Source organism: Caulobacter sp. S45, from assembly GCF_009765965.1.
Lineage (GTDB): Bacteria > Pseudomonadota > Alphaproteobacteria > Caulobacterales > Caulobacteraceae > CAHJWH01.
In genome coordinates this window covers 1,358,127-1,413,405 of sequence record NZ_LMUL01000014.1, presented here as the reverse complement: position 1 = coordinate 1,413,405, position 55,279 = coordinate 1,358,127, and the positions used below count along the sequence as shown (strand labels likewise).

At 64.8% G+C, this 55,279-nt stretch carries 55 protein-coding genes, 1 tRNA gene and 5 pseudogenes; 25 read left to right on the top strand and 36 right to left on the bottom strand.

Features of this window, described 5'->3' with window-relative positions; translation table 11 throughout:
- The first annotated feature begins 56 nt into the window (after positions 1-56).
- From GSQ87_RS13565 to dgoD, 3 genes are read left to right on the top strand one after another with little or no spacing between them, the layout of a single operon-like run.
- A complete protein-coding gene (locus tag GSQ87_RS13565) occupies positions 57-1,706 on the top strand; it encodes a hypothetical protein (protein ID WP_158915929.1) in 1,650 nt (549 codons plus the stop codon).
- A complete protein-coding gene (locus GSQ87_RS13560; RefSeq protein ID WP_158915928.1) occupies positions 1,696-2,547 on the top strand; it encodes a hypothetical protein in 852 nt (283 codons plus the stop codon). Before GSQ87_RS13565 ends, GSQ87_RS13560 begins: the two co-directional genes overlap by 11 nt.
- A gap of 40 nt (positions 2,548-2,587) precedes the next feature.
- Positions 2,588-3,730, top strand: a complete 1,143-nt coding sequence (dgoD, locus tag GSQ87_RS13555) for a galactonate dehydratase (protein WP_254062954.1) — start codon at positions 2,588-2,590, stop codon at positions 3,728-3,730.
- 131 nt (positions 3,731-3,861) lie between these two features.
- On the opposite strand, the gene GSQ87_RS13550 is transcribed toward dgoD, so the two are convergent.
- The 4 genes from GSQ87_RS13550 to GSQ87_RS13535 all read right to left on the bottom strand — a co-directional run bounded on the left by GSQ87_RS13550 (position 3,862) and on the right by GSQ87_RS13535 (position 6,316).
- The gene (locus GSQ87_RS13550; protein ID WP_158915926.1) at positions 3,862-4,074 is read right to left on the bottom strand and encodes a Trm112 family protein; all 213 of its coding nucleotides are present in this window, start codon (positions 4,072-4,074) and stop codon (positions 3,862-3,864) included.
- A gap of 9 nt (positions 4,075-4,083) precedes the next feature.
- Positions 4,084-4,749 carry an LON peptidase substrate-binding domain-containing protein gene (locus GSQ87_RS13545; RefSeq protein WP_158915925.1) on the bottom strand — a complete coding sequence of 222 codons (666 nt, stop codon included), beginning with the start codon at positions 4,747-4,749 and terminating at the stop codon, positions 4,084-4,086.
- A gap of 7 nt (positions 4,750-4,756) precedes the next feature.
- Entirely contained in the window at positions 4,757-5,728 is a 972-nt protein-coding gene (gene trxA, locus GSQ87_RS13540) for a thioredoxin (protein ID WP_158915924.1), read from the bottom strand.
- Between the two features lie 75 nt (positions 5,729-5,803).
- Positions 5,804-6,316: a prolyl-tRNA synthetase associated domain-containing protein gene (locus tag GSQ87_RS13535; protein WP_158915923.1), complete on the bottom strand. Its 513-nt coding sequence runs from the start codon at positions 6,314-6,316 to the stop codon at positions 5,804-5,806.
- 144 nt (positions 6,317-6,460) lie between these two features.
- Here GSQ87_RS13535 and GSQ87_RS13530 point away from each other — a divergent pair, with 144 nt between their 5' ends.
- The 3 genes from GSQ87_RS13530 to GSQ87_RS13520 all read left to right on the top strand — a co-directional run bounded on the left by GSQ87_RS13530 (position 6,461) and on the right by GSQ87_RS13520 (position 7,678).
- The gene (locus GSQ87_RS13530; protein ID WP_158917667.1) at positions 6,461-7,207 is read left to right on the top strand and encodes a DUF6065 family protein; all 747 of its coding nucleotides are present in this window, start codon (positions 6,461-6,463) and stop codon (positions 7,205-7,207) included.
- 86 nt (positions 7,208-7,293) lie between these two features.
- Positions 7,294-7,368, top strand: a tRNA-Gly gene (locus tag GSQ87_RS13525).
- Positions 7,369-7,495: 127 nt separating this feature from the next.
- Positions 7,496-7,678 carry a DUF3606 domain-containing protein gene (locus tag GSQ87_RS13520; RefSeq protein ID WP_158915922.1) on the top strand — a complete coding sequence of 61 codons (183 nt, stop codon included), beginning with the start codon at positions 7,496-7,498 and terminating at the stop codon, positions 7,676-7,678.
- A 55-nt stretch (positions 7,679-7,733) separates the two neighbouring features.
- On the opposite strand, the gene GSQ87_RS13515 is transcribed toward GSQ87_RS13520, so the two are convergent.
- A complete protein-coding gene (locus GSQ87_RS13515; RefSeq protein WP_158915921.1) occupies positions 7,734-7,922 on the bottom strand; it encodes a hypothetical protein in 189 nt (62 codons plus the stop codon).
- 196 nt (positions 7,923-8,118) lie between these two features.
- On the opposite strand from GSQ87_RS13515, the gene GSQ87_RS13510 reads away from it, so the two are divergent.
- Entirely contained in the window at positions 8,119-8,331 is a 213-nt protein-coding gene (locus tag GSQ87_RS13510; protein ID WP_158915920.1) for a hypothetical protein, read from the top strand.
- Positions 8,332-8,380: 49 nt separating this feature from the next.
- Here GSQ87_RS13510 and GSQ87_RS13505 read toward each other — a convergent pair whose 3' ends face one another.
- A complete protein-coding gene (locus tag GSQ87_RS13505) occupies positions 8,381-9,565 on the bottom strand; it encodes a DNA cytosine methyltransferase (RefSeq protein ID WP_158915919.1) in 1,185 nt (394 codons plus the stop codon).
- Positions 9,566-9,660: 95 nt separating this feature from the next.
- Here GSQ87_RS13505 and bluB point away from each other — a divergent pair, with 95 nt between their 5' ends.
- A complete protein-coding gene (gene bluB, locus GSQ87_RS13500) occupies positions 9,661-10,323 on the top strand; it encodes a 5,6-dimethylbenzimidazole synthase (protein ID WP_158915918.1) in 663 nt (220 codons plus the stop codon).
- Here the strand turns inward: bluB and GSQ87_RS13495 are convergent.
- From GSQ87_RS13495 to GSQ87_RS22535, 5 genes and pseudogenes are all read right to left on the bottom strand, one after another.
- Positions 10,310-11,179: an SDR family oxidoreductase gene (locus tag GSQ87_RS13495; RefSeq protein ID WP_158915917.1), complete on the bottom strand. Its 870-nt coding sequence runs from the start codon at positions 11,177-11,179 to the stop codon at positions 10,310-10,312. The genes bluB and GSQ87_RS13495 overlap by 14 nt on opposite strands.
- Positions 11,180-11,188: 9 nt before the next feature.
- The gene (locus GSQ87_RS13490) at positions 11,189-12,394 is read right to left on the bottom strand and encodes an NAD-dependent epimerase/dehydratase family protein (protein WP_158915916.1); all 1,206 of its coding nucleotides are present in this window, start codon (positions 12,392-12,394) and stop codon (positions 11,189-11,191) included.
- Between the two features lie 113 nt (positions 12,395-12,507).
- The gene (locus GSQ87_RS13485) at positions 12,508-13,380 is read right to left on the bottom strand and encodes a UTP--glucose-1-phosphate uridylyltransferase (RefSeq protein WP_158915915.1); all 873 of its coding nucleotides are present in this window, start codon (positions 13,378-13,380) and stop codon (positions 12,508-12,510) included.
- 41 nt (positions 13,381-13,421) lie between these two features.
- A pseudogene (locus tag GSQ87_RS13480) lies at positions 13,422-13,592 on the bottom strand (hypothetical protein); the annotation flags it as partial.
- Between the two features lie 93 nt (positions 13,593-13,685).
- Positions 13,686-14,294 (bottom strand): helix-turn-helix domain-containing protein, encoded by a 609-nt coding sequence (locus GSQ87_RS22535; RefSeq protein WP_216839308.1) that lies wholly within the window; start codon positions 14,292-14,294, stop codon positions 13,686-13,688.
- Positions 14,295-14,963: 669 nt separating this feature from the next.
- On the opposite strand from GSQ87_RS22535, the gene GSQ87_RS22785 reads away from it, so the two are divergent.
- Complete coding sequence (locus tag GSQ87_RS22785; protein WP_158915913.1) at positions 14,964-16,598, top strand: hypothetical protein; 1,635 nt, start codon at positions 14,964-14,966, stop codon at positions 16,596-16,598.
- Between the two features lie 29 nt (positions 16,599-16,627).
- Here the strand turns inward: GSQ87_RS22785 and GSQ87_RS13465 are convergent, their stop codons facing one another.
- Positions 16,628-17,806, bottom strand: coding sequence for a lactonase family protein (locus GSQ87_RS13465; RefSeq protein WP_158915912.1), 1,179 nt, complete (start codon positions 17,804-17,806; stop codon positions 16,628-16,630).
- 380 nt (positions 17,807-18,186) lie between these two features.
- Here GSQ87_RS13465 and GSQ87_RS13460 point away from each other — a divergent pair.
- Positions 18,187-18,771, top strand: a pseudogene (locus tag GSQ87_RS13460) (Rrf2 family transcriptional regulator).
- Between the two features lie 367 nt (positions 18,772-19,138).
- Here the strand turns inward: GSQ87_RS13460 and GSQ87_RS13455 are convergent.
- The 5 genes from GSQ87_RS13455 to GSQ87_RS13435 all read right to left on the bottom strand — a co-directional run bounded on the left by GSQ87_RS13455 (position 19,139) and on the right by GSQ87_RS13435 (position 22,830).
- The gene (locus GSQ87_RS13455; protein ID WP_158915911.1) at positions 19,139-19,366 is read right to left on the bottom strand and encodes a hypothetical protein; all 228 of its coding nucleotides are present in this window, start codon (positions 19,364-19,366) and stop codon (positions 19,139-19,141) included.
- Positions 19,367-19,466: 100 nt separating this feature from the next.
- The gene (locus GSQ87_RS13450; RefSeq protein ID WP_158915910.1) at positions 19,467-19,694 is read right to left on the bottom strand and encodes a hypothetical protein; all 228 of its coding nucleotides are present in this window, start codon (positions 19,692-19,694) and stop codon (positions 19,467-19,469) included.
- 628 nt (positions 19,695-20,322) lie between these two features.
- Positions 20,323-21,171, bottom strand: a complete 849-nt coding sequence (locus tag GSQ87_RS13445; RefSeq protein ID WP_158915909.1) for a family 16 glycosylhydrolase — start codon at positions 21,169-21,171, stop codon at positions 20,323-20,325.
- Between the two features lie 301 nt (positions 21,172-21,472).
- Entirely contained in the window at positions 21,473-22,180 is a 708-nt protein-coding gene (locus GSQ87_RS13440) for a TrbI/VirB10 family protein (RefSeq protein ID WP_254063148.1), read from the bottom strand.
- Positions 22,181-22,608: 428 nt separating this feature from the next.
- On the bottom strand, positions 22,609-22,830 hold the full coding sequence (locus GSQ87_RS13435; RefSeq protein WP_158915907.1) for a hypothetical protein: 222 nt from the start codon (positions 22,828-22,830) through the stop codon (positions 22,609-22,611).
- Positions 22,831-23,094: 264 nt separating this feature from the next.
- Here GSQ87_RS13435 and GSQ87_RS22780 point away from each other — a divergent pair.
- Positions 23,095-23,647: pseudogene (locus tag GSQ87_RS22780) on the top strand (class I SAM-dependent DNA methyltransferase); the annotation flags it as partial.
- Between the two features lie 453 nt (positions 23,648-24,100).
- On the top strand, positions 24,101-25,009 hold the full coding sequence (locus GSQ87_RS13425; protein ID WP_158915906.1) for a LysR family transcriptional regulator: 909 nt from the start codon (positions 24,101-24,103) through the stop codon (positions 25,007-25,009).
- Positions 25,010-25,348: 339 nt separating this feature from the next.
- Here GSQ87_RS13425 and GSQ87_RS13420 read toward each other — a convergent pair whose 3' ends face one another.
- Together GSQ87_RS13420 and GSQ87_RS13415 are read right to left on the bottom strand one after the other, a co-directional pair.
- Entirely contained in the window at positions 25,349-26,635 is a 1,287-nt protein-coding gene (locus tag GSQ87_RS13420) for a S9 family peptidase (RefSeq protein WP_158915905.1), read from the bottom strand.
- A 141-nt stretch (positions 26,636-26,776) separates the two neighbouring features.
- Positions 26,777-27,100 carry a UrcA family protein gene (locus GSQ87_RS13415; protein WP_158915904.1) on the bottom strand — a complete coding sequence of 108 codons (324 nt, stop codon included), beginning with the start codon at positions 27,098-27,100 and terminating at the stop codon, positions 26,777-26,779.
- 1,152 nt (positions 27,101-28,252) lie between these two features.
- Here GSQ87_RS13415 and GSQ87_RS13410 point away from each other — a divergent pair.
- Positions 28,253-28,615 carry a gamma-glutamylcyclotransferase family protein gene (locus GSQ87_RS13410; protein WP_158915903.1) on the top strand — a complete coding sequence of 121 codons (363 nt, stop codon included), beginning with the start codon at positions 28,253-28,255 and terminating at the stop codon, positions 28,613-28,615.
- Between the two features lie 451 nt (positions 28,616-29,066).
- On the opposite strand, the gene GSQ87_RS13405 is transcribed toward GSQ87_RS13410, so the two are convergent.
- The 4 genes and pseudogenes from GSQ87_RS13405 to GSQ87_RS13395 all read right to left on the bottom strand — a co-directional run bounded on the left by GSQ87_RS13405 (position 29,067) and on the right by GSQ87_RS13395 (position 31,496).
- Positions 29,067-29,243, bottom strand: coding sequence for a hypothetical protein (locus GSQ87_RS13405; RefSeq protein WP_158915902.1), 177 nt, complete (start codon positions 29,241-29,243; stop codon positions 29,067-29,069).
- 25 nt (positions 29,244-29,268) lie between these two features.
- Positions 29,269-29,538: a hypothetical protein gene (locus GSQ87_RS22775; RefSeq protein ID WP_254062952.1), complete on the bottom strand. Its 270-nt coding sequence runs from the start codon at positions 29,536-29,538 to the stop codon at positions 29,269-29,271.
- A 137-nt stretch (positions 29,539-29,675) separates the two neighbouring features.
- Positions 29,676-29,951 (bottom strand): annotated as a pseudogene (locus GSQ87_RS23150) (integrase arm-type DNA-binding domain-containing protein); the annotation flags it as partial.
- 231 nt (positions 29,952-30,182) lie between these two features.
- Positions 30,183-31,496: an NRAMP family divalent metal transporter gene (locus GSQ87_RS13395; RefSeq protein WP_158915901.1), complete on the bottom strand. Its 1,314-nt coding sequence runs from the start codon at positions 31,494-31,496 to the stop codon at positions 30,183-30,185.
- A 217-nt stretch (positions 31,497-31,713) separates the two neighbouring features.
- On the opposite strand from GSQ87_RS13395, the gene GSQ87_RS13390 reads away from it, so the two are divergent.
- The 3 genes from GSQ87_RS13390 to GSQ87_RS13380 all read left to right on the top strand — a co-directional run bounded on the left by GSQ87_RS13390 (position 31,714) and on the right by GSQ87_RS13380 (position 35,342).
- The gene (locus tag GSQ87_RS13390) at positions 31,714-32,256 is read left to right on the top strand and encodes a MucR family transcriptional regulator (RefSeq protein ID WP_216839443.1); all 543 of its coding nucleotides are present in this window, start codon (positions 31,714-31,716) and stop codon (positions 32,254-32,256) included.
- A 497-nt stretch (positions 32,257-32,753) separates the two neighbouring features.
- Entirely contained in the window at positions 32,754-34,133 is a 1,380-nt protein-coding gene (locus GSQ87_RS13385) for a DUF418 domain-containing protein (protein WP_158915899.1), read from the top strand.
- Positions 34,134-34,214: 81 nt separating this feature from the next.
- Positions 34,215-35,342: an NAD(P)/FAD-dependent oxidoreductase gene (locus GSQ87_RS13380; protein ID WP_158915898.1), complete on the top strand. Its 1,128-nt coding sequence runs from the start codon at positions 34,215-34,217 to the stop codon at positions 35,340-35,342.
- Between the two features lie 92 nt (positions 35,343-35,434).
- Here GSQ87_RS13380 and GSQ87_RS13375 read toward each other — a convergent pair whose 3' ends face one another.
- The 3 genes from GSQ87_RS13375 to GSQ87_RS13365 all read right to left on the bottom strand — a co-directional run bounded on the left by GSQ87_RS13375 (position 35,435) and on the right by GSQ87_RS13365 (position 37,770).
- Positions 35,435-36,064: a hypothetical protein gene (locus GSQ87_RS13375; protein WP_158915897.1), complete on the bottom strand. Its 630-nt coding sequence runs from the start codon at positions 36,062-36,064 to the stop codon at positions 35,435-35,437.
- Between the two features lie 98 nt (positions 36,065-36,162).
- A complete protein-coding gene (locus GSQ87_RS13370) occupies positions 36,163-36,993 on the bottom strand; it encodes an alpha/beta fold hydrolase (RefSeq protein WP_158915896.1) in 831 nt (276 codons plus the stop codon).
- Between the two features lie 66 nt (positions 36,994-37,059).
- Entirely contained in the window at positions 37,060-37,770 is a 711-nt protein-coding gene (locus tag GSQ87_RS13365; RefSeq protein ID WP_158915895.1) for a dienelactone hydrolase family protein, read from the bottom strand.
- 64 nt (positions 37,771-37,834) lie between these two features.
- On the opposite strand from GSQ87_RS13365, the gene GSQ87_RS13360 reads away from it, so the two are divergent.
- A complete protein-coding gene (locus tag GSQ87_RS13360; RefSeq protein ID WP_158915894.1) occupies positions 37,835-38,878 on the top strand; it encodes a GlxA family transcriptional regulator in 1,044 nt (347 codons plus the stop codon).
- A 161-nt stretch (positions 38,879-39,039) separates the two neighbouring features.
- Here GSQ87_RS13360 and GSQ87_RS23145 read toward each other — a convergent pair whose 3' ends face one another.
- A complete protein-coding gene (locus tag GSQ87_RS23145) occupies positions 39,040-39,633 on the bottom strand; it encodes an alpha/beta hydrolase (protein WP_371416700.1) in 594 nt (197 codons plus the stop codon).
- A gap of 313 nt (positions 39,634-39,946) precedes the next feature.
- Here GSQ87_RS23145 and GSQ87_RS13350 point away from each other — a divergent pair, with 313 nt between their 5' ends.
- The gene (locus tag GSQ87_RS13350) at positions 39,947-40,534 is read left to right on the top strand and encodes a TetR/AcrR family transcriptional regulator (protein ID WP_158915893.1); all 588 of its coding nucleotides are present in this window, start codon (positions 39,947-39,949) and stop codon (positions 40,532-40,534) included.
- A gap of 395 nt (positions 40,535-40,929) precedes the next feature.
- Positions 40,930-41,916 (top strand): peptidyl-alpha-hydroxyglycine alpha-amidating lyase family protein, encoded by a 987-nt coding sequence (locus GSQ87_RS13345; RefSeq protein ID WP_216839302.1) that lies wholly within the window; start codon positions 40,930-40,932, stop codon positions 41,914-41,916.
- Between the two features lie 153 nt (positions 41,917-42,069).
- On the opposite strand, the gene GSQ87_RS13340 is transcribed toward GSQ87_RS13345, so the two are convergent.
- Entirely contained in the window at positions 42,070-42,720 is a 651-nt protein-coding gene (locus GSQ87_RS13340) for a GNAT family N-acetyltransferase (protein WP_254062950.1), read from the bottom strand.
- Between the two features lie 22 nt (positions 42,721-42,742).
- On the opposite strand from GSQ87_RS13340, the gene GSQ87_RS13335 reads away from it, so the two are divergent.
- A complete protein-coding gene (locus tag GSQ87_RS13335) occupies positions 42,743-43,957 on the top strand; it encodes a phosphatidylserine decarboxylase family protein (RefSeq protein WP_216839300.1) in 1,215 nt (404 codons plus the stop codon).
- A gap of 34 nt (positions 43,958-43,991) precedes the next feature.
- Positions 43,992-45,026, top strand: a complete 1,035-nt coding sequence (locus GSQ87_RS13330) for an ATP-dependent DNA ligase (protein WP_254062949.1) — start codon at positions 43,992-43,994, stop codon at positions 45,024-45,026.
- Between the two features lie 116 nt (positions 45,027-45,142).
- On the opposite strand, the gene GSQ87_RS13325 is transcribed toward GSQ87_RS13330, so the two are convergent.
- The 3 genes from GSQ87_RS13325 to GSQ87_RS13315 form a co-directional block, all read right to left on the bottom strand.
- Positions 45,143-47,059: an AsmA family protein gene (locus GSQ87_RS13325; RefSeq protein WP_158915891.1), complete on the bottom strand. Its 1,917-nt coding sequence runs from the start codon at positions 47,057-47,059 to the stop codon at positions 45,143-45,145.
- A 224-nt stretch (positions 47,060-47,283) separates the two neighbouring features.
- Positions 47,284-48,039, bottom strand: a complete 756-nt coding sequence (locus GSQ87_RS13320; RefSeq protein ID WP_216839298.1) for a phosphatase PAP2 family protein — start codon at positions 48,037-48,039, stop codon at positions 47,284-47,286.
- A 34-nt stretch (positions 48,040-48,073) separates the two neighbouring features.
- Positions 48,074-49,492: a dihydrolipoyl dehydrogenase gene (locus GSQ87_RS13315; RefSeq protein ID WP_158915890.1), complete on the bottom strand. Its 1,419-nt coding sequence runs from the start codon at positions 49,490-49,492 to the stop codon at positions 48,074-48,076.
- A gap of 102 nt (positions 49,493-49,594) precedes the next feature.
- Between GSQ87_RS13315 and GSQ87_RS13310 the strand changes: the two genes are divergently transcribed.
- The gene (locus GSQ87_RS13310; RefSeq protein WP_158915889.1) at positions 49,595-50,221 is read left to right on the top strand and encodes a glutathione S-transferase family protein; all 627 of its coding nucleotides are present in this window, start codon (positions 49,595-49,597) and stop codon (positions 50,219-50,221) included.
- A gap of 116 nt (positions 50,222-50,337) precedes the next feature.
- Here GSQ87_RS13310 and GSQ87_RS22340 read toward each other — a convergent pair whose 3' ends face one another.
- Positions 50,338-50,691: an SDR family oxidoreductase gene (locus GSQ87_RS22340; RefSeq protein ID WP_305764189.1), complete on the bottom strand. Its 354-nt coding sequence runs from the start codon at positions 50,689-50,691 to the stop codon at positions 50,338-50,340.
- On the opposite strand from GSQ87_RS22340, the gene GSQ87_RS23140 reads away from it, so the two are divergent.
- From GSQ87_RS23140 to GSQ87_RS13295, 3 genes are all read left to right on the top strand, one after another.
- On the top strand, positions 50,636-50,824 hold the full coding sequence (locus GSQ87_RS23140) for a transposase (RefSeq protein ID WP_216839440.1): 189 nt from the start codon (positions 50,636-50,638) through the stop codon (positions 50,822-50,824). The genes GSQ87_RS22340 and GSQ87_RS23140 overlap by 56 nt on opposite strands.
- Entirely contained in the window at positions 50,775-51,419 is a 645-nt protein-coding gene (locus GSQ87_RS22520; RefSeq protein ID WP_216839296.1) for a DUF5677 domain-containing protein, read from the top strand. Before GSQ87_RS23140 ends, GSQ87_RS22520 begins: the two co-directional genes overlap by 50 nt.
- Before the next feature lie 102 nt (positions 51,420-51,521).
- Positions 51,522-52,064, top strand: coding sequence for a hypothetical protein (locus GSQ87_RS13295; RefSeq protein WP_158915887.1), 543 nt, complete (start codon positions 51,522-51,524; stop codon positions 52,062-52,064).
- Positions 52,065-52,222: 158 nt separating this feature from the next.
- Here the strand turns inward: GSQ87_RS13295 and GSQ87_RS13290 are convergent, their stop codons facing one another.
- The 4 genes and pseudogenes from GSQ87_RS13290 to GSQ87_RS23130 all read right to left on the bottom strand — a co-directional run.
- Complete coding sequence (locus GSQ87_RS13290; protein ID WP_216839293.1) at positions 52,223-53,161, bottom strand: NAD(P)/FAD-dependent oxidoreductase; 939 nt, start codon at positions 53,159-53,161, stop codon at positions 52,223-52,225.
- A gap of 32 nt (positions 53,162-53,193) precedes the next feature.
- Positions 53,194-53,490, bottom strand: a complete 297-nt coding sequence (locus GSQ87_RS13285; protein WP_158915886.1) for a SemiSWEET family sugar transporter — start codon at positions 53,488-53,490, stop codon at positions 53,194-53,196.
- Between the two features lie 6 nt (positions 53,491-53,496).
- Positions 53,497-54,393: a catalase-related domain-containing protein gene (locus GSQ87_RS23135; protein ID WP_371416699.1), complete on the bottom strand. Its 897-nt coding sequence runs from the start codon at positions 54,391-54,393 to the stop codon at positions 53,497-53,499.
- Positions 54,394-54,408: 15 nt separating this feature from the next.
- Positions 54,409-55,279: pseudogene (locus GSQ87_RS23130) on the bottom strand (catalase); the annotation flags it as partial.

Here is a 55,279-nt window from a genome sequence, read left to right as displayed (position 1 = left end):
CCACGCCTGCGCATTAGCTATCGACTAGAGACGGAAAGCGCCGAGGAGGGTGCTGCATGGCGAAGGCGCCCGGAACGGGACTGATGGGGATGCTGCGGGGCGGTCGCGACGACAGCTCCGGCCCGATCTGGATTCCCGAGATCGACGAGGCGCACCGGGCCGAGCTCGGCCGGCTCAAGCGCGAACTGCGGGTGCTGGAAGGCGCCCAGGACGACGGGCGCCGCAACCAGCCGTCAAGCAACGCCACTACCCCCAACGCCGCCGAGACCCAGATCGTCGGGCGCATCGCCACCGGCCTGCGCGAGCTGAACGCCTGGGTCGCCGGCCAGATGGGTCAGGCCGCCGCTGTCGCCCAGAAGCGCGTGCCTTCGGCCCTGACGCCCGAGCAGGCCCGCGCCGAGATCGACAGCCGCATCGGCCATGTCCTGGCCGAGCGCCGTTCGGACCTGGTGGCCCTGCGCGAACAGGAGCTGGAGACCCAGCGCGACCTGAACTATTTCCGCCGCCGCCATGGCCTGAACCGGGCCGCCTCCTATCGCCAGTCGACGCTGTTGCCCTTCGCTATCCTGGTCGGCGCCTTCGTGCTGGAGAGCTTCGTCAACGCCTTCCTGCTGCGCCGCATATCGGAGCAGGGCTGGGTCGGCGGCGTGGTGCTGGCCGGCGTCATCAGCCTGGTCAACATCTCGCTTGGCGTAATGGGCGGCGGGGTCGGCTGGCGGCTGGTGGGCCACCGTTTCAACCTGCAGCGCACGATCGGCTGGACCGTCACGGTCGCCGCCCTGGTGCTGGCCTTCTTCTGGAATATCTACGCCGCCCACTTCCGCGAGGTGGCCGAGCAGGCCGCCGACGCCGGGACCTCCGGCACCCTTGCTGGCCATGCGCTCGACGCGCTGGCGCATATCAAGCAGCACGGCATCCTAGGGCTGACCAGCCTGTTCTCCTGGGGCCTGTTCGCGCTCGGCCTGCTGATCCATCTGGCCGCCAGCCGCGAGGCCTGGGACGACATGGCCGACCGCTACTGGGACTATCGCCGCTACGACCACGCCTACCGCGTCGCCCGGCTGGACTACGAGGACACGGTGTCGGAGGCCAAGGCGGCGGCGCTGGAAGAGAGCCGCGAGGTGCTGGCCGACCTGGAGGCGACCTACGCCCCCGCGACCCAGGAACGCGACCGCCTGTCGGCCCTGGCCGAGCTGGGCGGACGGCGGCTGGCCGAGGCGCGCGATGCGGAGGCGGAGTGGATTCGCCAGGGCGGGGCGCTGATCAAGGCCTATCGCGACGAGAACGCCCAGGTACGCAGCGACGCGCCGCCCGCCTATTTCGCCTATTTCCCCGATCCTGAAACTTATCGCCACGGAGGCCCGGTCACCTCCACCGCCGACCTGGAGGTCAGCCGCGCCAACGCCGAGCGCGCCGCCGCCCAGATGCAGTCCGCCGCCGAGACCGCCGCGCGAGTCCAGGCTGACAACCTGGCGGCGCTGTCGAGCCTGCGCGCCTACGTCACCGAGTCCGCCGACAACCTGCAGACCCGCATCGACGGGCTGAAGCAGAGCGTGGACCGCGAGGCCGACGCCAATCTGAGCCGCCACGCTCCGCCGGTGGAGGCCGTCATGCCGCACGACCGGGCCGAAGGCGCCCCGCCCCTGGCGTCCGGTCCCGTGGACGACGACACGCTTGGGCCGCTGGAGCGCGCCGGTGGCGCGTGAGCGGGCCCGCCGTCCGGTCAAGCGCCGTCTCCGTCCCGCCGAGGTCCGCCGCCGCAAGGACACCCGCCGCGCCATCGTGATCCTGGCCGTGGCGCTCGTGGCGGTGATCGGCGTCGGCGTACTGGTTTTCAGCACCCGCACCCCTGAGCTCGACCCGGCCACGGGATGCATCGCCGGCCAGACCGTCCCGCACGAGCACACCGTGGTGCTGATTGACCAGACCGACCCGCTGACCAGCCATCAGGTCGATTACGTCAGGGCGCTGATCCTGGCGGAGTACGACCGCCTGCGTCCCTATGGAGAGCTGAGCATCCGCGGCGTCCGCTCCGATCCCGACGACGCCGGCCAGACCTTCTCGCGCTGCCGGGTGCGGCGGGGAAGCGAGGTGTCGGGCGTGGCCTCCAACCCCGAGATGATCGAACAGGCGTTCAAGCGCACGGTGGGGGATGGGTTGAACAGTTACCTGAACAGCCTGCGCAACGTGCCGACCGCCCCGCATTCGCCGATCATGGAGGCGGTGGACAGCGTGGTCGACGGCGCCGACTTCGGCTCCACGGTGAAGGCGCGCCGACTGCTGCTGGTCTCCGACATGGCCCAGAACAGCGACTTGGTCTCCGAGTATCGCGGGCCGGGTTCGGGCCTCGACCCCGACGCCCAGGCGCGCGAGACCCTGACGCGCGACCTGCATGGGGTGGCGGTGCGCATCCACTATGTCCGCCGGCCCAAGCTCGGCGAGATCCAGACCTCCGCCCAACGCGACTTCTGGCGCCAGTGGTTCACCGGCCAGGGCGCCAATGTGAAGCTCGGCTGGGGTTTGCAACTGGTGGATGGGCGGAAGTAGGCCCACTCTCCCGCCGCCCCGCCGGGCCCAGGAGATCGCCGTGAAGATCACCCGCATCGACACCTTCAAGGTCCCGCCGCGCTGGATGTTCGTGCGGGTGGAGACCGACGAGGGGATCGTCGGCTGGGGCGAGGCGAGCCTGGAGGGCCACGCCGAGGCGGTCGAGGGCGCCTACGCATCGTTGCGCGACCGCTTCATCGGCGCCGACCCCGCCCGGATCGAGGACATCTGGCAGGTCGCCTACCGGGGCGGCTTCTACCGGGGCGGCCCGGTGCTGATGTCGGCGCTTTCGGGGCTCGACCAGGCGCTGTGGGACATCAAGGGCAAGGCGCTGGGCGTGCCGGTGTGGCAGCTGCTGGGCGGCAAGGTGCGCGACAAGGTGCAGTGCTACGCCTGGATCGGCGGCGACAAGCCTTCCGACGTGGGCGAGGCCGCGCGCGGGCGGCGCGAGCAGGGCTTCACGGCGGTGAAGATGAACGCGGTCGCCGACCTGCGCTGGCTGGCCTCGCCGCGCGACCTGGATGCGGTGGTCGAGCGGGTGGCGGCGGTGAAGGCCGAGGGGGCGGACGCCGCGGTGGATTTCCACGGCCGGGTGCACAAGGCCATGGCGCGCCGCCTGTCCGAGCGGCTGGAAGAGGTCGAGCCCCTGTTCATCGAGGAGCCGCTCCTGTCGGAGAACATCGAGGGGCTGGAGCAGCTCTCGCGCCAGATCAGCATCCCCATCGCGTTCGGGGAACGGCTCTATTCGCGCTGGGATTTCAAGCGCTACTTCGAGCGCGGCATCGTCGACATCGCCCAGCCCGACCTGTCCCACGCCGGCGGCATATCGGAGGTGAGGCGGATCGCGGCGATGGCGGAGGCCTACGATGTGGGGATCGCGCCGCACTGCCCGCTGGGGCCGATCGCCTTCGCCGCCTGCCTGCAGATCGCCATCAGCACGCCGAACTTCGTGATCGAGGAGATGTCGCTGGGCATCCACTACAACACCGACGGCCACGACCTGCTGACCTATCTGGCTGACCGCTCGGTGTTCGACGTCAAGGACGGCTATGTCGCCGCCACCGAGAAGCCGGGGCTGGGGATCGAGCTGGACGAGGCGACGATCCACAAGCTGGCCGGCGAGTACGCGCCTTGGCGCAACCCGGTGTGGCGCAACGCCGACGGCGGCTTCACCGAGTGGTGAGGCGGATAGGGATATGCGTCCTTCGAGACGCCCCTTTGGGGCTCCTCAGGATGATGGGCCTTGGTGGGTCGCAGAAACCTTCGTCATGCTGAGGAGCGCGGAGCGTGTCTCGAAGCACGCAGCGCAGGCCCTCATCCCTCCAGGGCGCGGGCCTCTTCGGGCAGCATCACCGGCACGCCGCTGCGGATCGGGTAGGCCAGCTTGGCGGCGCGGCTGATCAGTTCGCCCCGCTCGCGGTCGTATTCCAGCGACGTGTGCGTCACCGGACAGACCAGAACTTCCAGCAGGCGCGGGTCCACCTCGTTGCGGAGGACGTCGTTGGGACGGGCGGTGTCGTTGGTCATGGGCTCGCTCTACTGCATCCGTCCGGCGCTGTCTTCGTCCCCGCCCATCGCCGCGCCCATGCGCAGCAGGGCCACCAGCGCCTCGCGCCGGTCGGCCAGGGCGGCGGCTTCGAGCAGGGCCTGCTTCTCGGCGGATTCGAACGGCAGGGCCATGGACAGGCTGTTGACCAGCGCCTCCACCGGCGCTTCGCGGGCCTGGTCCCAGTCGATGTCGAGCCCGCGCCCTTCCAGATAGGCCTTCAACGCGCCCAGCAGCTCCGTGCGGTCGGCGGGAGAACTGTCGTCCGCGTCGAGCCGCAAGTCGTCCTCATAGGTGGCGAAGTTCGGGCGCACCTGGCGATAGGGGGTGTGCGCCTCCAGTTCGCTGTCGACACGGAAACGGCAGATGCCGGTCAGGGTGATCAGGTAGCGTCCGTCCGAGGTCTCGGCGTAGCTGGTGACCCGCCCTGCGCAGCCCACCGCCGTCAGGTCGGGCCGCGACCGCCGGCCGGTGGGCCGAGGCTGGATGATGCCGATGATCCGCTCGCCGGCCATGGCGTCGTCGATCATGTTCAGATAGCGCGGCTCGAACACGTTCAGCGGCAGCATCCCCCTGGGCAGCAGCAGGACGCCGTCCAGGGGAAAGAGCGGGATCAGTTCCGGCAGGTCGGCTGCACGAAGGTAGCTCGCCGCCATGGCCGCCTCACGCGAACAGGAGCGAGGACAGTTTGCGCCGTCCCGCCTTGGCCACGTCCGACATCGGCCCCGCCGCCTCGAACACGATCAGCAGTTGCTTGCGCGCCGCGTCCTCGTTCCAGGTCAGGTCCTTGCCGATGATGGTCAGCAGCTCGTCGGCGGCGCGCTGGAAGTCGCCCTGGCCGGCCAGGATCTTGGCCAGTTCGAAACGGGCCTCGTGGTCGTCGGCGTTCGCGGCCAGCCGCTGCTCGAAGGGTGCGGTCTCGGCATTGGCGCCGGCCGCCAGCGCAAGGGCCGCGCGCACGCTGGCCAGGTCCGGGTCCTTGGCGTCGACGGGGGCCATGTCGGCCACCTCCCGCGCGCGCTCCACGTCGCCGCCGTTGAGATAGCAGCGCGCCAGGCCGGCGATGGCGGGCAGGTTGTCGGGCTCCATCTGCAGGACGCCGGCATAGGCCTGGGCGGCGCCGCCCATGTCGTGCACCGACAGGGATTCCTTGGCCATCTCCAACAGGGCGTCGACGTCGGACGGGGCCGCCGGGCCCGCGAGGCGATCGATGAAGGCCTTGACCTGGCTTTCGGGCAACGCGCCCTGGAAGCCGTCCACCGGCTGGCCGTTGTCGAACGCGTAGACGGTGGGGATCGACTGCACGCGCAGTTGCTGGGCGATGCGGGGGTTCTCGTCGATGTTGACCTTGACCAGCTTCACCGCGCCCTTGGTGGCGAGCACGGCTTTTTCCAGCGCGGGCGTAAGCTGGCGGCAAGGGCCGCACCAGGGCGCCCAGAAGTCCACGATCACCGGCTGCTGCTGCGAGGCCTCGATCACCTCGACCATGAAGCTTTCGTCGGTGGCGTCGATCACGGCGCTCGCCGCCTGGGCTGCTGCGGGCTTGGGCGGCGTGGGCTTGTCGAAGCCGAACAGTCCGGGCTTTTCCCCGGCGGCGGGGCCGTCGGTCGGGGAGCGCGGGCGGTTACCAAGCATGAGAACCTCGTCGAGATGGAAGGCGCATAAGATGGGCTTGCGGGGTCTTGGCTGCAATCGCCGATGGCGACGATCTCAGCTCTCGCTTGCGAGGGCCGCGAAGTCCACCACCCGCGGTTCGCGTCCCAGCGCCTTCAGGAAGGCCAGGAACCCGTCTCGCGACACCGCGGTGGTGGCGTCGTTGGACAGGGGGTGGAAGTTCACCGGATCGGTGCGCATCAGCGCGGCGTCGAGCACGAAGCGCACGCTGTGCTCCGGATCGTTGAGCAGGGCGAACGCCGTCACCGAGCCCGGCCGGACCCCCAGCGCCTCGTAGAGCCGCGTTTCGGACCCGAACGACAGTTTCGCCGACCCGATCACCGGGGCCGCGCGCTTCAGGTCGATGCGGGTGTCGCCCAGCGCGCTGATCAGCCAGAGCTGGCCCTTGGCGTCCTTCAGGAACAGGTTCTTGGTGTGGCCGCCGGGCAGCGCGGCCTTGATCTCGGCCCCGTCCTCGACCCGGAACACCGGCGGGTGCTCATGGGTGCGGTGGGCGATGCCGTGGGCGTCGAGGAAGGCGAAAAGCACTTGGCGGGTCGCGTGCGGCATGCGCGCCTGATAGCAGAATTTGACGCGCCGTCGCCGCTGCCGCTAGAGCGGCGACTGTACTCTATTCGTTTGGGGACCCGTATGGCCGACGACTTCGATCCCCAGCCCTTGGTGCTGACGGCCGACGCCCCCCACGGCGATCCGATCCAGATGGAGTGCTACGCCCTGACCGGCCGGCCTCCCGAGATCGTGCCGGGACGTCCGCAGCGGCCCTGGATGGACAAGTTCGTCGAACGCCATCCCTACCGCTGCCTGCCGTTGAGCATGGCCAACACCACGGGCTGGGAGATCCTCTGCCCGATGAGCTTTACCGCCGAGTGGAACGGCGGCAAGCTGATCGAGGACATCCGCCTCACCCCCGACCGGCCGCACCCCGACTTCCACGAGTTCGCCAAGTCGCATTTCACCGAGGGCGTGCTGACCTTCCACACCGGCTATCTGTTCCGCACCTCCCAGGGTTGGGACATGCAGTGCGGCGGCGCGCCCAACCACGTCAAGGACGGCATCCAGCCCCTCGTCGGCGTGGTGGAGACCGACTGGCTGCCGTTTCCCTTCACCATGAACTGGATCTTCACCCGCCCCGGGCGCGTGCGGTTCGAGAAGGGCGAGCCGTTCTGCTTCATCAGCCTGGTCCCGCACCGGGCGCTGGAGCACGTCCAGCCGGTGCGCCGCTCGCTGGCCTCGGACTCCGAACTGCGCGACCAATACGAGGCTTGGATGCGGGAGCGGAACACCTTCAACGCCAAGCTGGGCCGTCGCGACCCGGAGGCGATGCGCGAGGCGTGGCAGCGCTACTACTTCAAGGGCGAGGCGCCGGAGAACGCCCCGCCCTCGGCGCCGGTCGACCACATCAACAAGCGCCGCCTGAAAACCCCGAAGCTCGGGCGCTGAACCTGCGCGAAAGGCCGCTTGCAAAGCGTCGGCGTCTTTGCTTTAAGACGCGCCTCGCGGCGGCCTGCCGGTTGCGAGACGCCAGAGCGGGCGTAGCTCAGTGGTAGAGCACAACCTTGCCAAGGTTGGGGTCGAGAGTTCGAATCTCTTCGCCCGCTCCAATTTTCCTAAATAGAATCAGCTAATCTTGAAAAGATCAGTCGCCGGCCCGCCCGGTGGCGGGGATTGGACGACCGATTTCGCCGTATGACGGCGTTGGGGCGGATCACAGCCGGGCAGAGGATGGCGATGGCGGGCCTGAAGGATAAGCGCGGTTTCATCGACAAGGATCGCCTCGACCTCTCCGAGCGTCAGGCCGTCGAGTACTGGATGAAGCGCTGGGGCGTGACCCGCGATCAGCTCACCGCCGCGCATCGCAAGGCCGGCCGGATGGTCAAGGACATCGCCACCGAGCTGGGCAAGAAGCGCTGATTCGCCGGTGGACCAACCGCCTGTTCCAGGACCCTGATCCCGGCGCGGACGGAATTTAGTGGTGGATGACCGCCAGGACGGCGTAGCCGATCGCGACCCAGCCGAGCACGGAGACGCTGACGGCGAAGGCGACGGTCTGGAGGCCGCTCCAGCGACGCTCGATCTTGCGGACCTTGCTCACCCGCTGCGCACGCGGGCTCGCGAGGCGAATGGCGGGGAAGTCGTTTGGGCTGATGGAAACCATGTCGCATGCCTCCCTGGCGCGCCCGCTGTCCCGCCGAAGCAGTCGCAAGCTCTTTATCTATGAGTGCTAAATTCCGCCCATAAATAGAAGGTTGCAAGGGGATAAAACGCTCACGCAACGTTGATTGGACGAGGCGCGTTTGGCTTCAGAGTCGGCAGGCGCGCCCTGCAAGAGCTGGGCCAAATGCGCGCAAAATATGGTGAAGATGATCCGGTCATGGCTATCCACGGCGAAGCCGCAAAAGGTGATGGGAAGGTGCCCTGTCACCGGCGAAGAGATCGCCACCCGGGCCATGCTCACCGAGCGGCAATTCGCCCTGTTCAAGGATGAATTGGTGGTGTGGTGCTCGCATTGTCGCGATGCGCACAGCATGAAGCCGGAAGCGCTCACGCTGCCTGTCCCGCACTGAGTCGATGGCCCAGAGGCCCTCCATAGGGCCTTGGATCACAAACCTGCCTCTAAGCCGCCCTCTGCGTCTGATCCTGGGCCGCCAAGCCCAGCAGCGGCTCGAAGATATGGCGCGCGAGGTGTCGTACGACGGGAACGACCACCCCGTCGCCGGTCAGATGATAGGCTTCGCTGTAGGTCTTCGGCAGGACATAGCTATCGTCCAGGCCCATCAGGCGGGCGGTTTCGCGCGAGGAGATCAGCCGCGAGCGCACCTTGGGCCCGTCGACCACCAGGATGGTCTGGCGGCTCGAACCGCCGGCGGGCGTGCGCAGGCATCCCGCCACATCGTCGAACCGGACCTCGGCGCGCTGGAGCTTGGCGCCGCTCCCGTCGTGTCGGGTGCGTCTGTAGACGCCGCCGACCATTCGACGCCCGGCGCGCTTGGCGGCCTCGACCTTGGCGAGGTTGAGCGGCGACATCAGCGCCAGGAGCCGCTCGGTCTCCGACGGCGTGCTCCAGGCGACGTGGGTCGGCGTTTCCTCGATCTCGTCGGCGAAGGTGCGCACGCGATGTTCCGGCGTCGGCAGGTTCCACCATACCAGGCCAGATCTGGCGGCTTCAGGCACGGCCTCCACCGCCCTGCACAGGCTGCGGGTGTGGAAGGGCGCGATCGGACCGGGGGAAAGCAGGGCGGGATCGATCTCCACGTCCTCGCGGACGCCGATTACGAACAGGCGCGGACGGGACTGTGGCACGAACAACTCGGCGTTGACGACCAAGGCGCCGTAGCGATAGCCGGCGTCGGCGAAGGTCCGGCAGATCGCCTGGAAGTCCCGGCCGCGGCGGGAGGTCAGGGTCCCGCAGACGTTTTCCAGGGCGACGATCCTGGGCGCGCGGCCATCCCTGCCCAGGGCCCCGACCACATCCCAGAACGGGTAGAAGGTCCCCGAACGCTCACCGTTCAGCCCGGCGCCGACGCCCGCCAGCGAGAGGTCCTGGCAGGGGAACGAGCCCCAGACGAGGTCGGCGACCCCGGGCAGGTCCTCCAGCACGACGTCGCGCACATCGCCCACCTTCAGTGCCGCTGCGCCGAAGTTGGCCTGGTAGGCGAGGCCCTTGCGGAAATCGAAGTCGTTGGCGAACAGGCAGGTCCACCCGTCGCCCAGCCCGGTCCGGGCCATGCCGCCGCCGGCGAAGAACTCGTAGAAGGTGGCTGGGGGGCGGCCCGTCGAGAGCCTCGAATCGGTGGGCATGGACACACCGTGGCGGATCGGGCCGCAGATGAAAAGCCGTGGCCGGACCTTGTGCGTGCGTTCCCATATCCAGGCGCTGGCCTAGAAGGGTGGCCATGGTTGAGATCACCCCCGCGCCCAAGCCCGCGCCAATCTTCGACGACGTCTTCCAGGCCCGGCTTTCCGAGCTGTTCCAGTGGCGTCGGGATGTGCGCCGGTTTCGCGCAGATCCCGTCCCGGCGGCCGTGTTCGATCGATTGATCGCGGCGGCTCGCCTGGCGCCCTCGGTTGGGCTCAGCCAGTCCTGGCGTTTCGTCATCGTCGACGATCCGGCCCGGCGGGCGGCCGTGTGCGCGAATTTCGAGGCCTGCAACGCCCAGGCGCTCGCAGGACAGGCCGCCGAACGCGAGGGACTCTATGCGCGTCTGAAGCTCGCGGGCCTGGACCAGGCGCCCCGTCACTTCGCCGTCTTCTCGGAGCCCGATCCGGTTCAGGGTCACGGGCTGGGGCGCAGGACCATGCCACAGACCACCGCCTATTCGGCGGTGATGGCGGTGCACACGCTGTGGCTGGCGGCGCGGGCCGAAGGCCTGGGCCTGGGTTGGGTGTCGATCCTGGATGCGGCCGAGGTCGCGAGCGCGCTGGACGTGCCGTCGCCTTGGACCCTGATCGGCTATTTCTGTCTGGGCTATCCGGAGTCCGAAAGCGATACGCCCGAGTTGGAGCGCCTTGGGTGGGAGCGGCGACGCTCGACGGAGGACGACATCATCCAGCGTTGAGGCGCTCCGCCGCCAGCACGGCGGCCAGCCCTTCGCGGTAGGTCGGATACATCGGCCGCCAGCCGAGCGCGGCCTTGGCCTTGGCGTTGGAGACCCGCTTGGTCTCGCTCCAGAACCGCCTGGCCATGGGCGACAGCGTGGCGGGGTCGTATGGCTCCTCGGGTGGCGGTTGGACGCCCAGCAGGCCGGCGGCGTAGGCCGTGACGTCGCTGGCCGCCGCGGGAAGGTCGTCGCACAGGTTGTAGACGCCCGCGCAGTCGGGGCGCCCGACGGCCGCCGTCAGGGCTAAGGCCAGATCGTCCACGTGAATGCGCGAGAAGACGTGCCCAGGCTTGATCAGGCGGCGCGCGTCGCCAGCCCGCACCCGGTCCAGCGGCGATCGGCCAGGTCCATAGATGCCGGGGAGGCGGAAGGTCGCCAGGTGGGCGCCGGAGCGCTTGGCCAGCTCGGCCCATTCCAGCTCGGCCCCAACGCGCCGCTCGGCCTCCGGCGAGACGGGGCGCAGTTCGCTGTCCTCGAACACCCACCCGCCGTCGCGGTCGCCATAGACCCCGGTGGTGGACAGATAGCCGATCCAAGGCGGTGCGCGGCCGTTGCGGTCGAGCAGCGGCGCCAGGGTGCGAAGGCCGGGGCATCCTTCCGCGTCCGGCGGAGCGGCGATCAGCAGGGCGTCGGTTTCCGCGAGCGCGCGGGGCAGGTCTTGCGTGTCGGTCGGGTCCAAGGCGACGACGTCCTGGTCGGCCATGGCGCGCCGTCGCTCGGGATCGCGCGAGACGCCCGCGATACGCCAGCCGTCAGGTCTCAGCCGGGCCAGTGCCTGCCCGGTGAAGCCGAAGCCGAAGACGAGCAGCTTCACGCCCGCGATCTATTCCGCCGCGTGGACGGCCAGCGGTCCGATGGCGGCGGCGCGCTCGGCGTTCCAGGCCGAGACACAGGGGATCTTGGAGACGTCCACCCGCTCGCTGAAAGCGCGGGCATTCTCGGCGATCTCGTTCAGCAGGCCGTCCGCCAGCGTGATGGGCGACAGGCCGAGCGCCAGGAAACGGTCGTTGCAGACCTTGAGCTCGTTCGCCTCCGCCTCCTGGCGGGGGTTGGGCAGGTAGGCGATCTTGGCCCCGGTGAGGCGCGAGACCATCTGGGCCAGCTCCAGCACCCGTCGGGTCTCGGTCATCTGGTTCAGGATCGCCACCCGGTCGCCCCGCTGGGGCGGGTTGTGCAGCGCCAACTCGATGCAGCGCACGGTGTCCTGGATGTTGATGAAGGCGCGGGTCTGGCCGCCGGTGCCATGCACCGTCAGCGGATGACCCAGCGCCGCCTGGATCAGGAAGCGGTTGAGCACCGTGCCGTAGTCGCCGTCGTAGTCGAAGCGGTTGACCAGGCGCAGGTCCAGGCGGGTCTCGGCGGTCTGGGCGCCCCAGACGATGCCCTGGTGCAGGTCGGTGATCCGCAGCTTGTCGTTCTTGACGTAGAACTGGAACAGCAGCTGATCCTGGGTCTTGGTCATGTGGTAGATCGACCCCGGATCGGACGGGTAAAGGATCTCGCGCTGTGCCGACCCGGTCGGGGTGTCCAGCGTCACCTGCAGATAGCCCTCCGGGATCGGCGCGCCGGCGGTGCCGTAGCCATAGACCCCCATGGTGCCCAGGTGGGCTAGGTGGATGTCGCGCCGGCTCTCCACGATCGCGGCCAGCACGTCGTGGGTGGCGTTGATGTTGTTGTTGACGGTGTAGCGCTTGTGATGCGCCGACTTCATCGAATAGGGCGCGGCGCGCTGCTCGGCGAAATGGATCACCGCATCCGGCGCCCAGGTGTCGAACAGCTCGACCAGTTCATCGAAGTCGCGGCCGAGCGTCAGGTCGACGTGGTCTATGCGCCGTCCCGAGACCTCTTCCCAGGCCGCCAGCCGCTGGGGCAGGGGCGGGATGGGGGTGAGGGACTGGACGCCCAGTTCTTGGTCGATGCCGCGTCGGGACAGGTTGTCGACGATGGCGACGTCATGTCCGCGTGCGGACAGGTGCAGCGCTGTCGGCCAGCCGCAGAACCCGTCGCCGCCCAGCACCAGTACGCGCATCAGCTTTTCCCAACGCAGCCTTCAGCTAGGCTATCTGTGAGGGATCGCCGGGGGGGGCGTCAACCAGTCCTGAGCGGAAGGGTTAAAGCGTTTCGCCGGAAGGCCGCGCGCGCCTACGCGAACAGCGGCGCAAGCGCCCGGCGGGCGGCTTCGCCCAGGTCGGGGCGCTTCAGGGCCAGGGCGACGTTGGCGCGCAGCCAGCCGATCTTGTCGCCGCAGTCGTAGGTCGTCCCCTCGTACTCCAGGGCGTAGAAGGGCTGCTCGCCCATCAGCTTGGCCATGGCGTCGGTGAGTTGGATCTCGCCTCCCGCGCCGCGCTCCACCGTCTCCAGCACCTTGAAGATTTCCGGCTGCAGCACGTAGCGGCCGGAGATGAACAGGTTGGAGGGCTCGGTGCCGGGCGCGGGCTTCTCGACCATGCCGGTCATGCGGTTCAGCCGGCCGTCCTGGCCGTCCAGCGCCACGATGCCGTACTTGTGCGCCTCGCCGGGCGGGCAGGGCTCGACCAGGATGATGTTGCCGCCGTCGGTCTGTTCGAAGGCCTTGATCGCCTGGGCGGTGGCGCCGGGTTCGGCGTCCATGATCATGTCGGGCAGCAACACCGCGAAGGGCTCGTCGCCGATGATGTCGCGGGCGCACCAGACCGCGTGGCCCAGGCCGTGCGGCGCCATCTGGCGGACGTAGGAGATCTCGCCGGCCTTGGGCAGGTCGGCCAGCAGTTCGTCCAGGATGGCGGTCTTGTTCTTGGCGCGAAGGGTCTCTTCCAGCTCCACGTGATGGTCGAAATAGTCCTCCATCGCGCCCTTGCCGCGCCCGGTGACCAGGACGAAGTGCTCGATCCCGGCGGCGCGGGCCTCGGACATCACGTGGTGGATCAGCGGGCGGTCGACCACCGTCAGCATCTCCTTGGCGACGGTCTTGGCGGCGGGCAGCATGCGTGTGCCCAGTCCGGCCACAGGCAAGACGGCTTTGCGGACGCGTTGCATCAAGTCTCCGGGACTAAGGCTCGACGAAAGGATGTGAACGGCTACTCAACGGTCACCGACTTGGCGAGGTTGCGCGGCTGATCGACGTCCGCGCCCTTATAGACGCCAACGTGATAGGCAAGAAGCTGGATCGCTGGCGCAAACACCAGCGACGCGATCAGCGGATCGCAGGTCGGCGCGATCAGCACCTTGGCGCCCGGCTGGGCGTGGCGGGCGGGCGTGGAATGCTTCCGCCGTCGAGGTAGGTCGCAGAGCAAGGCAGGCGTTCTCGTCCGGCCGAGGGCCGCCGGCGGCGGATCCGCCCATTACTTTTCCCTGAGATGCTCGTAGGCGGCGAAAATGATCTGCATGAGCGCTTCGCGGGCTCCTTTGGACAATTTGGGGTCGTCGCACAAGCACATGGCGATTTGCACCAAGGGCTCGTCGCCGCTTCCCTGCCGGTTGCTTCTCGGGAAAAAATCATCTGCGCTCAGGTCTGACCAGGCCAGAAGCGCAGCCAGGCTATCAACGTCAGGTCGTTTTTCCTGACTCAGTCGCGAAAATGTCGGCGCACTCACGCCCGATTGGTCCGCCACCTGCCTCCAGTTCAGGTGCCGTGCGGCGCGGGCGCCGTCCAACGCGGCATAAAATCGGATAGCGTCGAACTCGGCTCGTATCATCTGCGCGCTCCGACAAATCCAAATCGCGAGGTGCGACGTTGCCCGCGGAGATTGTCTGGGGATGGGAGTCGCCCAGACCTTCTCTGGCGGTCGTATGGAAGAGAGACGACTGAAGCGGCCGCCTTCCCGCTGCACCGAACCGCTTTTCCATCCGAACAGCGACGCGGATTCTTGTGTTTTTAAGCGATCACCAAACCGGATGTCGACCCGTCCGGGCGCGATACAAACGCGCCATGCGAAGGTCGCGCCGCTCATCGTCCGTAACGACTTTAGGGCTGCTGCCGAAATCGCGCTGCACGGGAGAGGCGTTTCAGCCTACCCGCGTGGTCAGGCGTTAGCCGCAGAATCCATACCGACAGGGCTCCACGAGCGTTCGGGTTCGTCGCGACCCCCGTCCTCTCTTCAGCGTATGTTCGGCCAGGACGACAGCGCGAAAAGATGCGCCTAGACCCAGGCCGATACGAACCACCGTGCCGTCCGCGAATGCCGAAACGCGCGATCATCGGTTTCGATTGACGCGCCGTCTGGAGCGCCATAAAAAATGCGGGTCGCGAAAGGTTTAGTCACCGGTCGCGGCCCGCGCAAGTCGCGGTGAGCACGGGTCTTCCGCTCTGTCGGGCGGCCCACAAAATAAAACAGCCCTAGTGCGCCGGCGGGAGTTGCTGCCCGCCGGCCGGCAAATATGTGGGACGTGCTTGCCGTGTTCGCGCGTGACTAACCACCCGACGCCAGCGGATCATCGGGTGAATGCGCTCAATGTTTTTTCGATGTCGCGTTCGCCCGCGGCGAGGATGGCGCGTACCCAATTGGAGGACGCAATCTGAAGAAGCTGTCAGGGCATGGCTCGACTGCGGCGAACGTTCGCGCATTTCCAACGATTTTCGTCACCTAAAAAACTCTCCTTTAGTCGTAAGGACATAGCTGGTGATTTCCGCAAGAGAGAAGTCTGCGCATTACGAGGCGCTTCAAAAAGAACCCACCATAGCGCATCTAAATTCTTACAACAGACATCAGTGTTTATTGCATTTGCCGTTTGATTTTTCCACGCGGCCAATCGACGAGAAAGAGGAAATTCTCGCGTGGATCCAGAGAAACATTCTTGCGGGCGTAACGGATTACAGAATCTATCACAATGAAAGGATGCGTCGACCATTTGGGTTAATTTTAGATACTGCAACGATCAAAGAGCAAATTGAGTTTCGCTCCGACCCGAGTATCAATCGGAAATTTATTTCGGGTCGACATTATGCAAGTGACATTCTCTCCAACGAAGTTACCGAGTTCATATCATTTAAAACCAATACTATTACACCTTACGGATATGTCCGCGGAAGTCGGTGGGGCGCTGCGACCGCGAAGATGAATTTTCGAAATCTCGGCATTCTATTCGGCGCCCTCGCAGCTTCGCCGGAAGGTGAAATTAAAGGATTAGGAATCTCGTCAGAGTTATTGTGCATGGGATTGCTGGTATTTCCCGCTATATGGAATTGGTATGTCCATTGGCAGGAAGCGCGCCGCGGGTTCTTCACCGCCTCCGAAGAGCATATGATGCGAGAGGCGGCGGGATTGTGTTCTGTACCGGGCGGCTGGCTTTACCAAGTGCCGAGCGTCGCGGAAAACATGAAGCCAATCCCAGGCCTCGTAAGCCAGGCAGATATTCAAGACGCAAAGTCAGATTGGCCTGCGGCCTGCGACAAGCTTGCTAGATACGCATTATTGAGGGCGAAAGAAATCAATCGAATCGCTCGGATACATCGAGATCCATTTGAGGCGATATTGCCAATATTATTGGCTGACCGCCCCGTGGCTGAGTATAAGAAGATAAGTGATGAAATCGTATCGTATATGGATGACCCATTTCTTGACGAGATGTCATACGCGAAGTTAGTGCGCTCTCTATTGATCATACGCCTAGGGTTGCATCTTGGATTCCGGCAGAAAAATTTGCGCCAACTTCTCTTGTGCGAGCCGGGTGAGCGGCCCACTCCGGAGCGCCGCCTCGCTGAACTCGGTCGAGGCGAGCTGCGATGGAACAAGGGCGATCATACTTGGGAGGTATTTGTTCCAACAAGCGCGTTTAAAAACTCACGCTCAACGTTTTTCGGAGGACAGCCATATCGAGTCACACTCCCCGATGTGAGCAATTTGTATCTATACATGGACATTTACGTGAAATCGGCAAGGAGCGTGATAATGAATCATAGGCCGTCCGCAGCCGAATTCTTTATCACCGCCAATCAGTTCAACACCGCTGCATCGGCTTATGGTATGGCCAATTTCTACCAGGCGTGGCGACGTATCGTGCAGCGTTTCGGGATTTTCAATCCATACACGCAGCGAGGCGCGATCGAAGGCCTCCTCCCGCACGGTCCACATAGCGTGCGGGATGTCCTTGCGACGCATGTATTGAAAGAAACAGGCTCATTCGAGCAAGCCGGGTTTGCGATCCAGGACACTCCGGGAATGATCGCAAAGCATTACGGTCGGTTCTTGGCCGGCGAAAAGGCCGCAATGGTGGCCAAAATTCTAAATCGAGTCTGGATGGAGCAACCGGGTTAGTTGAACGCGGATGGAAATCCCCCCCTCATCTAACCCGCAACGCGGTGAAAGGCCGCCACCGCGGGGCTGCCGATCGCGTTGAAGTGACCGGTGAAGCCAAGCGCGCCCGTTTTCGGATCGACGCCAAAGACGGTGAGGTTGTCGCTGCGCTGATTGCAGCAGATCAGGAATCGGCCGCTGGGATCTAGGGTGAAGCTGCGCGGGTAATCGCCCTGGATCCAGGTCTCGCTCTCAAGTCGCATGCGGCCCGACCGACCAAGCGCGATGGTTCGGACGCTATTGCGCAAACGGTTGCCGGCGAACAAGAAGCGACCGTCAAGCGACAGCGTCAACTCAGAGGCGAGGTTGCTGCCCGCAAAGCCGTCCGGGGCGGTGGGCATCATCTGCTCCAAGGTTAGGGCGCCGTTCGAGGGGTCGAAGGCGTACCCGCAAACCACGCCGTCATGTTCTTGCAGGTCGTATAGGCGCCGCCCATTGGGATGAAAAACGAAATGGCGTGGCGCGGATCCCGGCAAGGTTGAGATAAATGGTGTCGCCGCAGGGGTAAGCCGCCCGCTTTCTGTGTCGATCCGCCAGACATAGATTCGGTCGGAGCCCGCGTCAGCGGCGATAGCAAACCGACCGGTTGGGTCAGCGGCGATCATATGCATGTGCGGCGCGCTATGATCGCTCAGCGCCAGATTGGCCGCTTCCTGAGCGGCCGGAGGGGGCGGCGGCGCGGGTCTGGCGGCCGCTATCACCTCAACTGGGCCGCCCAGAGCGCCGTCCGAGTCTATGCTCAACACGGCGACGCCGCCGCCGGTGTAGTTGGCGATCAGCAGGAAACGTCCGGAAGGGTGTAGGGCGGCGTAGACCGGCCCACTTGCGCCGGCGCTCACCGCATTGATCCTTGAGAGACTTCCATTTTGCGGACTGATTGCGAATGCGGTGACGAGACCATGTTCGATCTCGCTCAGAGCGAACAGCAGGTTGCGCTGCGGGTCGAGTGTGATCCAGGAGGGGTTAGCTAATGGGGCCGCAAGGCCAAGCGGCGCGAGAACGCCAAGGCGATTATCGAAGCTGTATTTGAAGACGCCGTGACCATTAGGCGTATAGCTGCCGACGTAGGCTATTATGGACTTTCTCTCTGCTCGAACGGGATGGACCGCCACAGCGCCAAGCGCCAAACCGCTGGTCAGCAGCACACGTCTATCCAGGCCTTTGGTCATCATCACTCCATGGGGTAGGAGAGGCACGGGTCTCCTCGTTCAGCAATCCTTCTGCGGCCACGAGACCGAGGCTTCCTCGGGGCATCACCTCGTGAATGCCGCGAGATATCTACAAAGCAGATTTATCACCGGATGGAGGCGAGATGGCGACGTTCTCGTGCGATCGCGATCCTGCCCGCCACGATTCCGTCTTCGGCCCTGACCGGTTAAGCTTCCACGGCGAAGGTTTATTAAGGCCACAAGCGCGCCAGATTCGCTTAGCCGGTTCGGGCGCGGATGAAGCAGGCTCCGCGTCGTGGCGCCAGCTAACCGGTCGAGCGTAAGCGAGGCTTGAAGATCGCCGAGACAGCGCCCCAAAGGGTGTCGGCAACTGCCGCTGGATGAGGGGATTGGGCATGCAGCTTGACGGTGGCAAGGCTCCGTCACGGTTCCGCTTCGGAATGTTTTGGCGCGCCCATATCGTGGTCGACACGGGCGGGGATATGGACATATCAAGCCGCGTGGGAACGGATTTTCGACTGTCGGGCGTGCTCCATATGCTTCTGCACATGGCGGAGGCGGATGGTCCGATCACGTCTGAGGACATGGCGAAGGCGAGTGGGAGCAATCCGGCCGTCGTGAGGCGCGCCTTAGCAGGCCTTAGACGCGTTGGCATCGTCCGTTCGAAATCGGGGTATGGCGGCGGCTGAATCATCGTCGCTAGTCCCGCCGCCGTAACGCTTCATGATGTCTACGCAGCGCTGGGATCGCGCGAGCCTTTCGCGATGGGTAATCGTAATGACGCGCCAACCTGTCGGCCAGAGCAGGCGGTGAATACCGCGCTAGACACCGCGTTCCGAGAGGCCGAGGCGTTCCTTCTGACGAGGCTGGCTGCTGTAACGCTCGCGGACCTCCTCCTCGATGTTGACCGTCTTCATGCGAGACAGGCGGGTAGGCCGTCGACCCGTCGGGAGAATCCGGTATGAGCGCAAACGCACGCCCACAGGGCCCAATCTTGGGACAGTTACATCCCACGGCAGCCATCTATGTACTCCCAATCGGTCCGTGCGCCCCCCGGCGATGATTGTCTATGGCTGCGTGATCCTCGACCCTGTCATCAGAGTCCCCGTCATCGGGCCGGCGAAGCGGATCGGAGACGCCTCCTATCAAGCGACGTTGAAGATGGCGCGGCATGCCCCACTCGCTGGACACCAGCGCGGTGGCGGGCTTCGCTTTCCCCCTCGTTGAGCGGCCAATGACAAAATGGCTGCGCACGCCAACGTTTTTGGAAGTTACCCGTTGTGAAGCTTGCGGTTTAATTGGAGTTCATGGGTCGCCACGACGACGCGACGCTCAGCGATAACGCCACCCCAGTCGCTTAAAGAGATGCAGCAGCTTGACCGCGCGGCGCCGTTTTGAAGCCAACGTTTTCCCGATCTCGCGCTCAGTCGGATCGCGATGCTCGAGCCAGATATGAGGTTTGCTCGGCGCGTGGATGGTTTTGCACGATCTGCAGAAATAGACGATCTGACCGCTGAAGCGAGCAAACTGACGGGGCGACATCTGCGCCCGCGTGATCACAACCTGGTCCGTCTCGGGGCACGTCGTGCATATTCGGGGCATAAGGGGTCCTCTCTGGACCCAGGAAGCAATCTCTATGCCAGGTTGTGGTCGTCGAGCGTCAGGCGATCCGCGCGGCTTTGATCATCGCAAGCGTGATTAGAATCCACAGGGCGAGCGATACCGGCATCGCCCAGGCCAAGGCCTTCAACATCATTTCCTCCTGAACTCTGCGGCTCTCGAATCGCATCTTCACATATGGGGTGTTCGGAAAAATGACTGACCTGCTACAGGCCTCAACGCGCTTTCGCACCCCCTCCGTGGCGTCGTTTGTGACGCCGTGCGCCACGTTCGCCTCCTCCCTAGTGCTGCTCGTAACGGGGATTGGAGTGGTGATCTTGCGCCTTCCCGTTTCCATCTGCCCGTGACTGCTACAGATCATCGTGGACGTGCCAATTGCGAAATGCGGAACGCTGGGCAGACGCACTCCCGGTCCGTTCTATCGCCGTCGGGGGCGTCGAGGGACCTCCGCCAGCGGCTTGACTGCCGTGCAGCCTCCGGGCGAGCGGGCTAGACGTCCCCGCGCCGGCAGAGAGGCGAAGAGCTTCTTTTGCTGGGCGACGCCGTGGTCTGAGGGAAGTCGCCCGGCGCGTGGCGAGGGGGGACGCTGAGTACGCCGGGCCTCCCCGCTGGCGGCACGGCGTGGGGGCACGCGGCGTCGGCATCAAGGCGCTCCATCAACCGCAGCGGACGGCACTGTCCAACCAAACGACCTGGGACCACTGTTCACGGATTTTTAGGGCGGATGGGACAGAACTGCGGAGGCCGCCGGCCCCGCCTCTCTTGTTCTGCAACGGAATGCGATGACGGCTGCCTCTGAACAGGAAGCAAGCGGAGGCAAAGCTAGGCTCGGAACTTTTGCGCTGACAATGCCGTATTTACCTATTGTCCGCCAGGTGACACGGCTAAGCGTTAGACTAGCTCAATGGCCACGCATTCACTTCCTGAACGATCATCCGAGTGCTCGTCAGGCTAGGGTCGGGAGGACCGGGCCAGCCGCCGCCGACGTCTAGATTGATAAGCATATACATTGGCACAGTGAAGTCTTTCGGCGTTGCGACGGCTTGACCGACAAGCTGACGATCAACGTAAAAGCCGATATACGCAGAATTCCAAAGGACGCCATATCGGTGAAGGCCGCCGAAGCCGTTGGAACAGGTAGCCGGAGTCCATTGCTCGGTCGCGCCGCCGTTGAGGGAGGGATCGTGTACGGTCCAAGAGTATTGGCTTGTGCCGATTGTTTCCGGAAAATCAATCTCACCATTGCCAGACGTCGGCAGCATCCAGATAGCGGGCCAAGTGCCCTTTGTGCAGGTCGGCAGATCGGCATAGACCTCGAAATAGCCGTAGAGTTGGCTGAAGCTGAAACGCGTGGTCAGCAGCCCCGAACGCCAAGTACGATTAAATGGTTGCGCCCTTTCGGCAGCGTTGATCACCACCCCGTTCGACCCTTGCCCGAACGGCGACGAGCCTGCGTCGTCGCCATCGTAGCCAAACCAGGTGGTGCTACTATCTGAGCTGCTAGTGGCGTCGGGGGGCGTTGTACCCGCCCAGCCTTTCAGGATCGTTCGCCATGTGTGCGAAGGCGACGGATTGGTGGCGGTTTGGTCCGGCCCCTCGCTTAGGGGCGTCGTTGTGAAATCCTGCTTGAACGATTGCGTTCCAAGCGTTGTCGGATCGATCGTAGCCGGTGGGTTTGCAGACTGTGCAGAGGCGGTCGAAGCGAAAACAGCGAATCCCACCGCAAGCGTTGACAGGAATTTCATGTCTCAGATCACCAGGTTTGGGTTTGAAGACACAGGCGTGAGGATTAATATTCCATCTCATTCCGAAAGTTACTGCAAAAATCATAGCAACGAATCGCCACTAGGGACGCTTAACACACGGTGGCCAATCAGAGTTTGATCGATGGGTCCATGCGGAAAGCCACCTTCCATTATCGAGTCCACGTAATTAATACGTCGTGGGATGTCAATGGCGAGGTAAGCTTCAAAATCGATAACGTCGCATCGATCACAGGTATTAATATAGACGTGTTCGGACGATATCGCGCTCATGGGCGCGCGCTCACTTGGATGCACTGTCGACCAGAGTGAAGTCGAGGTCCTTAGCTACAAAAATTAGGATCGACGAACCCCGCGGTACCTTGATGGTCGGGGAGATGTTCTGGGGTTGGAGGGGAGAGGCGGGCGAGGCCAGTTCGCTGGTGTTGGTCGTGGTCGGCCCCACCACCACCTCAGTGGCGCCCTGGCCAGCGGCGGCGGTTACTCCCGCGCTCAATACCGAAGTCAAGATCGCCCCGCTGAACCGTTCGAAGAAGTGGCGATCCACGCTTCCCGCGAACCCGGCCCGGCCCAGGTCGTCGGTCCCCGGCGAGCCGATCTGGATCGAGGCGCCGTCGGGCCTCAGGATACGGGTCCAGATCACGAAGGCGCGCGAGGCGCCCAGCGCCAGGCCGCTCTTGTACTGACCGATCACCCGGCTGCCGCGCGGCACCAGCACGGTCGAGCCGTCGAAGCTCCTGACGTCGCGACTGACCACGGCGCGGGTGAAGCCCGGCAGGTTGGAGTCCAGCGCCGTCTCCAGCACCGCCGGGATCACCGCGCCCTGGGCGATCACGGTGCCGCGATCGCGCAGCAGGGTGGCGCGGGCGCGTTCGGGCTCCTCATCGGTGGAGATGCGGGCGGCGAACTGTTCTTCAGCGGTAAGGGTGGACTTACCTTTCGCCGCCAGCGCCGCCTTGGCGGGCTGGTCGCTTCCACCGAGGTCGACCACCAAGCTCGGTATCCATCGCCAGCCCAAGTCAGTTTGGGTTGGTAGTGGGACGCCCTTTCGCGGCGCTGCCGGATGCGATGCGGGCGCCAACGAAATCGCAGGTGGGAGGACGGGCGCGGTCGGCGCGTTACGAGCAGCGGCTTCAATAGCGTCAAGGTCGCCAGGCAGGGGCTGAGATGTGATCACCGGTGCGTAGGCGTCGCCTGCCGCAATCCCTCGCACCTCTTTCAACGCCCCGATCCGATGGTTTGCCATCCACATGAACATCGCCAATCCCGCAACGATGGAGACCCCGATTGTCAGTCTTAGCGCGCCCGCGCCAAGGCCGCTTTGCGTGCCTTTGGGCCGCTGGTGTTGCAGCGACAGGTCGTCGTCTACGCCTCGGGGATCGGAGTTGCGGGGATCGGGCATGTCCGGGCGGAAGGCGGTCATGATTGCTTCCGGTCGCGGGCGGCGGCCTCGGTGGTCTTGGCGTCGGCGGAGTGAGGCGCGTCGATACCCGGCGTCGATCCGCGCCAGGCGGTGGTGATCACTGCAGTCACCACCGCGCCGTCGCGAGAGACGAAGCGCGGCGCGGTCTGCTCGATCGCCTGATAGCCGTTGCGCATGCTGTAGCTGACCAGGCTTTGGGTCCCGTTCGGGGCGATCATGAAGGCTATGTGAGAACGCGGTTGGCGGCTATCGCGGCGGGCGTCCGAGACCCTAATTCGCTCTGGCGCGATGTTCTGCTTCCCCACGATGTGTGGCGGCCAGACGAGCAAATCAGGCAAGTGCTGAAAGGACGAAATGACTTCGCATCCTGCTTCGCTCAAGTGTGTGCGTTCTCCTCAGCAGCAGCTTGCTGGCCGCCTCCACGATTTGGCCGAGACCGACCGGGACGAAATGGCCGTTGGCGCGGGGCCACTCCCCGCCGCTACGTCCAGGGCTTCTCGCCGGAGGTGCGCGACATCTTCGAGCGGTTCGAGTTCGCCGGCCAGATCGATCGGCTCGCCAAGGCCAAGCTGCTCTATCAGGTGGCCGAAAAGTTCGCCAACATCGACCTGCACCCCGACCGGGTGCCCAACAGCCAGATGGGCCTCGTTTTCGAGGAGCTAATCCGCAAGTTCGCCGAGGCGTCGAACGAGACGGCGGGCGACCACTTCACCCCGCGGGACGTGATCCGGCTGATGGTCGACCTGCTGTTCATCGAGGACCATGACATTCTGTCCAAGCCGGGCGTGGTGCGCAGCATCTACGACCCCACCGCCGGCACGGGCGGCATGCTGTCGGTGGCCGAGGAGCACCTTAAAGGAGTCAATCCGGCTGCCCAGCTCACCATGTCGGGCCAGGAGCTGAACCCGGACTCGTACGCCATCTGCAAGGCGGACATGCTTATCAAGGGCCAGGACGTCACCAACATCGCCTTCGGTAACACCCTGTCCGAGGATGGGCATGCCGGGCGCACTTTCGACTACATGCTGGGATTGAGCTGGCCGGCGAGTTCTGAAGGAAGGTTCGCGGACGGGTACAGGCGCGCCGGGTGGGAGGGGCCCGGCTCAGGGTTTCGACCGGCGAGCGGACCCTGGGATGGGCTTGTCAGGGTCGTAACTGGCTGTCGGTCTAGGGCCGCGACGCGGACGTTGTCGGTTGCGGCGAATGTCCCATCTCCGGGACAATGCTGATGTCCGGTATGGGCGCAGTCTCGCCGGTGGCCCACTTCCGAGCTTAGCGGCCAGAAGCGGCCGTGTTGATCGGCAGGGCAGGGTGGGCATTCGAACGGGTGGATGGCCCCGTGAGCCCTGGGGCGCAGTGCTGCTTATCGCGCGCGACAAGGCCGCCGCCGCGACACTTGGCGGCTCAAGCGGAGGTTGCCTCCTGAGGCGGAGTTGGGCGATGTCCTGCCTTAGGGTCACCGCAATTCATTGCGGCGCGGAGCCATGGATGGAGGCGATCCTGTCGCAGCTCGACGACGTTTACGTATTCGAGCGCATCGTCACCTTGGGGAGCATCTCGGCGGCGGCGCGCGAGCTGCGGGTGTCGCCCAGCGCGATCAGCCGGCGGCTGCAGGCCCTGGAGAACAGGCTGGGGGTGCGCTTGGTCACCCGCACCAGCCGCATCCTGCGCACCACCGAGGCCGGGGACCGCTTCCACCGCCGCTGTCGCACCCTGCTGGAGGCCCTGCGCGAAGCCGAGAACGAGGTCACGGAACAGGCCACCACTGTCGAGGGCCGCATCCGCCTCTCCGCTCCCATGTCGTTCGGCCGGCGCAAGCTGGCGCCGCTCGTCTCGGCCTTCCGCCGGCTCCATCCCAGGGTCGAACTCGACCTCAGCCTCAGCGACGTCACCGACAGCCTCTCGCGCGACGAGTTCGACCTGGCGCTGGTTATCGGGGAGCCTCGCGGCGCGGAGTGGGTGACCCGGCGGCTGGTGGCTGCGGTGCGCCGGGTGGTGGCGTCGCCCGGCTACCTGCTGGACCACGGCGCCCCGGCCACGCCGGGCGAGCTGGCGAACCGCCCGTGCCTTGTGCTGATGCGTGACGGCCAACCGCTGGACCAGTGGCGCTTCACCGTCGACGGCCGTGATCAGATCGTCGAGGTCAGCGGCGCGCTGCGCTGCAACAACGGCGAGGTGATCAACGAGTGGGCCGAGGCCGGCCTCGGTCTAGCCTACAAGTCAAGCTGGGACGTGGACCCGGAGATCGCGGCGGGCCGGCTCGTCGAGGTCCTGGGCGACTTCCGCGCCGAGACGGCGGACCTGTTCGTCCTCTTCCCCGACCGGCACAACCTGCCTCAGCGCACCCGCGTCTTCCTCGACTTCATGCTCGAGCAGCTCCGCTTGCGGGAGGCGTGAGCAGCCAAGGCCGCGCCACCATCTTTGACGTAGACGCAAAGACGCTTTGTGGTGGAGGCCCTGCACAGACGTCTTCGGCAAGGATATGTTGCAGCGCACCAGAGGCGAATAAATTCGCCCTACCTCCATCTAAAAGATCGAAGATCATGCGCAGCTTCCTGAAGACGATTGTCGGCGCCATTGTCCTGTGCGCGACCCTCATGGCTGCGGCGCCGGATGTGGCCAACGCCTAGAAAGCATCGACCACGGCCCCCGCCGGCAGGAGCCCGATGAGAGGCGTCTTCGATTGAGCCAGAGGCTCATCGAGGGCGGTCCTTGGCCGGGCCGGTGTGAATTGAGCTACGGGCGTTGGTTGGGCGCTGGGCTTATCTCAGCCCTGCCGTAGGGCTTCCTCAGGCGGCCATCGCGAGCGAAGTCACGCATCATCTCGAAGTAGCCCGGTGAATAGCGGGTCGAGATGCGCTCTTCGCCCTTCATCTCGTAGTCGGTCATGCCGTGCTCGGCGCCCGGCTCGATGGCGAGGGTGAAGGGCCGTGATTGCGCGATCAGGCTCTTGATGCGCCGGCTGGTCTCTGCGCTCGGCGCCTCCAGATCGTCCGAGCCCAGGATCCAGAGCTCAGGCGTCGACGCCGCACACAACGTCGGCATGGGGTCATAGTGGAAAGGCGTGCCCCAGATGAACTGCTTGCCTTTCTCCCTCAGCTCGGCGGCCGTATAGGGCAGTAGGGCCCAGGTGTAATTGCCGTGCAGATCCTTGTACCAGGGCGCGTTGCGATACTTGGCCCGCACTTCGTCGAAGCGATCGAACCCCTGGGTGAAGGCCGAGGCGATCACCTCTTCCGCAGCGGCGGCCACCTCTTGAGCCTTGGCGATCTCCTCTGGCGTATGGCCTTTCAGCGCCATTTCAAGCGCCACCTCTTCCTGATCCTCCTCGATGACGGAGACGGCCAGGCCGAAGCTTACGATGACGAAGTCGACCGGCGCGCGTGCAGCGGCTATCGGCGCGACCCAACCCCCCTGGCTTCCGCCCTGATAGCCGATGCGCCCCGCACGCCGCCCAGCGAGGCGGCGGGCCTCGTGCATGGCGGCGACCGCGTCGTCGGCCAGGAGGTTAAAGTCCTGGGTGTATTGGCCGCCCGAGCCCCCAACGCCGCGCTTGTCATAGACGAAGGCGCCCACGCCTTCGGCCGGCAGCATCCTTTGCAGGAAATAGAACTGTCGCGCGGAATCATGTTCGGCCCCATGCACCAGGATCACGATAGGGACCCGGCCGCGTCCTTGCGGCAGCACCAGTCGGCCTGACAACCTCGTGCCATGGGACTCGAAACTCGTCTCTGTGGCTTCAAGCGGTATGCGCCTGCCATCCACGCCCGCGAAACGAAGGCGGCCGTCGACGCAGTTGGACAAGGTGATGCTCTTTCCGTCAGGCCGTTGTGTCCAGCCGTAGGTGCTGGACCAGCTTCCGTTCGCCAGGTGCGCCAAGGCGCCCGTCTCGCCGTCGAACATGCGCCAGCGCAGGGTCTGCCCCTCGGACGGCGCGATATCGACAAGACGTCCGTCGCTTAGGCGATAAGCGCCGACATGACAGTCGTCGGCCGCGAAGGCGGCCGTGGGGAGGACCGTCATAAGCGCGGTAAGCAAGAGGGTCCGAAGGCGGTCTATGGCGCTCAACCTTGCTTTGCCCGGTCGACGCGATCGGTTCGACGGATCGATCCGAATGGTCATCGCTCCCGAGCCGTCTTCATCGACTATAGCCGCCTTGCACCCTCAGACGCCGGCCGCCATCTCGTGGTCGCCGGTCATGGCCAGCTGCAGGGTCTGGCGCTGGCCCTCGCCAAGCTTCGCCACAGCCTCCTCACGCACCGCGGCGCGGCAGGCGGCCCGGGTCCGGCCAGCGCCGCAGAGCTGGTTGGCGGCGGCATCCACCCGGCGCTGGAATCGGGCGGCGCCGGCGGGGCTGGACAGGTCGAGATCGGCGACCTTCACGACTTGAACCTCGGCGGCATGGGCCACCGAACCGATCGCCGCCAGGGGAACCGCAGCCATAGCGATGAAGCCTACGGAGGTCAGGATGTTGATGAACTTGGTCATGGTCTTGTTCCACTTTTGAATGTTGTTCGCGTCGCCGCGGTGACTTGTGTTTAGTGTTTGCGTGGAGCTGAGCCCAGTTAAGCCTCTGTCATGACCTCGATTTAATGAAATGAAGCGGCGGTAATGATCCGAATTCGCCGTTGACGCCGTCCGAAGTGGAAAGACTCGCAACGCCGTGGGGGGCGCTGCTCTCGCCCTGTCGTCAGGTCCACAAGTCCGCTCTGTCCTGGCGGAATTGGGCAAGGGCGAGCCCGCTGCTGCACCAGCTCGCCACCCTGATGAGGCCGCGTGACGCCGGCCCGGCGCCTGGAGCTGTACTGCGCGGCCACCGGCGACCGATCGGCCTATGGCCCAGTGGAGGGGCGGTCGCGCCCGGAATTGGCTGGCGTGACCATGCCCAGGGGAAAGCAAGCTGCTGCGCCTGTCAGCCGAGCGCTTGCGCAGAAACGTTCATTCATCTGGAGTCTGACGATCTCTCCGGTTGTTGAAACGCTCTGCCATTCGACCAACTGCCCGAGCGGCTGGACGTAAAGCAGGACCAATCACGATCAAGATTACCATCAATAATAGCGGATGATCTCGAATAAGATTTTCAATCACGCTGACGGTTTTCCAAAATGGTTCTGTTTGCCGTTAGCGGGAGCATCTTGGCTTTCCGTGTAGCCGGCCGTCGTCAGCGATCTGCCTGAACATCAATGCGTCTCCATGCGACCTATCCGAACCATCTGCCAATGCTCTGCATGCGTGTGAACCAACGTGGCGGCGGGGCAGGCGTTTCGGACATGAGCACATCCTAGCTGGTCTGAGACCGGCGCTCCAAGGGTGAACGTGGCGGCGGAGTGAGCGGCGCGGCAACCGATGTAGGTGAAACACTGCGCGCCGAAGGCCCATAACGGTGGGGGGAGCGTGGGTCTGAGATGGGACGACCCCATGTGAGGCAGCAGTGACGAGGAAACGGCGTCTCGATGGCGAAGACAGGCTGCGCCGCGTTGATTCCGGCGCTCGGACTCACCACCATTGCGCACGCTGCAACCATTGTTGCGGATCCGCAGCTCGATCTAGACACATGCAGGCGTCCGGCAAAAACATCGGCCTGAGACAGTCGGGCTTTCCGCGAGTACATCGGCCCGGCCGCCAATCTGAGGATATCCCGTGAGCGATGCGCGCGTCATAGCCCTTTTCTCCTATGGGACCTTGCAACTGGAGAGCGTGCAGGTTGCCTCGTTCGGCCGCCGGCTCGGCGGTGAGCCCGATGCGATGGTGAAGTTTCGCATGGAGATGATCGAGATCACTGATCCGAACGTCCTCGCCGTCAGCGGTATGCGCTTCCATCCAATCGTGCTCCCGTCTGATGACCCTGCCGACGTGGTCAAAGGCACAGTGTTTCGCATCACTCCCGAAGAGTTGGATGCTGCCGATCGCTATGAGGTGGTCGACTACACGCGCGTCTACCTGCGCTTGCGGTCTGGCCTCGACGCCTGGGTCTATATTCGGCATAAGCAGCCGAGCGATTGACGCGAACCACGCTTAGGGGATGCGCCACAGCCCGTTCTCGACTTGGCGATCTGCGCGCTCAGCGTCCCTGCAGGTAAGACCGCGCGTCAGCGAGTTACCGAGTTTTCAGAATGAAGCCGGCGTCCTGGGCGAGGACGTCCGAGCTGTCGTCTCCCGGCCGGCGCAAGCGGAAGAGCAGCGGTTTCCAGAGCTGGTGGAGCACTGCGTTGCAGCCAAAGGCTACGGCCACCCGCCAACGCGTCTCCAGCGTCGACGCCGGAGACGCCAAGAGGCCCACCGCCCACCCAAGCGCTCCAAATTTGGGACGGCGATGGAACCGGTCGCCTCATAGCAACTTGCTAGCGATGACAGAGCAAGAGCCTTGTCCAAGAAGCTGCGCCGACGCCCCCTTGAAAGGGCGCGGCAGAGAGATCGTACACCTTCAATCGGGGAGGGGCTTGCTCCCCATAATTCAGCCGGCGTTGGGCTGTGAAGATCCCGTCTTGCCAGGCTCGATGGCGCCGGTGTCCACGCCGCCGCTCAGACCCTTGCCATGTTGACCCTCTTCGGGGGTATGGCCGGGCTTTTGGACCTTCGGATCGTCCTTGGAGGGTTCCGGCAGGTTGGTGGCTTTGTTGCTTTCGGTCATTGGGTGATCCTTCTTCTCATGAGTTCTAATGAGCCAACGGCCGAGGTTTGCCGGCGTTCCTGACCATGCCGCTGTCGCGCCGCTCCTCCTGGTTCCAGTCGATCGCAGCGACCGGATTTACAGGCGGCATCTCGGGATGAGATTTGAGAGCGTGGTTGTAGATCGCACGGAGGCTGCGCATGGCTCCGTTGGCGATATAACGACCGTTTTCTTCGGAGATAAGTTCGTGGCGATCGACCACGAGCGACGGTTGCCGGCCAAGCCGCGCAATTGGCTTGTCGAGCCAATCCGCCATGAGCCGCTCCACATGGTCACGGTAGTTAGCAATAGTGCCGGGGCTCCGATCTTTTCGCTCCAAATGGGCGATCCGGTAACGACCCCAGGCCTTGCGAAGGGTGAGCGCCTGATCCTTGGTTTTGGTCGCTCACCCGGCCGTTGCCCCGCGGCCATAGAGCCCAGAACCGTTTTCGCTTTCGAGCGCGCCGCCTTGGATGTGATCTCGCCGAATTCACCGAGCTTCACGCGCGCGCCGAACTCTCGAACGCCGTCGTGCCAATAGGAGCCTTCGGCCAAGAAGGTCCTCGTGCGCTTCCCGACTCTGACACTAAAGCCCTTCAATTCGGAATCTCGGACCACGTAGCCATCGTCCTTGGCATAAGTCAGCCGGGCGATCAGCCTGTCATCAAGTTGGACGTGTTCGGTGGCCATCGCCGCCCGCCTTCATAAATTTGTATGCGATTTGTATGCGGTAATGCTGCAGGAAAGGCAGCGAGCTCCAACTACGCTAATGCACGCTAGCGTGCGAAATGTTATGTGCAACCAATAGCTTATGTGGATCCAGCGTAAGCTGGAGAAGCGGTTTCAGCCCGTGATTTGATACTACGCTCTTCGGGCGTGGCGGCGGGCGGTATTCCCCCGGCAGTTGAGAGGCGCATGTCCTCAGCTATGGCCCATCGTGGCGAACATGCCGATCGCCGCGATGGCCATCACCGCGGTGGCGATCCAGCCGATGGTGCGCAGGAGCGTGGGCAGGGTGAACTGGCCCATGATATCGCGGCGGCGCGCCAGCAGCAGCATCATCACCATGACCGGCACGGCCACCACCCCGTTGACGACGGCGCTCCAGAACAAGGCTTTGACCGGGTCGAGCGGGGTGAAGTTCAGGCCCGCGCCGATCAGGGTCGCGACCGCCACGACCCCGTAGAACCGCCGGGCTCGGCTGAGCTTGCGCGTGAGCCCCACGTGCCATCCGAAGCTTTCGCCCACGGCGTAGGCGGCCGAACTCGCGAGAACGGGGACGGCGAGCAGCCCGGTTCCAATGATCCCCAGCGCAAACACGAGGAAGACGGCCGGCCCCGCGATGGGTCGCAAAGCCTCCGCGGCTTGGGAGGAGGTCTGGATGTCGGTGACGCCGTGCGCGTGAAGGGTGGCCGCTGTGGTCAGGACGATGAACAACGCGACCGCGTTCGATAGGCCCATGCCCAGATAGGTGTCCCAGCGGATCCGATTGAACTCTTGCGGCGCCTGTTCCGGCGCGCGCTCCAGCGGCTTGGCGCCGTCGCGCTCCTTCACCTCTTCGACCTCTTCCTCCGCCTGCCAGAAAAACAGGTAGGGGCTTATAGTGGTGCCGAGGATCGCGACCACGACCGTCAGATAATCGGACTTCAGCGAGATCTTGGGGACGAAGAGGTGACGGACGACCTGCAGCCACGGCATGTGGACCACGAAGGCGACCCCGACGTAGGCGAACAGCACCAGCGTGAGCCATTTGAGGATCGAGACGTAGCGCGAGTAGCGGACGAACACCTCGAGCAGCACCGAGATCACAGCGAATAGGCCGACATAGATGAGCTGGGGACCGCCGATGACGAGCTTTAGCGCGGCGGCCATGGCGCCGAGGTCCGCGCCGAGATTGATGGTGTTGGCGACGAGCAGCAGGGAGACGATGCTGTAGAGGACCCAGCGTGGATAATGCTTCAGAAGATTGCCGGCGATTCCCCGGCCAGTGACGCGTCCGATCCGGGCGCTGATTTCCTGGATCGCGCACATGAGGGGCCAGCTGAACAGCAGCGTCCAGCCGAGGTCGAAGCCGAACTGCGCGCCGGTCTGGGAGTAGGTCGCGATCCCGCTGGGGTCATCGTCAGACGCGCCGGTGATCAGTCCCGGCCCCAACACCTCCAGCAGAGGCGGTCGCACCGGTTGCTTGATGGCGTCGGGCGGGTTGGGGACGGCGAGCGGCTCGAGGTCGGTCATCAGATCTCCAGCGTGCTGTCCGAACGAGTCGTCTTCCTCGTCGGCATTGAGCAGCTTTGCTCTATCCACTTCTACCGAAATTTCCGGTGGATCGGCGCGGGGAGCGCTTTATCGAATCTCAACTGCCTGATGGGATGAGGTCCTCGGGGGCCATAAGCTTGGTGGCGCCGAGGCAATCAAGGAGCCAGACGTGGCTGAAGACCAATCTCAGGACGCCGTGATCGACTTGACCGCCCACATCGTCAGCGCCTATGTCAGCAACAACGAGGTCCCGGTCGGCGACCTGCCGGGCTTGATCGCCAGCGTCTACAAGAGCTTGGACTCGGCCGGGCAAGCTGCGGTCGCCGAAGTGGCGGACACCAAGCGCACCGCTGCGGAAATCCGTAAAAGCGTAGGGGCGGATCACCTTATCTCGTTCCTGGACGGCCGGCCGTACAAATCCCTGACCCGTCACCTAAACAGCCAAGGGCTTTCACCGCAGGCTTACCGCGAACGCTTCGGCTTGCCGACGGCCTATCCCATGGTCGCCCCGGGCTACTCGGCGCAGCGTTCCGCGTCGGCGAAGAGCTTCGGGTTTGGCGGGAAACGGGCCGCCCCTGTCGATGCGCCAGCGGCTCCCGCGCCGGTAAGCACGCCGCCGGAGAGCGCCGCGCCCAAGGCGGCGAAGCCCGCGCGAAAGCCTGCGGCTCCCCCGGCGGTCGCAAAGGTCTCAGGGGCGAAGACGATCGCTAAAGGGCGCGGCAAGGGGCTAAGCCGTTGAGATCGTCGGCTGATTAGTGGAGGAGGCCCGAGCAGGCCAAAAGGCCAAGGGCGACAGCTGCGAGCGCGCAAGCGATTTCAACCCAGGTTTGACGCTGCGCTTCACGGCATCGCCCATAAGGCGAGCGCGGCGGCGTGTCCATGACTAAGCTTGCCCGACGACGCAGGCGAGTGAGCTCAGACGAGGTCGGCTTGTCAGCGAGTCGCCAAGGTCCGCTCCCGATGACGTGGTCCTTCGGTTCGCGCCAAAAGGACTCCCTCAGATCTCGAACAGGCCACACGGAAGACCACTCCGTCGGCTGGAGGTCATGCGCAAAGTGCGACGGTTTGGCATGTAGCTGAACCAGGCCATCGCTCCTCGGCACCTACGATCAGCGCGGATTCCTTCAGCCCGGTTCATCTGCGATGGACGGGAGAAGGCCGAGGTTCAACACGTGTCATCAAACGGTCGTCGGATTCGCCCAAAGCGCGCTTCCGCTGTCCAATACGAGCGGATTCATGACGACCACTCTACAGATGCCGAGCGTTCTTGGGCTTGAGAACGAGGAACTTGCCGGTCCGCCCCAGGCGCCGGTCGGCCGCGGTCAGCGGATCGCCGCGCTCGACGTGCTGCGGGGGTTCGCCCTGTTGGGAATCCTGGTCCTCAATATCGACGACTTCTCCGGGCCGGAGGCTTTGCACGACATTCCGGTCGGCGTGGCTAAGGCTGCGTTCGTCGGATGGCACGCCCACCTCGACCTCGTCATTCTGACGATCAAATGGCTGTTCTTCGAAGGCAAGATGCGGGCGTTGTTTGCGACGCTCTTCGGCGCCGGTTGCGTGCTTCTGACGGAGCGGATCGAGCGGCGAAAGCCAGAGGCCGCCGCCGATATTTTCCTGCGCCGCAGCTTGTGGCTTTTGCTGTTCGGCCTCATCCACGGGACCCTGATCTGGTCCGGAGACATCCTCTTCGACTACAGCCTGAACGCGCTCCTGTTCCTCTATCCGTTAAGGCACGTGGCCGCGAAGACCCTCATCGGGGTCGGTCTCGCGATCGCCCTGCTTGGCGGCACCTTGGGCATCGCCAATTTCTCCTACGAGCCGTCGACGCTCCATGACAGTCAGCTCCAGGAGCAGGCGATCGCCGCCGTCCATGCCGGCAAACTGCCGACCGCCGAGCAAAAGGCTGCGCTTGTCGCCGCCGCCGCGCGAGAGGCCAAGGAGCGGGCTCAAGTCGCGGATCGGGTGGCGCTCGCGCATAAGGGCTATTGGGCGGTTCTCCCTGTACAGGCCGGTGAATTCGCCGATTTCACCTTCAGCCTCGTCCGGAGCGGCTGGATGGCTGAGGTGAGCGGCATGCTGATCTTCGGCATGGGCCTTTACAAGACCGGCTTCCTATCCGCGCGGAAATCGCCCCGTTTCTACGCCACGACCGCCGCGGTCGGGTACGCCGTTTCGGCGCCGATCGTCCTGATCGGCGTACACCAGGCCAGTCTCACCGGCTTCAGCAACGCGGCCGCGGCCAAATGGATGTTCCTGCCCTACGGATTGCAGCAGATCCCGGCGATGATCGCCAACGCATCGGTCGTTCTGCTGATCGTGAGCAAGGGCTGGCTTCAGCCGCTTCAGCGCGCCCTGGGCGCAGTGGGCCGGACTGCCTTTAGCAACTACATCGGCACCAGTCTGCTTTGCCAATTCCTGTTCACTTGGGGGCCGTGGCATCTCTACGGCACATTGGACTATTACCAACAGATCTATGTCATTCTTGGGGTTTGGGCGCTGAACATCGCCGCGAGCCTGCTCTGGCTGCGGACGTTCGCCTATGGGCCCCTTGAATGGGCTTGGCGGTCCCTGACGTATTGGAAGCTGCAGCCCTTTCGTCTTTCGCGAGCGGTCTGACACCGCGCGGGCGGGCGGACGCGGCCGCCAACATGGCCGGGCTCCGGCCAAAAGACTAGGTCGTGACCGTCGAGGTGGAATATGGATTTCAGGTCGCAGAACCGCGTGCTGGTGGCGGGGGCGGGGATCGCCGGGCTGGCTCTCACGCGGGCCCTGCATCGGCGCGGCGTCCCGGTGCTCGCTCTAGAGCGCCGAGACGGGCCGAGCGACGCCGGGCTGGCCATAAACTTGCCGGGCAACGCGATCCGCGCCCTGACCCGTCTCGGATTAGGCGATGCGCTGTCTACCTGCGGCGTTCCCGTCCGTCGGCGCGAATATCGGACCGAACAGGATCGCGTGTTGTTTGCGGTCGATGAGGATGAATTCTGGGGCCCTGACGCGCGACCGCGCTGCGTCCGCCGCTCGACATTGCTCGGCCTTCTGGAGCTTGGAACGCCGGCCAGCGCCGTGAGACGGGATTGCGAGGTGACGTTGGTTCAGCTGCGCCCGAATGGCGTCGATGTTGGCCTCGCCGACGGTTCGATCGAGATGGGCGGCTTGCTGGTCGGCGCGGATGGCGTGCGCTCGCGGGTGCGGGCGACCATGGGCGGGAAGGCTCCAGCCGCAGCGCAATTGGCGTCCGCGAGCTGGCGGTTCATGGCGCCCAATCCCGGCGTCGACTGCTGGACCCTTTGGGCCGGCGCGCGCAGTATGATCCTGCTCATTCCTGTCGACCGCGGCGAGGTCTACGGGTGGGCTGCGGCGACGAAAGGCCAGACCGGCCTCGACGACGCCAACGCGCTCAATGATTTGTTCCGGGGCTTTCCCGAACGGGTCCGCCGGACGATCGAGACGGTTTTGGCCCGACCCGGCTCCCTGCATCATTCCCCTCTTGAGGAGGTTCGCATCCCCAGCTGGAGCCGCGACCGGGTGATCCTCATGGGCGACGCCGCCCACGCCACGGCGCCCGTATGGGCGCAAGGCGCCGCCCTTGCCCTGGAAGACGCCGTCGTCTTAGCTGATTTGCTGGCCGACCGAACGGATTGGGAAGAGATCGGCCCCGAGTATGAGCAACGCCGGCGGCCGAGGGTCGCCCACGTGCAGGCTATGACCGATCGTATGTCGCGAACGGCCCACTTGCCGATCGTGATGAGAAACGCCCTCATGCAGTTCGTCGGCCCGCGCAGCTATCGGGCGACCTACGCTCCACTTCGGACACCTCAGGCCTGAACACGGTGCTCTGAGCAATAGCTGTCACGCGCGCCGAGGCGAGCCGGCGCGAGCTGCCGGTCTATCAAGTCCGATTGTACATCTAAACGATCTTAGAGGTCTTCGATCGCTTCTTCGGGCGATCCGTCCGTAGCGTAAATCTTCCCACGCCGCTTGGCCGCGCCAACCAGACGCCGCGGCGCGTCTCGCGCGCCCAAAGGACGCCCTTTCAAGAGATCCGCCATGGCGTCAACCTCACGGCATATACGGGCGAGTTTCTGGTCCAGGAACAACTCGAGCTGCTCGGGCCGGTCGAACCTCTTCGGATCGACGGTTCTGGCGTCGACCTCCATCCAGAGCCGAGTGAGCGCCGTGCTGAAAGCCGGGTTTCGGACTTCGTAGTGCGGCACCTCGTTGAGGCAGACGTAGATGACCGTCATGTCGGTTTTCCACGCCGCCAACCTCGCCCTTACAGCTGCGTCGAGATCGGATGGCGCGCTCACGATCATCGAAGCGGCGCACCGATGTGCGTTGGTCTTGTCCTTAGCGTCGATGCCGAGATCGCGGCAGAGCCTCACGAGTGAATCGAAGTCCTCTGATCGTTCGCGCCGGATGCGATCCCGATCGAGATGCGCCGCGAGGACGTACCAAGCCAATAGACTTACCGACACGACGGCTTGAACGACGGCCGTCGTCGTCTGCAGAAAGGCGGCCTGGGCGGTGCTGATTTCAGTCCCGAACATGGCCAGGTCTCAGCAGGACGCGCGACCAGCCCATACGCGGGTCACGGGCCACGGTGGGCGCAGATGTTCTGGTCGGTTCCAGCGTCGTCCGTCCGACCTCACGTCTTGATGAAGGCCAGCAGGTCGGCGTTGATAATCTCCGCATGCGTTGTAGGCATGCCATGCGGAAAATCTTTGTACACTTTCAACGTGCCGTTCTGGAGGAGCTTGGCGGCGAGCGGCCCTGCGTCGGCGAAGGGCACGATCTGGTCGTCCTCGCTGTGCATCACCAGCACCGGGACGGTGATCTGCTTCAGGTCCTCGGTGTGGTCGGTCTCAGAGAAGACTTTGATGCAGTCGTAATGGGCCTTCGTCCCGCCCATCATCCCCTGTCGCCACCAATTGTCGATAATGCCCTGGCTGACCTTTGCGCCAGGCCGATTGAATCCGTAGAACGGGCCTTCGGGGACGTCGCGGTAGAACTGCGTACGGTTCGCCATGGCGCTGCGAAAGCCATCGAAGACCTCAATCGGCGTGCCGCCGGGATTGCTCGCCGATTTCACCATAACGGGCGGGATCGCGCTGATGATCGCGGCTTTGGCGACACGGCCGTTCCCGCCATAGCGCGCCACATAGCGGATCACCTCGCCGCCGCCGGTCGAATGGCCGACGTGGATGGCGTCTTTGAGGTCGAGATGCTCGACCAATGCTGCGCTGTCCGCCGCATAGGTGTCCATGTCGTTCCCCAGATCGGTCTGGGTGGAGCGTCCATGGCCGCGACGGTCGTGCGCGATGACCCGGTATCCCTCGGCGAGGAAGAACAGCATCTGCGCATCCCAATCGTCGGCGCTAAGCGGCCAGCCATGGTGGAACACGATCGGCTGTCCTGTCCCCCAGTCTTTGTAGAAGATTTCCGTACCGTCCTCGGTGATGAAGGTGCTGCTGGCCATGGTTTCGTTCCCCTCGTCCGTGTCGAATGTGGTGTTACGCTGGCCGTGAGCGCGCCGGCGCTTCAGTCAGGCTGCGCGATGCAAACCGAGATGCTCAGCTAAGAAGGCGTAGGTCCGTCCGTTCGCGAGCGCGGCCGCCTCCGCGTTGTAATGCAGCCCGGTGTGGCGCGCGAAGGCGTGGTTCTGGCCCGCATAGCTGTAGACCGTTGCGCTTGGCACGACTGTGAGCGCCGCCTTGATCTGAGCCTGGGCGTCTTTGCTGATAAACTCATCCTCCTCGGCGAGGTGCATTAGCAAGGGCGCGGTGATGCCGGTGGCTTCATCGAGATACCGTTCCGTGTCACCGCCATGATAGGCGACGGCAGCGTCGACGTCGTGGCGGGCGGCGGTGAGGTAGGCCATCAGCCCTCCAAGACAAAAGCCCATCACGCCGACTTTGCCGCCCGCGCCCTCCAGCCGCTTCGCGGCGCGCAGGGTGGCGACGACGTCCCTTACGCCGGTGTCGCGATCGTAGGCGGTGTAGAGGGCGATGCCCTTCTTCCACTCCTCATCCGACCAGGTATTGAGATCGACCCCGCGCTCCTGTCGCCAGAACAGCTCCGGAGCGATCGCAATGAAACCTTGGTCCGCCAGTTCGCGGCAGGTCTGACGAATGTCCGCGTTGACGCCGAACACCTCGTGAAGAACAACGACGGCTGGAGCGGGCGTCTTGGCGGGTCTTGCGACGTAGGCGAGGAATTCCCCGCCTTCCGTTGATATCGTGATCGTCTGGTCCATACTGCCCTCGATCAGCCTTTTGAAGATAGGTTAGGGCGCTAGGTCAGGACCACTAGGGACGGATATGACAAAGGTGGGGGCTCAAACTGTCAAAGCCACGACGCCTCGTCTTGAAGTCGCGCTAGCGCACGACCTTGGCACCGCCAAGGGCGGCTTGTACGGCCTCACTGATCTTTTCACCTACGCATCTGCGTTCGCCGCGAAGCGCCAGGACGCGGATGCGGCGCCTCCCGTCCGCATCACCCACTGGCTGAGCGATGACGAGGCGCAGACGATCCGCTGCAGCTACGACAGCTGCCCAGGGCCGCCCCATGCGCTCAGCGTCGTCATCATTCCGAACAACCACCGAGCGATCGCCGAAGCGGAGCATGAGAGCTCACTGATCGAGTGGCTTCGCGCGAGGCATGCCGAAGGGATCGTCCTCGCCGCGGTCTGCGGCGGCGTCTTCATGCTGGCCAAGACCGGACTTCTGGCCGGCCGCCAGGCGACGACCCATTGGTCGTTTGCCGACGAATTCTCCTCGAGGTTTCCCGACGTCCTCATGGAATCCGACCATATGGTCATCGACTACGGCGACGTCCTGACCGCGGGGGGCGCCATGGCGTGGGCGGATCTCGGACTGCGCTTGACCGAGCGATTCCTCGGAACGGCCGTGATGCACGACACCGCCCATTACATGAACGTTGACCTGCCCGGTCGGGAGCAGCGATTCTACAGTGGCTTCGAGCCGCGAACCAAGCACGGGGACGCCGCCATACTGAAGGTGCAGCAGTGGCTGTCGGCCCAGCGCGATTGTGCGGTCGCAGTCGCCGACAGCGCCCACTACGCCGGCCTGGAGCCCCGCACGTTCCTCCGCCGGTTTGTACAAGCGACGGGCATGCGGCCGACCGAGTATCAGCAACGCCTCCGGATGAGCCGGGCTCGGGAAATGCTCGAGTTCTCGCGATCACCGGTCGACGTGGTTGCGGCAAACGTCGGCTACCACGATGTCCGAGGATTCCGCCGGGTCTTCCACAATATCGTGGGCCTGACGCCCTCGGACTATCGCCGTCGCTTTTCTCGGTTTCGGCGCGGAGCCGGCGAAGACGGCTCCGATAGCGATGGATAGGGCGCAGGACCCCCAGAGCCCGGGTCGCTAGGATAGGGCGCTCAAGAAATCCACGACAAGCTTAGTGGTCGCGAGGGGCTGCTCTTCCATAATCCAATGGCCGCAATCGGCAATGATGGCGTCCTGTACGTCGGTGGCTACGCAGCGCATCACGATCCCCATCATCGGGCCGAACGCCGCCTCGCCGCCAAGAGCCAAGATCGGAATTGAAAGCTTTCCATGCTCCAGGAACGCCTTGCTGTCGATGGCGTCCTGACGGAAGGCTGCGAACTGGGCGAACCCCGCGCGGATGGCGCCTGGCCGAGCGTAGAGCGCTGCGTAGTGCCGGCGCTTTGCCTCGTCGAACCGCGTCGGGTCTTTGGAAAAGTCATTCCAGAAACGGTCCAAGTAAATCCGCTCGCGGCCGGCGACGAGCCGCTCCATATCCCGACCGCCAAACCCGAACTGCCACATCGACGGGTCCTGAGCGATCTGATCCCACGTCCGACGCCCGGCAGCGGCGCGTCGATCGGAGCCCAACTGCGCACGCGGTCAGGGCGCGCGGTCGCGAAGGCGAAGGCGACCATGTTGCCGATGTCGTGGGTGACCAAGTCCGCCTGGCTGACGCCGAAAGCGTCCAACACGTTCGCCACATCTTCGGCTTGAGTCTTCTTGTCGTAGCCGCCCTCCGGCTTCGACGACAGACCGAGGCCCCGCAGGTCCGGCACGATGACCGTGTGATCCTTCACGAGGGTTTCCGCCAGAGGACCCCACATGTCCCCCGTCGTTCCAAACCCGTGCAACATCACGACGGCGGGTCCGCCGCCGCCGGCCCGCACATGGATTGTCACGCCGTTCGTATCGATCCCTCGCGTTTCGAACATGGGCGGAAAGGGGAATATTCCATCGAAATGACTGGGGTCGGGCATGTTCAACTCCGTTGAAGGCCAGTGTCTGCTGCGGGGCGCTGAGCGGAGCGTGCGCCAAGAGTTTTAAAACCACTGTATTAAAACGCAATAGGGATTTTAGGGCGACTGTGTTAAAACCTTTGGGGCCGGCGTTGCCGGGGTGAGGATGGAGTAGAGACGGATGGGCCGCCCGCGAGAATTCGACGAAGACCGGGTGCTCGACGCCGCGACCCAACGCTTTTGGATGAACGGCTACGACGCGACCTCAATTCGCGACCTGGCCGAAGACGCCAAGATCACGAGCGCGAGCCTCTATAATGCCTTTGGCGACAAACGGGCGCTCTATCGCGTTGTGTTGGACCGGTACATCCGGGTTGCGATGTTGAGCTGTGAAGAAATCTTTGACGGCCCAGCTCGGCCCGTCGATGCGATGACGCAATACTTCGACGCCATCATCGAAGAAGCCCTTCAGGATGGATTTTACAAGGGTTGCTTCGTCGTCAACACCGCGATCGATGTCGCGCCACACGACGCCGACTTCAAAAGCGCTGTGATCGCGGTGTTCAACCGGATCGAAAGCTACCTGCGCGACACCATCGCCGCCGGTCAGGCGGACGGAACGATCAAGACGAAACAGCCTGCCGCCGATCTGGCGCGCTTGTTCCTTGGCGCTCTGCTGGGGCTCCGCGTATTGGCGCGGGTCACCCCCGATCGGGAGGTCATGAAGGGGTTGACCCGGCCGCTGTTCGCCCTGCTGCAAACCGCCTAGCCCGACGGCGAGCGGGGACGCCGCTCAAGAAAGAGGCTCCCGGCTACATGCCGAAAAACAACCTCAAAGGCGGCTCGCGCACACCGATCAACGTCGCGCGCTCTGCATCTGACCTGCGTCGTGCGCGCGCTACCGACCGGCGGCGGCCCGGATGTCAGGAGATCCGGCTCTCAGGAGCGCCCAAGAAGACGTCCGCTAGGTCGCAAGATTGTCGCCGTGGGAACGGTAGGGACAGGCGAAGGTTCAGGTTGGACGGGCGACGGCGAGCGCCGCGTCAGCCTGAGGAATTACGATGTCAGCTTCGACGCTAAGAGGGGCTTTGGCCGTTGTCGGCTTTACCGCGCTAGCGCCCATGGCCAGCGCGCAGCCACAGGCCCCCCCCCGAGATTCCCTACGTGTCGGTCCCGCACCCGCTGACGCTTCCGGACGGTATGAATTTCGGAGAGGCCACTGGCGTGTCGGTCAACTCGCAGGGGCACGTCTTCGTCTTCTCGCGGGGCGGCAATACGGGAGGGTCTGCGTTCGCGGCCTCGGAAGCTCAGCTGCTCGAGTTCGGCGCCGACGGACGATTTCTGCGGGAGATCGGGCGCGGCCTCTACGCGTGGTCATTCGCCCACGCCGTCCGCGTCGACCCCCAGGACAACATCTGGGCGACCGACAAAGGCTCGGACACCATCGTCAAATTCACCCCAGACGGCCGGGTCTCCATGGTGTTCGGCCGCAAGCAGGAGGCCGCCGATCCAGGCGGTCCCGATCACAAGGGCGAGCCCTACAAGCCCGCCGTCGATGGCCGCTTCAGACAACCCACGAACGTGGCCTGGGACGCCCAGGGCGACACTTACATTTCGGACGGCTACGTCAACGCCCGCGTGGCTAAGGTCGACCGTAACGGCGACTGGCTGACGAGCTGGGGCAGCCACGGCAGCGCGCCGGGCCAATTCAACAATCCCCATGACATCGCCATAGACGCGCAGGGTCAGGTGTACGTCGCCGACCGGGGAAACCGCCGCATCCAGGTCTTCGACGGGAAGGGTCGGTTTGTGCGCCAGTTCACGATCGATGTTCCGCCGCCACCGAACGCAAAACCGGCCATCGGCCCCGCAGATACCGACGACAGCGCCGCAAAGACCTTTCAGCCAGGGGCGCCTTGGGCGATCTGTATCTCCCCCAGTCAAACCCTCTATGTGGCCGACGCCTTCCCAGGGCGCATCTACCGGCTGAAGCTGGATGGCGCCGTGACCGGCGTCCTCGGCGGAGCCGGAAAGACACTGGGCAAGTTTGGCTGGATTCACGAGATGGCCTGTCCCACGGACACCACCCTATGGGTTGCGGAGATTTTGAACTGGCGCGTGCAGAAGCTGCTCTTGAACGGGCCGACGTAGCGCGGAGCCGACCTGCGGCAGCTCGGCGTTCAACCTCAGCCGTCGCGCAGTCAACCCGCGCATCTCATAGCGCCTATCCGCGAGGGCGTCTGCGCCTCACGGCTGGCGAAGCGCCCTGGCGGCGTTGCTGCGGCCTCGTTCAGAAGGGCTATGTCACCTGACGCCACGGGCAGGGCGCAGCATGTAGCGCGCGCCCTTGCCGTAGCTCGCAAGCTTCCACTCCAGCGCTGGCGTTGTGTCGGCGACGGTGAAACCTTGGCGTCGCCAAAAGTCGGCCGTGCCGTTGACCGCGATGAGCGCGATAACGCCGATCCCCGCGTTGCGGGCCTCCTCGACGACGCGCTCAAGGATCGCCTGCGCCTGGCCCGTCCCGGCTGCGGCGGGATGGATTGCAAGGTCGTGCAGGAAGAGCGCGTCTCTCTGTTCGGGAAGGACCCCAAGGGGCGCATTCAAGGGCGGGATGGTCCCGACCGGCCAGGGATAGGCGATCAGGTAGCCCTTGAGCGCACCAGCCGCGTCTTCCAGCCCGAAACACCAGGAGGGGCTTAGCGCGAGCCGCTCGGCGAAGCAGGCCGGGTCCTCGTAGTGCTGAGGAAAGGCCATTGCCGCGATCCGCGCGACACCTGCCAGATCGCCTTCTCTCAACGGTCGCCATCGAAACCCAATCAAGATCGAACGCCTCCTATACGGCCCGCTACGGCTGTCGCGCGGCATCGCTCCCAGCCCGTCGGCGTTGTTGACCGAAAGGATCAACGCGCCGGCGGAGCCGAGTTGCTCAAGGGGTCTTATGAAAAACGCGCACAAGCATCATCGAGGCGTTCGCTGGTTGCCGTCCGATCCGGAGGTTCACCGGGCGTGGCTCCAGGAGTTGATCAAGGACAGCATCCAGGCCCACCGCCCCTTACATCCTGTCATCGCGCGCTTCGAAGCCTTCATCGAAGGCGATGCCGAGGTCTACATGCTCTTTCACCAAATGTTCGAGCAGGCCTCAAACAAGGCGCCCTACGCGGACGAAGCGGCGGGCGAAGCCCAGGTCCGCGACTACAAGACCCTGCTGCGCCTCTTCGACGTGCTCCTGACTCGGGCGCCGGAGTACAACCGAAGCGGCGTCGTCGGCGTGCCGTTCAACGCCATCCTCGACCGCGCCATGGGGACGCCGGCGGGGTTCGCCGCCTTCCTGAACGCGAAGGTCAACGGTCATCTCAAGGCGATGCTGGACGCGTGGGGGCGGTTCCTGACCTCGCCGGACTCCCGCGCGGTGTTGAACGACGACCCGCACAAGGGCTGGTTCGGCAAGGACGCCCTGCAGGACATGCCTCACTTCGATGAGGACTTCCTCTGCCATCCGACCGCGCCGCATAAGGGTTTCCAGTCGTGGGACGACTTCTTCACCCGCCAGTTTCGGCCGGGTGTCCGGCCGGTCTCATCGCCGAATGACGACGCGATCATCGTCAATCCCTGCGAGGCCGCGCCCTACCGCATCGCCACTGGGATTGCGCGTCGGGATCGTTTCTGGATCAAGGGCCAGCGCTACTCATTGGAGCATATGCTGGCCGGCGACAGCCTTGCGCCGGAGTTCGTCGGCGGGACCGCCTACCAGGCCTATCTGTCCGCTCTCAGCTATCATCGGTGGCACGCCCCGGTGAGCGGGACAGTGGTGAAGGCCTATCTCCAGCCGGGGACCTACTACTCCGAGACGCTGAGCGAAGCGGACGATCCCTCGGGGCCGACGGAGTCCCAGGGCTATCTCGCCGAAATCGCCACGCGGGGCTTGATCTTCATCGAGGCGGATAACCCCGCCATCGGCCTGATGTGCTTCATGCCGGTCGGCATGGGCGATGTCTCCACCTGCGACATCCAGGTCTATGAGGGCCAGCACGTCGGCAAGGGCGACCAGATCGGCATGTTTCACTTCGGGGGCTCGACCATGTGTCTGCTGTTCCGGCCCGGTGTCGAACTCTACTTTGACACCCATGGCCAGGAGCCGAGCTTGCAGGCCTCCAACATCCCGCTCTGCGCGAGACTTGCGACCGTCCGCTGAGGCGGACAAGCGGCGATCCGATCGGGAGGCGTGCATGATCCGAACAGACTCGATGCCCACTGTGTCCGGGGCCGATTTCGACGCCTTGCCGATCGCGCCTGGACTAGAGCCGATGGAGGCCAAGCTAGCGCGAGCCCTGCCGCAGGGAGAAAGCTGGACGTATGAGCCCAAATGGGACGGCTTTCGTTGCCTCGCCTTCCGCCAAGGCGCCGCGGTGCTGCTTCAGGCCAAGTCCGGCAAACCGCTGACGCGGTACTTCCCAGAAGTGGTTGAGCGGCTTCGTTGTCTAAAGCCGGATCGGTTCGTTTTGGACGGCGAGCTGCTGGTGGCGAGCGACAAGGGCTTTGCCTTCGACGCCCTGCAGATGCGGCTGCACCCGGCGGAAAGCCGCATCCGTCGCCTATCGGTCGCCACACCCGCGACGCTCATGCTGTTCGACCTGCTCGCGGCGCCCGGCGGGCGCGACATCTCCGGCGAGCCGCTGGCGGACCGACGCGCAGCCCTGACCAGCTTCGTCGCGACAGCCTCGGAAGCCGCGCTGCAACTTTCGCCGCACACCGAGGACCTTGCCCAGGCCCAGGCGTGGTTGGCCGAAGGCGGTCCATCGGTGGACGGGGTGATGGCCAAGAGGCTGGACGGGGCCTACGCCGCCGGGGAGCGAGCGATGCTCAAGGTCAAGCGCATCCGCACCGCCGACTGCATCGTCGGCGGGTTTCGGTACGGGGAGGGGACGAAGCTGGTGGGCTCCCTGCTGCTAGGGCTCTATCGGGATGGACTGCTGCACCACGTGGGGTTCACCTCGAGCCTGTCGGCGGCGGAACGGCCGGCGCTTACCGAGCGGCTCGAAGCGATGATCGAGCCACCGGGCTTCACCGGAAAGGCCCCCGGCGGCCCGAGCCGGTGGGCAACAGCCCGCTCTGCCCAATGGCGCCCGCTGCGGCCGGAGCTGGTGGTGGAAGTAGCCTTCGACCAGGTCACCGGCGAGCGCTTTCGCCACGGCACGCGCCTGCTTCGCTGGCGGCCGGACAAGGCGGCGCGCCAATGCGGTTTCGAGCAGCTCGCGACCTGACGAGAACCACGGTTAGATCGTCTGGCTCAGCGGCGAACGGGCCTGATGATCGTGGGTGTGTTGGCCAGCCTTAGCGGCGCGGAGGCCTGAGACCGGGGAGGGCGGCGCCTCACCGCTCACCTGAGGCTGGGTCGCCCTACAAAATGTTTGGATTGATCGAGCAAGGCTCGGCAGTTCGGCGGTGGGGCGGATCGTCCAGCCGTCGGCAACAGGCCCGCAATGGGACTGACGACGAGGGCGAGGAGCCGCTTTGGGCCCTCGCGCTTGAGGACTTGACCCATGAGCACCTGAACCTTCGGATGCCCAATCGGGCCGACGACCCTCACAGGGGCGTTCAATTGCAGAACGCGACGCTGCGCCGGCTGGCCGTGAAATTCCAGCGCCAGCCGTTGAGGACCAATGGAGAGCGACCCCTCGCCCTGGGAGACCCCGGCAGCCGTCACGATCGTCAGCCGATCTGGCCGAACCGATCCGTTTGCAATGACGAGGTCAGCGACAGCGCATTGCAGCGGGGTCTTTGCGTCCCGATCCCCGATCGATTGGCCAATCGCGTGCACCAGATCGCCGGCCAGAGCGTCCGCCTTCGACCGGGTGAAGGCGCCGTCATGAAGTTGTACCGCTAGCCGCCCTTGAGCTGCGGACGCCAGCGCCTTCATCGAGGCGCCACGTCCTTCGACGCGCACGGCGGCGTCCAGCGTTCCGGTCAGGCTCTTGCCCATCTGCTTGCTCAGGGACTCGATCCGCAACCCGGTCACCGATCCCGCCAGCGTTACGCGCGCCGCGGGCCGGCTCGTGTCGAGCGTGAGCCAGGCCCGGCCGCGTCCTGCCCGTTCCAAGCTGAAAGCAATGGGCCCGGCGGTCATACGCCCGTCCTTAACCTGGGCGCGGGCCTGGATGTCGCGCGCGGCGACCGCCGCCCCGGCCAGGTTCCCGATCTTGAGGGCGACGTCCATATTCGCCGCCTTCAATCCATCCAACCGCAAGGGGCGTTCGGTCAGCAGGGGGCCAGGTCGAGACCTGGGCGCGGCGCCGGACTGGGACCGGCTGATCGCATGCGGCGGCCTGGGCTCGATCAAGGCGCGCGCGTCCTCCAGATACAGTGTTCCGAAACGCAGGTTCAGCTGGATGTTCCGACGCCCCGAAACATGGTCGGATAGAATCTCGCCGGCGGCGTCGCTCCGTCCCAGCTTCGCCCGGATGTGGGTGACGTGGATCCGTGGCCCATCCCGTTCGACATGCGCCGTGACGTCGTAGGGCGTGGAATTGGGCGTGTGCAGGTTGAAGAGATAGCTCAGGTCGGCGAGGTTGGGTCCGAAGACGTGCGCCTGCACATCGAGCGTACTGAAATCGAACGGACGGATGCTGGATCCGTCGAGCTCGACGAGGGTCGCCCCATCGACCAGTCGGGCGATCAGCGGATACGGCTTCGCCACCGGCCGCCGGTTCAGCCCTGCACCCTGGGCGACGAGTGTGAGCGGGGAGCCCTTGTCCACGCCGTCACCGCTCACCCGGAAGGGATAGGCTACGGTCGGATCGCCGCTGTGGGAAAAGCGCACCTTCAGCACGACCTGACGTTCCGGATCGTCAAATTGCGCGGAGCCCGCAGCGATCGAAAGGCTCCGGGTCTTGGACAGAAATCGCCCGGGGCCGCCCGCGCCGATCCGGTAGTTGTTCCGGTTATGCGACAGGCGCACGAGATGCAGCACCGGTGTCTGAAGCATCAGATCCGTCGGTCTGAGCTGTCCCTCGAGAAGAGGAAGGATCTGCAGCCTCGCCCAGAGCCGCGGCGTTCGCAGCAGGTCGGCCGGACTGATCGCCGGTGGGCTGCCGATCACGAGATCGGAAACGCTCAGGGTCGGATGAAGCCCTGGAAAGCGCACCTCAAGGTGGGAAAATTGAATGCTGCGGCCGAGTTTCTGGCGTAGGGCGCGTTGGATCGCCCGATCGAACAGGCCATGGTTCAAGCCTGTGACGACAACGGGCAGCCCAGCCAGCACCATGACCACGGCCGCCGCCGCCACCACGCTTGTCACGACACAGAGTCTTCTCAGGCGTATCATCGACTAGACAGGCCCCGTTTCACTCTAAAGTCGCGGATAAGACCTTCCGAAATGACCGGTGCGGGACATTGACAGGCGCGTGCCGGGGTCGAGCAGTGGCATGACTATCTTTGGCGTCTCCCAGTGTTGATCCACGAGCACGAAGCTAAGCGCCGGCAACGTTGATTGTTCCGTCGAAATTCGGAGCCAACGCCGCACTATTGGGCGATGGGCAGTTTCCGAGCGCGAAGGGTTCGATTCACCGCAAACACGGCCAGCGCCCAGACTGTCCCAAGGCACCACCCCGCCAGCACATCCGATGGCCAGTGAACGCCAAGGTAGATCCGACTTATCCCAATCAGCAGCACGAGCAGACCGGCGAAGCTCATCAGGAAGATCCGGGTCGAGCGACGCCGCTGCGTCTCGGCGAGCATCGCCCCAATGGTGAGATAGATGGCCGCCGAGATCATGGCGTGCCCGCTTGGAAAACTGGCGTTCGACACGGCGGCGAGATGCGGCACGAGTTCGGGGCGCGGTCGGTGGAGCAGCGACTTCAAGCTCGCGTTGAGGATGGATGCCCCCAAGATCGAGGCCGCCAACCAGGCCGCTTCGGCGCGCTGGCGAATCTGCAGCATGAACAGCAGGCACGCCGCGCCAAGCAGCCACTGAAGCGTGAAGCCGCCAAGCGCGCTTAGGTCGATCGCAGACTGGAGCAGCCAGGCCGGCCCGATCGGCTGGTTCAGATGGCCCGGCCTGCGCAGAGCGAGGAGGATCTCGTGGTCTAGCCGAAACGATCCGCCGTGAGCCAAGGCGTCTATCAGCCCGACCACGAGTCCAAGCGCGCCGAGGGCCATGATCACGAGCAGCGGCCAAAGCCAGCGGGCTGCACGCATACTGACGGGGGGCGGCGATCGCGTGTGCTCGGCGGTGATTGGCGTCATGCGTCCTTGGCGTTCGGTAGGGCTCTCGTCCATCTCACCTCCCCCCTCTGCGGCGTCTAACCGGCGGCTACGATCCTGGAAGAATCCCCTGGTCACGATCGGCCGGCGTCGGCGCATGTATCGTCTCGCAAATCTGCCGGAGCGCGGGCTTCAACCCCTCCTCGTAGGTCGGGTGGTAGAACGGGAGGTCGAGGATCTCCGTCGCCGTGCGGCCCTCCTGGATCGACCAGGCGATCAGATGGGCGGTGTGCTCCACCCCCGGTCCGACCATGGATGCGCCGGTCAGCCGTCCATCGGCGACATCGGCGTAGACATGCACCAGGCCCGCGTTGCGGGCAGTCATCTTCGCCCGGCCCTGGTCTTCGTAGGAGGCGGCACCGACGACCTGGTTGCCATCAGCCGGCTGTCTTTTCGCGCCGATGACCGCCAGCGGCGGATCGGTGAACATGATCGCCAGAGGCGTTGTGCGCCTCCCGGGCGTCACCTTGGGAAACGACGCGGCATTGTGCCCAGCGATCGTGCCCTCCTCCGACGCGACGTGCAGCACCGGCTGGTCGTGGGCGGCGTCGCCGGCGATGAAGATCGAGGAGCCGTCACATTGTAGCGTGGCGGGATCGAAGCACGGGCTCCCGTGCGCATCGAGGGTGACGCCCGTGCGAGTTAGCTCGAGCCCCTCGATCCGGGGCGGACGGCCGGCGGCGACAAGGATCCGGTCGAATCGATGTTCGCCGGGCGCGTCGCCCGCCCACGCCAATTGAACGCCACCTTCGGCCAAGCTTGCCGAAAGCGCGACGCCAAGATGGATCGGAAACTCACGCTCCAGAATGCGCCTTAGATCCTTGGCGACCTCAGGGTCGGACAGGACGGCGAGCGTCTCGGATTGATCGAACACCTGGACCTCGACCCCTAGTCGCGCGAGCGCCTGGGCGAGTTCGAGGCCGAGCGGCCCCGCTCCGACGACCCCGACGGATTGGGGCAGGGTCTCCAGATCGAACAGAGTGTCATTGGTGAGCACATGGGACTTCACCGCGTCGAACGCCTCGGGCTCGCTCGGCGCAGCCCCAGTGGCGATCACCACGGCGCGAGCGCTCACCCGGCGGCCTTCGCCGATATCCAAGGTCGTCCGGTCAATGAAGCGGGCTCGCCCGGTCAGCGCGACCCCCTCGGGCAGCGCCCTGAAAGACTGCTTCACGCTCTCCACGAAACCGTCACGCTCACGGCGCAGCCGCGCCATCACCGCCGCACCGTCGATCAACGGGCCGCGCGCCTCGATACCGAACACCTCGGCTTGTCGAACGGCGTGGGCGGCGTCGGCGGCGGCGATCAGCAGCTTGGAGGGCATGCACCCCACCGTGGTGCAGGTGGTTCCGGAAAAACCGTCATCGATCAGATGGGTCGACGCGCCGGATCGACGCGCGCTCCGTTCGGCGGCGAGGCCAGCCGTTCCAGCGCCGATGATTGCGACGTCGCAGGATAGGTCAGGCACGGTCTTGTTGCTCCGGCGCGCGCTGGAGCCGGCGCGATCAAGGCTGAACCTTCACGACGCGGTCTCGTTCCGCTTTGAGATTCGCACAGCGCCGGCGACCCAATGATCACGCTTCACCACCTGAACTTCTCCCGCTCAAGCCGAGTGCTATGGTTGCTGGAGGAGCTGGGCCTCAAGTACAATCTCGTCAAGTATGAGCGAAATGAACGGTTTCGCGCGCCGCCCGAACTGGCCAAGGTCCATCCGCTCGGCAAGGCGCCAGTCATTCAGGATGGCGATCTGATCCTCGCCGAGTCCGCGGTGATCCTCAACTACATCAACGCCAAATACGGCGAGGGTCGGCTTGCGCCTGCACCTGGAACGCGCGAGCACGACCTCCATGAGGAGTGGCTTCAATACGTCGAGAGCTCGGCGGCCTTTCCGATCATGCTGAAGTTGATCGGCGGGATGACGGGCGGTCTGACGGAAGGTCTGGACCGTTTTACCGGCCCATCCATCAGCAAGACCCTCGACTACGTCGCGGCTGGGGTCGGGCAGGGGCCCTATCTCCTCGGAGAAATCTTCAGTCTCGCCGACATCCAGTTCTCATATTTGCTCGAGATGGCGGCGCACGGTGGCCTGCTGGCGAAGTATCCGGCTCTCACAACCTATCTTGAGCAGCTGAAATCGCGACCGGCCTTCGTCAGGGCGGTTGAGATCGGCGGCCCAATGACGCCTCCCAAGGCCTAGCGCCGTCAGATCAATCATCACGCACCGCGCTGACGCAAAAGAGCGGCGCCCTGGGCGCCGCTCCTCTCACACTCGGCGGCGGACCCATGAGGTCGCGCCGCAGCGTACACCTGGACTTAAGCCACCGCCTCGGATCCGCCGGTCGCCGAATAGACCTCGCCGGTGACGTAGCTGCCGTCCTGCGAGGCCAGCAAAACGAAGATCGGCGCCAGCTCCACCGGCTGACCGGGACGGCCAAACGACGACTCTTCGCCGAACTTTTGGATCATGTCCTGGGTTTGGCCGCCGCTGGGCTGAAGCGCCGTCCAGAACGGACCCGGCGCCACCACGTTGGCGCGCACACCCTTCTTGATCATCTGCTTGGACAGGCCTTGGTGAAGGCCACGATGCCGGCCTTGGTGGTCGCGCGCCGGCCTGACCGGCTCGCCCGACGAGAGCGGGGCCCGGCGACGAGAGAAGGGTCTGGCCAAGTCCGGCAACCCGCGGGTGCGCCGCGGTCTGATCCAGTTGGCCTGGCGGTTCCTGATGTTCCAAAAGGCAGCGCCCTGGCGGCTTGGTATCGCTTTCGAACCGAGGCGGCGCCGACCGGGCGCAAGAAGATGATTGTCGCCCTGGCCCGCAAGCTACTGATCGCCTTCTGGAGCTGCCGAACGTCGTTGAGGACGCGGGCAAGCGAACCGCCAAGGCCGCGTTGAAGACGCTCAAACGGACTTGGCCGGAGCGGTACACCTGGGAGACCAAAGAACATCGCGGTTTTCAGGAGCGGCTAGAGACCCGCTGGGGCGAGCCTCTAAACTCGCTGCGCATGATGCTCGCGATCTCGCGGGAGCTAGGTGGCGAGGTCTACCAGCGCAACAAGCGTTCCAAGGCCAAGCGTAACTGGCACAAGCTGTACGTCCTCTCGCAACTCCATGTGCGGGCCTGCCAGGTCACTGCCGAAATCCTTTCCTTGCTTGAGAACGGATACGCAGACGGTGCTATGGCCAGATGGCGGACGCTCTACGAAATTGGCGTAGTGGCGACCCTGATCGGCGACCACGACGACGAGCTTGCCGAGCGGTATCTGGCCCATGAATTCGTAGAGGCGGGAAACAGCCTCAAGCTCTACGCACAGAACTATGAGGAGCTGGGCTACGCGCCGCCCTTGAGGCCGGAGGCCGCCTATGTCGAACAGCTCTGCGCGGCAGCAGTGGCGTAGTACGGGCCTGAGTTCGAGCGTGGCTATGGCTGGGCGGCGAAGCACCTTGGTCACAAGAACCCGACATTCGTGGAGCTACAGCAGGCCGCCGGGCGCTCGAAGATGCGGTCGCACTACAAGCTAGCCAGTCACAACGTCCACGCTGGCGTCAAGGGGATTACGTTCGAACACGGATCGCTGAACGATCCCCGACGGCTCGTTGCCGGGGCGAGTAATGCCGGTCTTCACGAGCCAGGTCAGAACACCGCGATCACTCTGGCGCAGATCACCATGTTGCTGCTCGTAGAGCGGCCCCAGCTCGATGAGTCGGTGGCGATGCGGATTTTGATGACGCTGCAGGATGAGACGGTGAAGTCCTTCATCAAGGTGAGCCGCCAGCTCAGCCGCGAAGAGCGCGAGCAGCGTGAGGGGAAGGGGAGGCCAAAGTCAGGCAAGGAGGCAGACTGTTCGGCCTCAAAGCCTGCCAAAAGGCCCAATAGCTTGGCCCGTCGTGGATACCGATCTCACCGTTTGGTTGATCTTTCGAAGAAGTGGGACGCGCCATTCGGTGCCAGTCCGGAACGGCTCCCTAGTGGGGGCGGCAGCGGACCTTCCGAAGGTCAGCTAAGAGCCACCCCGAGCCGCTCGCACCGTCGATGTGAATGACCGGTTCCGCAAACTGACGTTCCAAAAGCCGCCGGACAGCTGTCGGCCAGTTGCAGTCGTTCGTCTCGGGCTAGAGGATGTTCGAGACCCATCGTCCTGGCATCTTCGCGCGGGGCGGCTCCTTTGACCTTCGACGCTGCGTGGTCGGCCGCTTCAGCTCAGGGGGATGCGCGGCGCTTCGGCGACCGCAGCAGCGGCCGGTCGGCCGCCAGATCGTTGCGGATCGTTGTCGCCGCGACGCCAGCTTCGCCGCAAGCGTGGCTGATTTGATCCAGGCCGATCACCACATCGCCTGCCGCGAAGAGGCCCGGTTGAGAGGTCCGCTGGTGCGCATCGACCTTGATGCAGCCCTCCGCCGTCAAATCGGCCTTCAGGGCCGCCGCGAGCGCGGAATGCACGTCCGAGCCGAGCGCGGGGTAAACCGCGTCGAAACAGACGCTGCCCTCTGCGCAGTCGAACGCCAGCCCGGCCTCGGTCAGCCGGAAGTTAGCAACCGGCCCGTCGACAACGGCGACGCCGATCGACTCCAACTGCTGACGCTGGACGCTATCCAGATCGTGGCGATCCGCGTTGGCGATCAGCGTCACATCGGCCGTGTAGGCCCGCAGAAACGCCGCCTCCCGAACGCCGTGATCGCCCGACCCGATCACCGCAACCCTCTGATCGGTGACCTCGAACCCATCGCAGACGGGACAGTATCGCAGGCGCCCCGCGTGGAGCGCCGCATGGTGAATCTCCGCCGGCATTTCTGGTCGCCGGTTGGTGACGCCGGTGGCGAGGAGAACGGTCTTGGCGGCGACAGCCGCATCGTCATATTCGGCGGTGAAGTAGCGCTCTCCTCCACCCACGCGATCCACCCGACCACGTTCAATATGCGCCCCATACGCTTCGGCTTGCCGCCGCATCCGATGCAGAAGCTCCGGCCCTGAAACGCCGTCCGGGAATCCCGGCACGTTGCGGCTGCAAGGAATCAATCCGGCCCGACTGGCGCCCGCATCGACCACCGTGACGCGTAGATGAAACCGCGCCAGGTAGATCGCTGCGGTGAGGCCGGCAGGCCCGCCGCCGATAATGAGGCAGTCCAGGATCTCGGTCACGGCTCACCTCTGCTCTTGGCGTTGGGGCGCGACTAGCGCTTCTCGTCATTTGGCTTGCGCTCCGTCCCGTCGAGCCTCAGCTTCGCGGCCAGGATCAAGGCCGAGAGACAGAGGCTGACGAGATTGGAGCCGATCAGCGGCCAGCTTTTCAGGAAGGCGCCGTAGAGCGCCCACAACGAAAACCCCACCACTGTCACCACGTACATCTGCAGCGAAACGGCGGAGGCGTCCCGCTCGCGGATCACCTTGACCAGCTGCGGCAGGAAGCTCGCCATCGAGCAACATGCCGCTGCGACGCCAAGCCCGTCGACCAAGAGCGCCTGCGCCATACCGGTCTAGGGAACGAGCCGCACGGTCGGCTCGCGCGCCCAGATCCGCCCTTCGGCGGCTGCCGCGATGAAGTCGGCCGGTGCGTTCGTTTCCAGCGAAATCAACCCCGCATCGCTGTCCGGATTGGCGTCCGATATGCCGGCCTTCACCAGCAGCGGCGCCGCGCTCGGCAGATAGGCGATCACCTTCAGGTGGCCGTAGGCGTCCCGCAGGAAGTTCACCGCCTCAGCCTGAAGCGCCAGCTTTGCGCCGCCCTGGGGTGAGGGGATGATCGCCACCGCGTCAAATAGGACCGAAGGGCCGCCCTCTACCTTATGGTCAGCGGGGATGTCCTCGCCACTCGCGGTGATCACCCCGCCTACGGTCGGCGCGATCAGTTCGAACTTGGCGCCGGCCTTCAGCGCCGCCGCCTTCAGCGCAGTGATCAGCTCGCCGTCCGCCCCGTCGGTGACCAGACAGCCGATCTTGCGGCCTTCCAACGTGGGTTTGGCCTTGGCGAGGATGCTGAGCATGGGGGAGGGGTCCATCGCCTTGGCCGGCACCGGCGCGTCCGCGGGGACGATTTCCCCACGCAGGCCTAGGCCGACCGCGACCCGCTCGGCGAGCGTTTCGTCGATGTGGACCAGCCGCGCCAGGACGGCTTGGCGCACGCGCGGCTCGACGCATTTGCTGAGCTCGAACACCAAGGCCGAGACGATGTGGTTCTGCTCCGGCACGGTCTGGCTGGCGAAGAACACCCGCGCCTGGGTGAAGTGATCGGCGAAGGTCTCGGGCCTGACCCGCAGCTGCTCGCCGGCCTCTTCGGCCGGGAAGGTGCGATAGCCCGTCTCGGCCGACTCATGGGCGATGTCGGGACCAAGCGTCGAGGGCTCGTAGTTCACCTGGCCCTTGGGCACGCCCATCTGCATGTGGCCGTCCCGCTGCAGATTGTGGAACGGGCACTTGGGTTGGTTGATCGGGATCTGGTGGAAGTTGGGTCCGCCCAGGCGTTTCAGCTGGGTGTCCTGGTAGGAGAACAGGCGCCCCTGCAGCAGCGGGTCGTTGGTGAAGTCGATGCCCGGCACCACGTGGGCGGTGCAATAGGCCACCTGCTCGGTCTCGGCGAAGAAGTTGTCCGGGTTGCGGTCGAGCACCATCCGCCCGACCACGCGTAGCGGGATGATCTCCTCGGGGATCAATTTGGTCGCATCCAGGACGTCGAAATCGAAGCTGTCGGCCTGCTCCTGGGTGAAGGTTTGCAGACAGAACTCCCATTCGGGAAAGTCGCCGCTGTCGATGGCGTCCCAAAGGTCGCGGCGGTGGAAATCCGGATCGGCGCCGTTGATTTTCAGCGCCTCGTCCCAGACCACCGACTGAGCGCCAAGCTTGGGGCGCCAGTGGAACTTGACGAAGGTGGACTGGCCTTTGGCGTTCACCAACCGGAAGGTGTGGACCCCGAACCCCTCCATCATCCGATAGCTCCGCGGGATGGTCCGGTCGGACATGATCCACATGATCATGTGCATGCTCTCGGGCGTCAGGGAGATGTAATCCCAGAAGGTGTCGTGGGCGGTCTGCGCCTGCGGAAACTCCCGATCGGGGTCCTGCTTAGCGGCGTGGATCAGGTCGGGGAATTTGATGGCGTCCTGGATGAAGAAGACCGGGATGTTGTTGCCGACCAGATCGAAGTTACCTTCCTGGGTGTAGAACTTCACCGCGAACCCGCGCACGTCGCGCGCCAGGTCGGCCGAGCCCTTGTTGCCGGCGACGGTGGAAAAGCGGGTGAAGACTGGGATCTTTTCGCCCGGC

Bases quoted from the DNA above. Each gene is read 5' to 3' on its own strand.
- GSQ87_RS13380 (WP_158915898.1), top strand. From the start codon at position 34,215: ATGGATTTCAGGTCGCAGAACCGCGTGCTGGTGGCGGGGGCGGGGATC.
- GSQ87_RS13285 (WP_158915886.1), bottom strand. From the start codon at position 53,490: ATGGCGCAGGCGCTCTTGGTCGACGGGCTTGGCGTCGCAGCGGCATGT.
- GSQ87_RS23145 (WP_371416700.1), bottom strand. From the start codon at position 39,633: ATGTGGGGTCCTCTGGCGGAAACCCTCGTGAAGGATCACACGGTCATC.
- GSQ87_RS13295 (WP_158915887.1), top strand. From the start codon at position 51,522: ATGCGGTCGCACTACAAGCTAGCCAGTCACAACGTCCACGCTGGCGTC.
- GSQ87_RS13385 (WP_158915899.1), top strand. From the start codon at position 32,754: ATGACGACCACTCTACAGATGCCGAGCGTTCTTGGGCTTGAGAACGAG.
- GSQ87_RS13545 (WP_158915925.1), bottom strand. From the start codon at position 4,749: ATGGCGGCGAGCTACCTTCGTGCAGCCGACCTGCCGGAACTGATCCCG.
- GSQ87_RS13350 (WP_158915893.1), top strand. From the start codon at position 39,947: ATGGGCCGCCCGCGAGAATTCGACGAAGACCGGGTGCTCGACGCCGCG.
- GSQ87_RS13320 (WP_216839298.1), bottom strand. From the start codon at position 48,039: ATGGACGAGAGCCCTACCGAACGCCAAGGACGCATGACGCCAATCACC.
- GSQ87_RS13505 (WP_158915919.1), bottom strand. From the start codon at position 9,565: ATGCCCACCGATTCGAGGCTCTCGACGGGCCGCCCCCCAGCCACCTTC.
- GSQ87_RS13535 (WP_158915923.1), bottom strand. From the start codon at position 6,316: ATGCCGCACGCGACCCGCCAAGTGCTTTTCGCCTTCCTCGACGCCCAC.
- GSQ87_RS13420 (WP_158915905.1), bottom strand. From the start codon at position 26,635: ATGACGGTCCTCCCCACGGCCGCCTTCGCGGCCGACGACTGTCATGTC.
- GSQ87_RS22775 (WP_254062952.1), bottom strand. From the start codon at position 29,538: ATGGCGGATTGGCTCGACAAGCCAATTGCGCGGCTTGGCCGGCAACCG.
- GSQ87_RS13565 (WP_158915929.1), top strand. From the start codon at position 57: ATGGCGAAGGCGCCCGGAACGGGACTGATGGGGATGCTGCGGGGCGGT.
- GSQ87_RS13490 (WP_158915916.1), bottom strand. From the start codon at position 12,394: ATGCGCGTACTGGTGCTGGGCGGCGACGGGTTCTGCGGCTGGCCGACA.
- GSQ87_RS13330 (WP_254062949.1), top strand. From the start codon at position 43,992: ATGATCCGAACAGACTCGATGCCCACTGTGTCCGGGGCCGATTTCGAC.
- GSQ87_RS13435 (WP_158915907.1), bottom strand. From the start codon at position 22,830: ATGATCGCCCCGAACGGGACCCAAAGCCTGGTCAGCTACAGCATGCGC.
- GSQ87_RS13360 (WP_158915894.1), top strand. From the start codon at position 37,835: ATGACAAAGGTGGGGGCTCAAACTGTCAAAGCCACGACGCCTCGTCTT.
- GSQ87_RS13370 (WP_158915896.1), bottom strand. From the start codon at position 36,993: ATGGCCAGCAGCACCTTCATCACCGAGGACGGTACGGAAATCTTCTAC.
- trxA (WP_158915924.1), bottom strand. From the start codon at position 5,728: ATGCTTGGTAACCGCCCGCGCTCCCCGACCGACGGCCCCGCCGCCGGG.
- GSQ87_RS23135 (WP_371416699.1), bottom strand. From the start codon at position 54,393: ATGGGCGTGCCCAAGGGCCAGGTGAACTACGAGCCCTCGACGCTTGGT.
- GSQ87_RS13425 (WP_158915906.1), top strand. From the start codon at position 24,101: ATGGAGGCGATCCTGTCGCAGCTCGACGACGTTTACGTATTCGAGCGC.
- GSQ87_RS13445 (WP_158915909.1), bottom strand. From the start codon at position 21,171: ATGAAATTCCTGTCAACGCTTGCGGTGGGATTCGCTGTTTTCGCTTCG.
- GSQ87_RS13375 (WP_158915897.1), bottom strand. From the start codon at position 36,064: ATGTTCGGGACTGAAATCAGCACCGCCCAGGCCGCCTTTCTGCAGACG.
- GSQ87_RS13365 (WP_158915895.1), bottom strand. From the start codon at position 37,770: ATGGACCAGACGATCACGATATCAACGGAAGGCGGGGAATTCCTCGCC.
- GSQ87_RS13520 (WP_158915922.1), top strand. From the start codon at position 7,496: ATGGCGGGCCTGAAGGATAAGCGCGGTTTCATCGACAAGGATCGCCTC.
- GSQ87_RS22535 (WP_216839308.1), bottom strand. From the start codon at position 14,294: ATGAGCGGCGCGACCTTCGCATGGCGCGTTTGTATCGCGCCCGGACGG.
- GSQ87_RS13465 (WP_158915912.1), bottom strand. From the start codon at position 17,806: ATGACCAAAGGCCTGGATAGACGTGTGCTGCTGACCAGCGGTTTGGCG.
- GSQ87_RS13310 (WP_158915889.1), top strand. From the start codon at position 49,595: ATGATCACGCTTCACCACCTGAACTTCTCCCGCTCAAGCCGAGTGCTA.
- GSQ87_RS13550 (WP_158915926.1), bottom strand. From the start codon at position 4,074: ATGACCAACGACACCGCCCGTCCCAACGACGTCCTCCGCAACGAGGTG.
- GSQ87_RS13415 (WP_158915904.1), bottom strand. From the start codon at position 27,100: ATGACCAAGTTCATCAACATCCTGACCTCCGTAGGCTTCATCGCTATG.
- bluB (WP_158915918.1), top strand. From the start codon at position 9,661: ATGGTTGAGATCACCCCCGCGCCCAAGCCCGCGCCAATCTTCGACGAC.
- GSQ87_RS13395 (WP_158915901.1), bottom strand. From the start codon at position 31,496: ATGACCGACCTCGAGCCGCTCGCCGTCCCCAACCCGCCCGACGCCATC.
- GSQ87_RS13515 (WP_158915921.1), bottom strand. From the start codon at position 7,922: ATGGTTTCCATCAGCCCAAACGACTTCCCCGCCATTCGCCTCGCGAGC.
- GSQ87_RS13510 (WP_158915920.1), top strand. From the start codon at position 8,119: ATGGTGAAGATGATCCGGTCATGGCTATCCACGGCGAAGCCGCAAAAG.
- GSQ87_RS13405 (WP_158915902.1), bottom strand. From the start codon at position 29,243: ATGACCGAAAGCAACAAAGCCACCAACCTGCCGGAACCCTCCAAGGAC.
- GSQ87_RS13485 (WP_158915915.1), bottom strand. From the start codon at position 13,380: ATGCAACGCGTCCGCAAAGCCGTCTTGCCTGTGGCCGGACTGGGCACA.